This window comes from Halomonas sp. SIMBA_159 (genome assembly GCF_046536035.1).
Taxonomy (GTDB): domain Bacteria; phylum Pseudomonadota; class Gammaproteobacteria; order Pseudomonadales; family Halomonadaceae; genus Vreelandella; species Vreelandella venusta_A.
Genome location: NZ_JAWJBT010000027.1, coordinates 1 through 53182, shown reverse-complemented (window position 1 = coordinate 53182; position 53182 = coordinate 1). Strand labels below are relative to the sequence as shown.

Here is a 53182-nt window from a genome sequence, read left to right as displayed (position 1 = left end):
TCATTCACCGCTGGTAACGCTTGGCGTCCCCGGCAGCGGATGCGTACTTTACGGATTCGCGGCCGGGTTGGCAAGAGGGTTTTGAAAAAAAAGCGGCAGACGATGCCAAAGGCAAGTCTGCCGCAAACCACCGATCAGTACCCTGACCAGAGAGTGCCTGGTAAACGCCTAGGCTTAAATCTCAAAGCCCAAGCCAAAATCTTCGCTTGAGATGGCCATTAAGCTGCCCGCTCCCGCTTGGATCATTGCCGCGTGCGCTTTGGTACGCGGTAACAAACGCTGGTAATAGAACCGCGCTGTATTCAGCTTTGCCTGATAGAAAGCGTCATCATCACCGTCCTGGGAGGCAGCCGCCTGCTTGGCAGCACGTGCGAACAGGTAAGCAACCGTCACGTAGCCTGAGTACATCAAATAATCGACGCTAGCAGCCCCTACTTCTTCACGGTCCTGCATCGCTTTCATACCGATGCCCATGGTGAGCTCGCCCCACTCGGCGTTCAGCTTAGCCAGCGGCGCAATAAACTCTTTCAGCGCAGGATTGCTCTCCTCTGACTTACAGAACTTGTGAATCTCTTTAGTGAACACCTTTAGCGACTCGCCTTGGCTCATCAGCACTTTGCGCCCCAGCAGATCAAGCGCTTGAATACCGGTCGTACCCTCATAGAGGCGTGTGATGCGCGCATCGCGCACCAGTTGCTCCATGCCCCACTCTTTAATAAAGCCGTGGCCACCAAAAATCTGCACGCCTTCATTGGTACACTCGAAGCCCACTTCCGTCAGAAAAGCTTTGACGATGGGTGTTAATAGACCGAGCAGCGTCTCCGCTCGCTCTTTCTGCTCGCCCGGCGCGCCGTGCTCAACAATATCGAGCATTTGAGCGGTATACAGCACCAGCATGCGGCCGCCTTCGGCAAAGGCTTTTTGTGTCAGCAGCATACGGCGTACATCAGGGTGCACAATAATAGGATCAGCGACTTTATCCGGCTCTTGTACGCCAGACAGCCCACGCATTTGTAAGCGGTCGCGCGCATAGCTCAGCGAGTTTTGGAAGCTAGCCTCCATCAACCCCAAGCCTTGTATCCCCACGCCTAGGCGAGCCGCGTTCATCATAGTGAACATGCAGGCCAGACCTTTATTCGGCGCACCCACCAAATAGCCCGTTGCGCCGTCAAAGTTCATGACGCAGGTAGCGTTACCACGGATACCCATTTTGTGCTCAAGCGAACCACAGCTGACGCCATTGCGCTCGCCAGGGTTACCCGCAGCGTCCGGCAAAAATTTGGGCACAACGAACAGCGAAATACCTTTAGAGCCTTCGGGGGCATCCGGCAGCTTGGCCAGCACGAGATGGACGATATTTTCAGCTAGATTGTGTTCACCGGCCGAGATAAAGATTTTGGTGCCGGTCATATGGTAAGCATCACCTTCAGCGGGCACTGCACGAGTTTTGATCAAACCAAGGTCGGTACCGCAGTGCGGCTCCGTCAAGCACATAGTGCCAGTCCAAACACCCTCTACCAGCTTGGTAAGATATGCAGCCTTTTGCTCATCAGTGCCGTGGTGACGAAGCGCATCCGCCGCACCATGTGACAAGCCCGGGTACATACCCCACGCCAGGTTAGTGGCGCAGATCATTTCAGAGAGCATCATCGCCAATGAATGTGGAAGGCCCTGACCACCCTGTTCAGGATCTGCCGCCAAACTCGGCCAACCGCCTTCAACATACTGCTGATAGGCTTCTTTAAATCCTTTAGGAGCTTTTACCTCGCCCCCTTCCAGCAAGCACCCCTCCTCATCACCGCTTTGATTGAGAGGTAGCAGCACCTCACGAGCAAAGCGACCACCCTCTTCCAAAATCGCACTCACGACATCTGGCGAGGCATCTTCACCATTGGGTAATGCGGCGTAGTGGCTTGGGTAATCAAACATTTCGTCCATCACGAAACGCATGTCACGCAGAGGGGCTTGATAGCTGGGCATGTCACTTCTCCTAAACAGGGGGCTGAAAGGGCTGGGCTTTACCAACGGCTTTCAAACACATGTTTGAAAATTAGCGCGCTCACACAGCACAGTCAAGCAGTCGTTTGAATTAAGCTCAAAAACCGACTACAACTTTGGTCGCCATAACTAGAATGACCTGTTTTACATACAAAAAAGCCTGCTCGAAATATGAGCAGGCTGGCCAGGAGCAGTGTGCTTAAAGCGGATTACTGCATGCGTATACCGCCATCCAAACGAATCACCTCTCCATTGAGCATGGGGTTGGTAATGATTTGCTCTGCTAACAGCGCAAACTCTTCAGGTTTCCCCAAGCGCTTGGGAAAAGGCACGGCAGCAGCCAATGCCTGAGCGGCCTCATCCGGGATTTCGCTCATCATTGGCGTCTCAAACACCCCAGGAGCAATCGCCATGACGCGAATGGCATGGCGGGATAACTCTCGCGCCGCTGGCAGGCTCATTCCCACAACCCCCGCCTTAGAAGCGCTGTAGGCACACTGCCCCACTTGCCCATCAAACGCCGCAATAGAAGCTGTGTTGATAATCACACCACGCTCACCGCTATCACCGGGCTGGTTGTTAGCCATCGCAGCAGCAGCGAGCCGCATCACGTTAAAGGTGCCGACTAAGTTGATATTGACCGTGCGCGCATAGCTATCAAGATCGGCAGGATTACCTTCTCGATCCACCAGCTTGGCGACGCTCACCACACCCGCGCAGTGAACCACCCCAGAAAGCCCACTTTCGCCACCCAACGCCACCGCCGTATTCACCGCCTGCTGCATATCAGCGGCAGAGGTGATATCAGCGATACAGGCTTTGGCCTGAGCACCCAGCTGTTCTGCTAGATTCGACACTCGATCACTCATATCGCACAGCAGCACATTAGCGCCAGCGTTTACCAGCCGCTCTGCCGTTGCCGCCCCAAGACCTGAGGCAGCGCCAGTAATCAAAAACGTACGATCCTTTACCTGCATGACACTCTCCCTATGAATTATGAGTTATCGCGTACTTGCTCTGCCGCTTGAGCACGTAGCTTAAAGCGCTGAATCTTGCCGCTGGGTGTTTTAGGTAGCTCATCGACAAACTCAATCACCCTAGGGAAAGCGTGGGTAGAGAGCCGTTCGCGCACCTGCTGGCGAATTTCTTCGGCCAGGGCATCACTCGGCTCATAACCATCGCGCAACACAATGTAAGACTTGATCACTTCACCACGAATCTCGTCCGGCTGCCCCACCGCCGCGGATTCCGCCACCGCTGGATGTGTCATCACGCTATTTTCAACGTCTGTCGGGCCTACCCGATAACCTGCAGTAGTGATGATGTCATCGTCGCGGCCTGCAAACTGGAACGAACCATCTTCATTGCGAATCACCACATCGCCGGTCAGGTAGTAACCGTTAACGAAGGGGTCTTTCTCCTGCCAGGTATAGCCTTGGAAAAAGTGGGCGGGTGAATTCTTGATATCCACCGCTAAAACACCAGGCTCACCGGGCGGCAGCTCGTTATATTCCGCATCAAGAATGGCCAGTCGGTAGCCCGGCATAGGAACGCCCATGGCCCCCACGTGTTTGGGGTGCTCAAGAGAGTGGTGGTTATTACAGGTCATCCCGGTTTCCGTTTGGCCGTAATGATCCATCACCGGGCAACCCAGCGATCTTTCTACCCAGGTAACAACCTCCGTGTTCAGCGGCTCGCCAGCAGAGCTGGCTGCTCGCAGCGTTAATGTTTGATGGGCGTCATCAAACAGGCCAGACGCTTTCATCAAACGGTATGCCGTCGGCGCCGCTGCAAAATTGGTGATGCGGTGGCGCTTCATAAATGCCAGCGCACCCTCTGCACTGAACCCTGTTTCACAGAAATGGGTTGTAACACCCAGTAAGAGCGGCCCAGCAATAGCGTAATAGAGACCATAGGCCCAGCCAGGGTCCGCCATATTCCAGAAGCGGTCATCTTCACGAAGGTCAACCGCCAGCTCCATATAGAGCGCAAATGCGGTCATACCCGATAACGGCACCGCTACCCCTTTGGGCTTGCCCACCGTGCCGGAAGTAAACATCTGTAGAAATGGCTTATCCGGCGAAAGCCGGGGTGGCGCCTCACTCATTGACGTATACGTCAATGCGGTCTGCCAATCGAGGTCGTTGGCATGCTCACTGGTTGCACCGCCCACGGCTAAAACGGGCGGACACTGACTTAAGCCATCAAACTTGTAGCGATTGGCATGATCGGTAATAACCAACTTGGTATCGGCACGGCCAAGACGGTAATCCACGGCGTCCGGCCCAAAGGCAGTAAATAGCGGCTGGTAGACGGCCCCGATGCGCCACGTTGCCAGCACGGTGATCAGCAAATTAACAGAACGGGGCAGCATGCAGGCAATCCGGTCGCCCTCACCGAGCCCTTGGCTTTTGAACCAGCCTGCTAATTGGCCGCTCTGCTGATCAAGTTCGGAATAGGTCAGCGTATGGGTTTGGCCCTGGGTATCTTCATGCACTAGCGCCAATACATCACCACGCCCTTGGCGCACATGCCGGCCACAACAGGCTTCAAAGGCGTTTAAATATCCATCCTGATGGTCGTCAAGCTTGGCGACGACGCTATCAACCGAAAAGCTTTCAAGAAAAGTCGAATACGGGGGAAGTGACGTGGATGTTGCTGTCATGACGGCTCTCTTATGTTGTTGGTCGTGAGCACCCGGACAGGCAGGATTCAACGTAGCGTTGGCATTACTGTGCGTTTACGTTAACGGAAACCTACCGATAGACCAACGCTAAAAGCATTTACCCAAGAGCGCAAGCCACAAGCGCGGCTATGAGGTTAGACGTTGGTCGATTGGGAAGAGACAGCGCCAAGCATTAGCGCGACAGGATCATTGCCACCAGCTCATCAGCAAGGTCGTCTGGGGTGCGCGGGCCGTTGGGGTCATACCAACGAACGGTCCAGTTCAATGCGCCTAAAATAAAGCGAGAAACGAGAAAGCGGTCGCCATGAATCAGCCCTGCCGACAGAGCATCATCAATCACCTCAACCCACATCGCCTCATAAGCATCGCGTAGGTGGCTAAGGTGGGCACTGGCGGCGGGGTCTAACCGTCGCCATTCAAACAGCGCCACCACGTGAGCATTACGATCTGCAAACAGCGTTTCCAGGTGAGCCCTTGCCATGGCATGCAGCCGAGCTTCTGCGCTGTCGGGGCAAGATTGCAACGCGGCTTTTGCGATACCTAGCGCGTTCTGGGTGCCCTCCTCAATCACTGCTGCCAGAATTTCCTGCTTATCTTTGAAGTGATGAAACAGGCTGCCGGACTTGATGCCCATTTCCTGGGCCAGCATGCGCACCGTGGTGCGATCAAAGCCCTCTTGGACGAATAGCTGAGCTGCTAAGCGCGTCAATTCCTTGCGGCGAGGAGATGCATTCATTACATTCATGTCATTTACACTAGCGCTTGCTTGGTTACGTAGGAGAAGACCACAGCCCCGCGAGTGGGTCAACGCATCGCTAATCACTCAGCCAGATAATCACAAAAAATCTATCAGGAGATAGACAATGAGTAGCGCTACCGACGTCGTCTTTTTATCCGCCGCCCGCACCCCGATGGGCGGCATGATGGGCAGCCTTTCCAGCATGAGCGCCCCCGAGCTTGCCGCAGTTGCCATCCGTGCCGCCATTGAACGCGCAGGCATCGATGCTGCCGCTATTGAAGAGGGCATCATGGGCTGCGTTTTGCCTGCTGGCGTTAAACAGGGCCCCGCACGCCAGGCGATGCGCCAAGCAGGCATTCCCGATGCCAACGGTGCCACCACCATCAATAAACTCTGCGGGTCAGGCATGAAAGCCACTATGCTCGCGCATGATTTGATCAAAGCAGGTAGCGGAGAGATTTTATTAGCAGGCGGCATGGAGTCTATGTCGAATGCGCCTCATGTACTCACTAAGGCACGCGGCGGCTATCGACTGGGCCACGGAGAGCTCAAAGACCATATGTTCCTAGATGGCCTGGAAGATGCCGAAACCGGCAAACTTATGGGTGTCTTTGCGCAGGATGTAGCCACAGAGCGCGGCTATACCCGCGAGCGGCTGGACGACTTTGCCATTGCTTCGCTTGAACGAGCGATGGCCGCCACCAACAATGGCGATTTAGACGCCGAAATGGCCCCTGTCACGGTCACCACGCGCCAAGGCGACACCGTTGTTTCTCACGATGAGCAGCCCTTCCAAGCCAAGCTGGATAAAATCCGTCAGCTGCGTCCCGCGTTTGCAAAAGATGGCACCATCACCGCTGCCAACGCCAGCTCTATCTCCGACGGAGCGTCGGCTCTGATTCTTGCCAGCAAAGAAGCAGCCCAGCGTCACGACATCAAACCGCTGGCCAGAATGCTAGGGCATGCCACTCACTCCCGTCATCCAAGCGAATTTACCATCGCCCCTGTAGGCGCAATTGAAAAGCTGATGAAAAAGCTTGGCTGGGGCGTTAACGATGTCGATCTGTTTGAGATCAACGAAGCCTTCGCCGTCGTGACCCTCATGGCCATGGACGACCTTGGCTTACCCCATGAGAAGGTGAACGTGTTTGGCGGCGCTTGTGCTCAAGGCCACCCTATTGGCTCCACCGGCTCCCGTATTATTGCCACGCTAATTCATGCTCTGCGCACGAAAGGCGGCAAACGCGGTATTGCCAGCCTTTGCATTGGCGGCGGTGAAGCCACCGCCGTTGCCGTTGAACTCATGGATTAAACAGCCCAATACACTATCCATGTCGCGTCTTGGCAGAAGCTATGCCAAGGCGCGCATATCGTCTTTATAATCGCGATCACTCGATTCAGCGCTGGCCATTGCTTGCCAATCTAACTGCTCCAGAGGCCGTTCCGCCTCATCTTCATCATGTGCGCCAGATACTGGAGCCTCTTCAACAATCTGGAACTGCCCCGCATACTCACGCATCTGCAGCGCTTCCTGAGTTAACCCCTCTGCACTTTGCGCCGTTTGGTTAACCAGGCGCATCGCATCTTGAGTTGTCGCGTCGATTTGCGTAACGGCAACGTTCACTTCTTCAATACCGCGACGCTGCTCTTCAGAGGCTTTAGCCATTTGTGCCATTAAATGCTCGACTTCCGTCGCGGCCTGCATAATTGCCCGAGTGTGCTCGCCGGCCTGCTGGGAAAGCTCGCTACCTTCTTCAACGCTTCTGCGCGATGCTTCAATACGCGCACGAATATCGTGAGCAGCATCGGCACTGCGCGTTGCTAGCGCCCTCACTTCGCTAGCCACTACGGCAAATCCGCGCCCATGCTCGCCAGCCCGCGCCGCCTCTACAGAGGCGTTCAATGCCAAAATATTGGTTTGGAACGCAATGCTTTCGATTACCTTAATAATGCTTTGAATTTCTTCGGAGTGCTCGTTAATAGACTGCATGGTGGCGATAAACTGAGCGATCACTTCATCGCCCTGCTGCGCTTTATGAGACACGTCGGTGGTAGAGCGATTTACATGCGCTGCGCTTTCTGCGTTTTGATTCACCGTCGCGGTGAGCTGCTCAAGGCTCGCGGCCATTTGCTGCAGCGCCGATACCTGAGAATCGGTTTGTCCAGCCAACTGCTGGCTTTGCGTCGCCATGGCTTGGCTGTCGCTATACACCTGCTGGCTGCTGTTATTGAGATGATTTACGGTGGTGGTTAATGAACGCTGCATATTCGCCAGCTCGCTAAACAGCTGGCCAATTTCATTATTGGCGTGCGCCTCCACCGGAGAGGATAAATCGCCCTTGGCAATACGTTTGAAGTGTTGAGTAATAACGCGCAGCGGCCGCAAAACGTTCCGACGTACGCCCCATACGACTAGGCCTACGACCAGCAGCGCCAGCACGACAACCCCCACCACCCCCATAAACAGCAGCGATGAGACTTTCTCAAAACGGTCAAATAGGCCAGCGCCACGGGCCACTGAGTAGCCGTAAAACGCTTCTGCAGTGTCAACGAACTGCTGGCTGCTATCATCCACCCGAGATTCGCCAGAAAGAAAGCCGCGGAAATCGCGCTCTTCTAGCATCATCATCTGCAGGTTAAGGTTATTATTCACCAAGGATTGAAAATTACTCGCCAGTTGGCCAACCAGCTCTGGCTGCTGCTCCTCAGGAAAGTGCGCTTGGAAAGCCTCAAAATGCGTGGACGCTGACGCCAGCAGCCGGTTCGCCTCCTCCACAAGCGGCTCGGGGCGATCAAAAGAGGGAGTGCGGATCAGCTCAGCTGCACGGTTCATCTGCACCCTTGCGCGCAACAGCTGTGTATAAGCGCTGTTTAGATCGCGCACCTGGGCCATGTCGCGTTGCTGCATCGATGTAAACGCATCGCGGCCAAACTGATTGGCAAACAGCCCCAAGCCGCCGATGGCAAGCACAAGGCAAGTGAAGGTCACGAGTACCAGCGTCCAGCTTGCCTTGACGCTTAGATTATTGATTACTTTCATAGTGCACTCCGTCGAGATAGGAATGATCAGCTTTTTTGCAGCGGTAGCCACAGCTGTAAACGGCGGCGGATCTCGAACAGCGCCTGTTCGTAAGCGTCTAACTTACTGATCAAGCGGGGGTCACGGATGTCCCAGAATAAAATTTCGTCTGCCTTCCCTTGCCAGTCCCGGCACGCCTGCTGAGCTTTGTCACACAGCACGATCACCACGTCGAAGGCTTCGTTCTCGAATTGATCTAACGACTTGCTGTGCAGCCCCTCTGTCGAAAGACCCTGTTTTTTTAAGGCTTCAAGGGTTAGCACATGAGGCTCATCAGGTGCCGAGCCTGCACTAAAAGTTTCGAAGCGATCCCCGGCCATATGGCGAAGTAGCACTTCTCCCATCAGGGAGCGCGCAGAATTGGCATTGCAGAGAAAAAGCACGCAACGCTTCGACATAGTTCAACAACCTCTTATTTAATTTTACATCGCCACCATACGCCCAGATGATGACGGAGATATTGCAGCTCAAGCCGGCGGCTAGAAATATACGAAAAAACATATATTATGAAAGCCATCTAAGGCTGTTTTCACCAAGGAGCCCCCATGGCCCTGCTTGCGGATTTACCCAATCTCGACCCTGAGCTCTTTCAAGCCCCTAGCCTCGAATCATTGGGGTTACCGCCCTCCTCGCTTCCCGCGCCAAAAGTGCTGCTGCTGTACGGATCGCTACGCGAGCGCTCATTCAGCCGCTTGGCGGTTGAAGAAGCCGCCCGCCTGCTGAACGCGATGGGCGCTGAAGCACACATTTTTAACCCGCGCGGCCTGCCGCTCCCTGATGCCGAAGATGCCAGCCACCCGAAGGTGGAAGAGCTACGCTCCCTAGCACAGTGGGCAGACGGCATGGTGTGGTGCTCGCCAGAGCGTCACGGGGCGATGACGGGCATTATGAAAGCACAAATTGATTGGATTCCCCTGGCGTTAGGCGGCGTACGCCCTACCCAAGGCAAAACCCTGGCCGTGATGCAGGTTTGCGGTGGTTCACAATCGTTTAACACGGTGAACCAGCTGCGCATTTTGGGCCGCTGGATGCGCATGGTGACGATCCCTAACCAATCTTCCGTACCCAAAGCCTTTATGGAATTCGATGACAACGACCGCATGAAGCCCTCGCCGTTTTATGATCGCATCGTGGATGTCATGGAAGAACTCGTAAAATTCACCCTGCTGGTACGGGAGCGTAGCGACCTGCTCACCGACCGATACTCAGAGCGTAAAGAGAGCGCCGAAGAGCTTTATAAGCGCGTTAACCAGCGCGCCATCTAATCAAGGAGTGAGGTGCCATGTCACATCAGGAGAAGGCAGCCCCCAGCAGTGCTGATATGGGGCTTTTCGAGCGCTATCTTTCGCTTTGGGTCGCCGCTGCGATTGTGGCAGGTATTGCGCTGGGACAGTGGGCCCCCGCCATTCCCGAGGCTCTCTCACGCTTTGAATATGCGCAGGTGTCGATTCCGATCGCTGTACTGATATGGGCGATGATTTTCCCCATGATGGCGCAAATTGACTTTAGCGCCATTGCAGGCGTGCGCCGCCAGCCAAAAGGGCTGGCCATCACCACCACGGTGAACTGGCTCATCAAACCCTTCACCATGTTTGCCCTGGCGTGGCTATTTTTTATGGTGATTTTTAAACCCTGGATCCCTGATGCGCTGGCCAGCCAATACCTCGCAGGGGCCATTTTGCTGGGCGCTGCGCCCTGTACCGCGATGGTTTTCGTCTGGAGCTACCTGACCCGTGGCGATGCGGCCTATACCCTGGTACAAGTCGCCCTCAACGACCTGATCATGCTGTTTGCCTTTGCGCCAATCGTGGTCTTGCTGCTGGGTGTTTCCAATATTCAGGTACCCTGGGATACGGTGCTGCTGTCGGTAGTGCTCTACATCGTCATTCCCCTGGCGGCAGGTTACCTCACGCGAAAAACCCTTATCGCTAAGCGCGGTGCCCAGTGGTACGACAACGTCTTTATGAAGCGCATAGGCCCCATCACTCCCATGGGATTGATCATTACCCTGGTACTGCTTTTCGCGTTTCAAGGCGATGTCATCCTGAACAATCCACTGCATATTGTGCTTATCGCCACTCCGCTGATACTACAGACGTTTTTAATCTTCTTTATCGCCTATGGTTGGGCAAAAGCGTGGCGCGTACCGCACAATATTGCTGCTCCCGGGGCGATGATTGGTGCCAGCAACTTTTTTGAGCTTGCCGTGGCCGCCGCCATTGCGCTGTTTGGCCTGCAATCGGGCGCTGCTCTAGCAACGGTGGTGGGTGTACTGGTAGAGGTACCGCTGATGCTGGCCCTGGTGCGCATTGCCAATAACACGCGCCAGCATTTCCCTACTCATGCTTAAGGAGCCTGCTTGATGGCGCACTATTTGATTTTTCTCGGCTCGACCAGAACGTCAACGCCTCCCGCGCCCGCCCGCCTTGGCGAGCGGGTAGCCAAAGCGTGCTTGCAGTTACTCAGCGCACAGCGCGATACGACGGCGGAGATTATTGACCCGCTCTCACTCGATTTGAGCGGTCCGTTTAAACCGCATTTTGCCTACTCCGCCTCCACGGTACCGGATGACCTGGACGCCCTAGCAATGAAAATTGATCAAGCAGATGGCTACGTCATGGTCAGCCCTGAGTACAACCACGCCATGAGCCCAGCACTGAGTCATTTACTGAATCACTTTGGCGCGTCGCTATTTGCGTTTAAACCCAGCGCCATCGTCACCTACTCCATGGGCCAGTGGGGCGGTGCCCGCGCTGCGGTGAGTATGCGCTCGTTTCTATCTGAGCTGGGCTGCTTGCCTGTCTCCGCGATGATACATATCCCAAAGGCTCATGAAGTCCTCGATAGCGATGGGCAATTCCGTGCAGAGCAAGAGCGCTGGGAAGGCTATTTTGGCCGCACGCTAGCACAGTTGATATGGTGGGCAAACGCCGCCAAAGCGCACAAGGCCGAGCAAGATCCTACTAGCCTATCGCCAGCTATTAACCAAACACCCTCTCAGCGTGACGCCCCTTAATGGATGGTGAACATGTTGACTACCCACCCACGTAAGAGGCGCTCAAGAAGCGATGGACCCGATCATTGACATAGAAGAAAAAGCTGCCGCTTTTATCAAGCAACAAGGTGGTGTGGTCACGGTGCGGTTTTCACCCCGTCACGGCTGCTGCGGAGGCACGTCGCGCATCGCCATCGCTGAGACATCTGCCCCCAAAGAGACCTCAACATTTGAATGCCACCAACTGCAAGGAACGACGCTCTGGATAGCGCCAGAGCTTATCCAGCAAGGCTTACGGCTTCGGGTGGAAGGGTGGTGGAAGCTGCGGCGGCTATTTGTCGATGGCGCACCGTTACACGCGGGGCACGCGGATGCTCAGCAGCACTAACGTTGCCGCCAACATCAGCAGTGCCGTTAGCCATAATGCGTCAGCGCCCGCTTGATCAATCAGCAGACCAAACAGCAGCGGCGCAAGCGCCTGCAAGGCCCTCGCAGGCACCATGATGAGCCCTTGCCTGCGTCCAAATCCATGAGGGCCAAACAACGCCAGCGGCAGCGTGCCGGAGGCAATCGTCATCATGCCGTTGCCAGCACCATGGAGTAACGCAAACCCAGCGGCGGGCATCCCAAAGAGTGTTAATAGTGCCGCTCCTAGCGGATGAAGCGTGGTGGCGACCCTCCCTGCCACCAAGGGATGAAAGCGGCGAAGTAGCACGAACTCCCCCATTCGCGCCGCCACTTGGGCTGGCCCCACCAAAGCCGCTGCGGCAATCGCCACCGAAAGCGACACCCCGCTCTCCTGTAAAAGCCGCGGCAGATGCGCCGCCATCGCGGTGGAGACAAACCACCCCGCCGCAAAGACGTAGGCCAGGAGTAGCATGGTGAAACGAGGCCGATCGGGAGAAACGGAGGTTGTGCTCGACGCGTTGAATTCAGCGCTAGGCTCCGCTTTTGGCAGTCGAGCGTTCAATGGTAGGCCCACCAACACATGCGCCAACGCCCAGCTAGCACAGGCGACACGCCAGCCCCACTCGCTCTCAATGAAGGCAGTGACTGGCCAGCCAACGGTGCTGGCAAACCCCGCCACAAGCGTCACCCCAGTAATTGAGGCGCGGGCTTGATTGCCTAACAATCGGCTGAGCGTGGCAAAGGCCGCATCGTATAGCCCTAATGCCATGCCTACGCCAATGACTAGCCAGGCAAACACCAATGACACCGCCCCTTGCGATAGTGACAGTGCTGCAAGCCCCAGTGCCATAACGCCATTAGACGCCATCAGCACGCCGCGCCCCCCTTGGCGGTCAATCAAGCGCCCCACACTTGGCCCCAATATGGCCACTAGCAGTAGTGCTGCTGAAAACGCCCCAAAGACCCAACTAGAGGAAAGTCCCATTTCGCGGCCAATAGGCACAGCAAGAATGGCGGGCAGATAATAACTGGATGCCCAGGAAAGCGTTTGCGCACTCCCTAACGTGAGCGTCAAACCAATCCTGGGCGAATGGGTCATGCCGCTTGCTTAGGCAACGCAAGGGCCATCATAGAGCTTGCCGCCACCAAGGCAGCCGCCACCCAAAGGCAGGCACTCAGGCCGTATTCCATGTAGAGCCACCCGGAGAGCAGCGTGCCGACCAAGCGCCCCATGGCATTAGCCATATAGTAAAACCCTACGTCCATCGAGACGCCGTCAGCGCGGGCATAGTGAACGATCAGATAACTGTGCCAACTGGAGTTCACGGCAAACAGCACGCCAAACGCCAACAGGCCCACCACCAGCCAGCCCACCTGCGCCAAGGGAAGTAGCGCTAGCAGAATGGCCAAAACGGCCAGGGCGGCGGCCCAGCCAGCGGTGATGGTTCTCGCATCGCCTTTTAGTAAGGCAGTGAGCTTCGGCGCTTGGGTTTGCACTCCGCCGTAGCCAATAATCCAAGCCGCTAATAGACCGCCCACGGTCCAGTGGCTCCAGCCGTGCTGATCATAAAGAAAGACCGGCAGCGCCACGACAAACCACACATCACGAGAAGCAAACAGACAAAACCGCGCGGCAGAGAGCACGTTGATGGCGCGGGATTTTGAAAAGATCTCGGAGAACTTGGGTTTGACTTTTTGCTTGCCCAAATCCGCCTTGAGGCGCCAGAGTGATAGTAGCAGGACAGCACCCAGCATAATGGCCATGGCAATGACCGCCCCACGAAAGCCAATCAGCGTGAGCAGCACACCGCCAACAAAAAAGCCCAGGCCTTTCAGGGCATTTTTAGAGCCGGTCAACATAGCGACCCAGCGGTACAAGGCGCTGTTGGCATTGGCACTCGTGGCCGGCACCAGCACCTTCACGGCGCTTTTAGCGCTCATCTTATTCAGGTCTTTGGCAATGCCCGACAGCGCCTGGGCGGCCATTACCCACACAACGGTCAGCATGCTTGCCGGTACCATTAGCATGGCAAGCGCCACGATTTGCAGCCCTAACCCCACGTTCATAGTGCGGTTCAGGCCCAATCGCGCCCCTAGCCAGCCGCCCACCAAGTTCGTTACCACGCCAAACGCTTCGTAGAACAGAAACAGCATGGCGATTTGCAGCGGCGAGTAGCCTAGCTGGTGGAAATACATCACCACCAGCATCCGCAGCGCACCGTCGGTAATGGTGAACGCCCAGTAGTTGCCGGTAATCAGCATGTACTGGCGCACCTCGAACGGTAGCGACTTGACCTTGCTTAGCAGTGACTCAGCCACGGCCAACCGGCTCCCCGCCCACCATACGTGCCAGCTCGGCGGTACGATTAGCGTAACCCCACTCGTTGTCGTACCACGCGTAGAGTTTTAACTGGGTGCCGTTCACCACCATGGTAGAGAGGGCATCAATAATCGAGCTACGCGGGTCCGTACGGTAGTCAATCGATACCAGCGGGCGCTCTTCATAGCCCAGAATGCCTTTGAGGGGGCCTTCGGCGGCAGCCTTGAGCGCTTGATTCACCTCCTCGACGGTCACTTCGCGTTCAAGCTCGAACACCATATCGGTGAGCGATGCGTTAGCCAACGGTACGCGGATCGCGTGGCCGTTAAGCTTGCCTTCAAGCTCAGGAAAAATCGCCGTAATGGCTTTCGCCGATCCCGTGGTGGTAGGAATGAGGCTCATGCCGCAGGCGCGGGCGCGGCGCAGGTCTTTATGGGGTGCATCCAAAATGGTTTGGGTATTGGTAATGTCATGCACGGTGGTCATGGAGCCGTGACGAATACCGAAATGCTCAAGAATCACTTTGACGACCGGCGCTAGGCAGTTAGTGGTGCAGCTAGCGGCCGTGACAATACGGTGCTTGGCTGGCTCAAACAGGTGATCGTTCACACCCACCACCACATTGAGCACGCCCTCCTCTTTCACCGGCGCACTCACCACCACGCGCCCAACGCCTTGATCCAGGTAAGCCTGCAGCTGGTCGGTACTTTTCATTTTACCAGAGCACTCGATGACCACATCGCAGCCGGACCAGTCGCTTTCCGCAATGGTTTTATGAGCGCTAAAGGCCACCTCATGACCATCAATGACCATAGCATCCTGACGCGCTGCCATGCCCTGCCCTGGCGTCCATTGGCCGTGGACGGAATCAAACTCCAATAAATGGGCAAAGGTGGCCGCATCACCACCGGGGTCGTTAACACGCACCAACGTCACCTCGCCTGCCGCCACCTGCGGCCAGAGGCTGCGCAGCGCTAGGCGTCCAATACGGCCAAATCCGTTAATACCGATGCGAAGTGACATAGGTCGACCCTCCAAATGTGCAATAAAGCCAAAGCCTACCGCTTATATACGACAATTCATATATTGGCAGATAAAAAAACGCTGCTTGAAGGCCCGCCACAATAGCGGGCCCAAAGCAGCGATCTATTTAGCCGTAACGGCCAGAGATATAGTCTTCGGTTTTCTTCTGTGCCGGGGTCGAGAACATCACTTTCGTGTCGTTGTACTCGATGATTTCACCCAGGTGGAAGAACGCCGTGTAGTCCGCCACGCGCGCCGCCTGCTGCATGTTGTGCGTCACGGTCACGATGGTGAACTGCTCTTTCAGCTTATCCATCAAATCTTCGATGGTTGCTGTGGAGATTGGGTCCAGGGCTGAGGTCGGTTCATCCATCAAAATGACGTCAGGCTGTACAGCAATCGCCCGTGCAATGCACAAACGCTGCTGCTGACCGCCAGACAGCGAAGTGCCAGGCTCTTGCAGCTTGTCTTTCACTTCGTTCCATAAACCCGCATCGCGCAGGGCTTTCTCGACCAGCTCGTCCTGGTCGGCTTTACGGCTCACCAGGTCGTGCATACGCGGTGCGTAGGCGATGTTTTCGTAGATGGATTTCGGGAACGGGTTAGGCTTCTGGAACACCATCCCCACCCGGCGGCGCAGCGCCACCTCATCCATCTTGCCAGCATTCACATCCTGGCCATCCATCTCCACCAGGCCTTCTACATGCACGCTGGGGATCAAGTCGTTCATACGGTTCAAGCAGCGTAAAAAGGTCGACTTACCGCACCCCGAAGGGCCAATCAGCGCGGTCACGTTCTTCTGGAACAGGTCGATGTTCAGCCCTTTCAACGCTTGGCTCTTGCCGTACCACAGGTTGAGGTCGCGAACACGAATACTAAGGTCGTGGCACGCTTGCTCGTTACGTGTATAAGGCTGACCAACGTCTGGTGCATGCTGCTGATTCATAACGGGTGCTTGGCTATTCATAAGGTGTCCTCTTGGGCGCCGGCTTACCAGCGACGCTCGAATTTCTTGCGTAGCACAACGGCAAAGGCGTTGAGCGAAATCAGCACAGTCAGTAGCACTAGGATGCCACCAGCGGTTTTTTCAACGAAAGCCTGTTCCGGCTCACCTGACCAGGTAAAGATCTGTGCAGGCATAACAGTCGCTGCCTGGGTAAAGGAAGCGCCTACATCCGGAATAAAGGCCACCATCCCCACGATGATCAGCGGTGCTGTTTCACCCATTGCCTGGGCCAAGCCAATAATAGAGCCGGTCATGATACCGGGCATCGCTAATGGAAGAACGTGATCGCGAACCACTTGCCAGCGCGAACAGCCCACCCCAAACGCGGCGTGGCGAATGGAGTCCGGCACGCTACGCAGCGCAGTACGCGTAGCAATAATAACTACCGGTAGCGTCATCAGTGCCAACGTCATACCACCCGCCAGCGGTGATGAGCGTGGTACACCAAAGAAGTTGATAAAAATCGCCAGACCTAGCAAACCAAACAGAATCGATGGAATCGCTGCTAGGTTGTTGATGTTGATCTCAATGATCTGGGTAAAACGGTTATCCGGAGCAAACTCTTCCAGATAAATAGCCGTCATCACGCCGATGGGGAAAGAGATCAACAGCGTCACGATCATGGTCATGATGGTACCGACCACCGCCGACAAGATACCGGCGTTCTCGGCGATTTTTGAATCCCCAGAACCGAAGAACGTTTTATTAAAGCGCAAATCGACCTGACCTGCGGCAACACGCTCATCAATCTCAGCTTTTTCTTCGTCGCTCAAGCGATTCCGATGCCCTTTCAGGTACTGATCCACTTCACTGGTGGCCAGCATCCAGCGCTGCTCGGAGGTACCGATCATCTCTGGGTTATTGCGCAATTGAAGCGGGATGACGCGGACCACGGTGCGGCTAATCAGCGGCAGCAGCTCCTCCTCAAACGCTTGGCGACCATCCCGGCTCGCTTCTTCGGTGTAGCGTACTTCAGTATTGATATAGGCCTGCTGGAAAGCAGGTAGGCCTTTGCTCAGCATGTCAGCAAAGAACAGCACTAAGAACAGGCCTGCTAAGCCCAGCGCGCCCATGGAGATCCACTTCAGGCGTGCCGACTTACGGTGACGCCGCTTAAGCTGCTGGCTGATCTCGTCAAAAGAGTGGCTCATCGAATCAGTTCCTCGGCGTTACAGGTTGTTCACGCGGTATTTTTCGCGGAAGCGGCGAATCATTAATACAGATACCAGGTTGAGCGTCAGGGTTACGACAAACAGCACAAGACCCAGCGCGAATGCAGAGAGCGTTTCAGCACTCTCGAACTCTTGGTCGCCCGTTAGCGATGCCACAATACGTACGGTCACAGTGGTCATGTCTTCTAGCGGGTTCGCCGTTAAGTTCGGGCGCATACCCGCCGCCATCACCACAATCATGGTCTCACCCAGCGCTCGTGACATACCCAGCAGTGCGGCAGAGATAATACCGGGCAGCGCCGCAGGTATGACCACGTCACGGATGGTTTCACCTTTCGTCATCCCTAGTGCCAGCGAGCCTTGACGCATGCTGTCAGGCACAGAGTTAATCACGTCATCAGAGAGCGACGAGATAAACGGGATGATCATGATGCCCATCACGATGCCAGGGGCAACGGCGTTGTTATAAGAGGCATCCAGGCCAAAGAAGCCGGCGATGTTGACGATGATCGGTGCAACGGTAATGGCGGCGAAGAAGCCGTAAACCACCGTGGGAATACCTGCCAACACCTCAAGCACCGGCTTAGCGATCGTGCGCACCCGCTGAGGGGCGTACTCCGACATGTATATAGCCGACAGCAGGCCAACGGGCACTGCCACCAGCAGCGCAATCGCCGTGATCATGAAGGTACCTGCGAACAGCGGTACCGAACCAAACTCTGCAGCGCTACCGTCACCACGTCCGGCGGCGGCTAGGAAGCTCGCCCCTGGATTCCAGGTTGTGCCGGTAATGAACTCCCAGAAGCTGTGCATTTGGAAAAAGCGCAGCGCTTCCGAGATGATCGAAAACAGAATACCAAAGGTAGTAAAGATCGAGATCATCGCCGCGCCGGTTAGTACCCAGCGAATCACCCGTTCAATGGCTTGGCGGGCGTGAAAATGAGGCTTCACTTGAGCCACACCGACAGCCAAACCAGCCGCAGCGACCACTAAACTCGCGGCCAGCAAATACATGGGCGGAATATCCGCACCTAACAACAGTAACAACAGCGAACCTACCGCACCCACCAACACCGCAGGACCCGCCGTTGAGAGAACAGCAAACCACGCATACTGATCAGGCTGTGCATACATGGCCGTGCCAGAAGCACGCACTCGCGCAGCCTTGGCTCGACCTACAAAAAAGGCTACTAGCCCAAGCAGCAAGAGCACTGTGCAAAAGAGTAAAAGTAGCTGGTTTGTTTGCATCGAATTTCTCTCGCATCACCTAATGAAATCGTGTTGGCTGCTACTTTGGATTAAAAACATGACAGCAATATGACAAAGACAGCGCGACCCAAAAACAAATGGCCGGTAGCAAAGGCTACCGGCCATGTTGTCACTATGTGCTAGCGATTATTCCAGATCAGCAGCAACCAGCTTAACGCGGTCAGCGACTTTCTGGCGAGCCTGCTCACGCTCTGCTTCCGGCAGCGGAATCAGGCCGATGTCTACCAGATAACCGTCAGAACCGATCATCTGATCTTCCATGAACATGTTGGCGTAATCGTACATCGGAGTTACTTCGTCAGCGTGCTGGTTCTTCACGTAGAACCACAGTGAACGAGCAACCGGGTACTCACCAGAGCTGATAGCTTCAACTTCAGGCTCAACACCGCCGATGGTCGCACCCATGATGGTGTCCGGGTTCTCTTCCAGGAAAGAGTAACCGAAGATACCGAAGGCACCAGTGTCTTCCGCCAGACGCTGAACGATCAGGTTGTCGTTCTCACCTGCGTCGATGTAAACACCGTCAGTACGGATATCGGTGTAACCTTCTTCACCGTAGATGTCCATTTCGGCAGAGGCGGCTTCCATCACCAGCTCTTCGAACGCATCACGGGTACCGGAAGTGCTGGGCGGGCCATAAATAGAGATGGCGCGATCCGGCAGAGAAGCGTCGATGTCGCTCCAGTTGGTGTAGGGGTTGTCTACCAGTTCGCCGTCGACCGGCACCTGGGCAGCAACCGCCAGGAAGATTTGCTCAAGGGACAGGTCGATCGGCTCGTTAGATACGGACAAGCCCAGAACGATACCGTCGGAACCAATTTTGGCTTCGGTAACGTCAGTCACGCCGTTCTCTTCACAACGCTCAAGCTCAGACAGCTTCATGCGACGAGAAGCGTTGGTGATGTCCGGAGTGCCTTCGCCAACACCGTTACAGAACAGACGAATACCACCGCCAGAACCCGTGGACTCGATCACCGGCGTCGGGTAGTTGGTCAGCGCGCCAAACTCTTCAGTAACGTAGCTGGCAAACGGGTAAACAGTACTGGAGCCAACGATACGAATCTGGTCACGCGCCTGTGCCACACCGGCAACGCTCATTACAGCCGCCGCAATGACGGTGGTTTTTAGAATACGGTTCATGCGAAATACTCCTGTCGATGTAGGGTTCTGGCCTTCGCATGACGTACTTTGCACCCCTTCGATGACATCTTTATGACATCACCAAAAACGCGCCCATTTTTTTGAAAAAGTTTTTATCTATAGCAGCAGACCGAGCGCGGCGAAGGTACAAAGCCCCAATGAAAGCCGCTGCAGGAGCTGTTTATCCAATCGATGGGCAATGACATCGGCCAATGCATTGCCCAACAAAACGGCAGGAAGAAAAGTAAGCGCCAGCTTGAAGTGCCAAACGCTGATCTGCCCTGCCAGCTCCAGCGTTAGCAGGGTTAACAAAGAGGTGAGGACAAAAAAGGCCGCTAAGTTGCCGCGCATGCGGTCAGGCGAGAAACCGTGCATGAGCAATACGATAGGCGGCCCGCCGATGGCCGCCACCGTTCCAAAAATGCCGGAGAGGATACCCGCCACAAATAGCGTGAAGCGGTTCACCGGCAGCTCGAAGCGGCATACCGTGACCAGCACGGCAAATAGCACGATGGCGGCAATTAACTTTTCCAGCACGACCATCGGCGCTGCCAGCAACAGCCAAATGCCCAGGCCGTTACCCGGTAAGCGGCCAATCAGGGCAACGCCAATTTCCTTTAGCCTCACCTCATGCCAATAACGGCGTACCATCATCAACGAAACGGTAAAACCAAACAGTACCAACATCACCGGTACCAGCCGTGGCTCTATCATTAACAGCAGCGGTGCGCCCACCACCGCCAAGCCAAAGCCCGTGGCCCGCTGCACGAAAGCGCCCAGTAGCAGCACGGCCGCGCAGGCTAACCAGCTATCCAAAGGCATCTCTAACCACTGCAGCAGGCTATCCATTACTACGCTTCATCACAACGCTTCATCCGCCTTTGGGGTTTCGGTCAGCACTCTTACGCCGATATTACCCAGCAGGGCAGCGCCTAGCATGGTTAATACCATGGGCCACAAGTGCTCTACTTGAAACAGCCCCACCAGCACGCCTGCCAACGCGCCACAGCTAAACTGTATGCCGCCCAGCAGCGCGGTAGCCGTAGCACTGATGTGGCCAAAATAATCCAGAAGTGAAGAGATAGCGTTGGGCGTGATCAGGCCAATCATGCCGGTAAACATCATCACCAGTGGCACCACGACATACAGCGATGCCACGTTAAACGCCGTCGCCAGCACAAGCCCTATGGCCGCCACCAACTGAACGGCTAAGCCTAAACGCAAATTCTGCTGCGGTGAGCGCTTGCGCAGCAGGTGAATATTGACGCGATTGGAGAGTGCAATCACTACCACGTTAACCCCAAACACTAAGGGGTAAACGCTGGGCGACAGCGAGAAATAGTCCAAGTATAAAAACGGCGATGCAGTCACAAAGGCAAATAGCCCGGCAAACGAAGCCGCGACGGCGCAGATATAGCCCATGCCCTCTTTATGGCGCAGCACGCTGGCGTAGTTGCGGATCACCTGACGAGGCGACGCCGCCGGTAGGCTGGTGTCACGGGTTTCAGGCAGGCGCGTGCCTAATAGCCAAAGTAAAAAACCGGCATACACCGCCAGAAATACAAAGATTAGCCACCAGCCAGCAATGTGTAGCAGCAAGCTACCCACCGCCGGTGCCACCAGTGGGGCCAGCATCATAATCATGGCCATGGTGGACATCACCTTGGCCGCCTCACGCCCGCTGAAACAGTCACGCACGATGGCCGCCGAATTCACCACGCAGGCGCCGCCCCCTAGCGCTTGAACAAACCGCCACACTAAAAGAGACGTTAAGCTATCCGCCGTGGTAATCATTAAGCTGGCCAGCATAAACACCACCAGCCCACTTAACAGTACCGGCTTACGGCCTAAACGATCCGATAACGGACCAAAACAAAGTTGCCCCAGCGCAAACCCAAACAAGAACATACTGATTGAGAGTTCGGTATGGTGAATGCTGGCATTAATACTCTCAGCCAAGATCCCAATGGCAGGCAGATAGGCATCAATCGCGAAAGGTGCAAGTGCCGTGTTGGCTGCCACCAACAGCGCCACTCGACGAGGATTAAGTTCCATAAGCCTCCTTGAAATGGGCGTAAAAAAGCGGAGGACACCGCCAAAAAGATAGGCCGCTAATCATAATCGATTTCAATTCATTTGTCGGCGCCTGTTCGTCACGCGCAGCCCTTGCTAAAGTACTTCAAGGACAACCAAGGAGCACTGCATGGCCACTAGCCTATTAAGCCAATTAAAAGAGATGACCACCGTGGTTGCTGACACGGGCGACCTAGAGGCTATTCGCCGCTTTCAGCCCCAGGATGCAACGACTAACCCCTCCCTGATCCTTCAGGCGGCTCAGCAAGAAGAGCGTCGCGCTCGGTTGGCAAGCATTGCCAAAGAGAGCACCGACCTTGATGCCGCCGTTGATCGTGTGGCGGTCGATATTGGAAGCGAGATTAGCAAGCTGGTACCCGGCTACGTCTCCACCGAAGTGAGCGCCCGCCTCTCCTTTGATCGCGATGCGACCATTGCAAAAGCGCACTCGCTAATTGAGCGCTACGCTGCCTATGGCGTTGGCCCTGAGCGTATCTTGATTAAGATGGCGTCTACTTGGGAAGGGATTCAAGCGGCCCGTCAACTGGAGCGCGACGGTATTCGCACCAACCTGACGCTGCTGTTTGGTTTTGCCCAGGCGCAGGCCTGTGCTGACGCTGGCGCAACGCTTATTTCACCGTTTGTGGGCCGTATTCTCGACTGGCACAAAGCGCGCTCGCCTGAGGATGATTTCAGCGGTGCCAATGATCCAGGCGTTCAGTCGGTTAAGCGTATTTATGATTACTATAAAGGCCACGGCTACCCGACGATTGTGATGGGCGCCAGCTTCCGCAATATAGGCGAAATTCAAGCGCTGGCCGGCTGCGACCGTTTAACTATTTCACCCGCCCTGCTCAACGAACTAGATGAGCTAGAGGGAGAACTTCCTCAGCAGCTAACGCCCATGGGTGCCAGCAGCTCGGTAGAGCAAGCGCTCGCCCAGGCAGATTTCCGCTGGGAAATGAACGAAGATGAAATGGCGTCGGATAAGCTGGCGGAAGGTATTCGGAAATTTATGGCAGACCAACGCAAGCTTGAAGAGCTGCTGGGTACATTGCGTAAGCAGTGAGCGCAGAGAGGAACAAACCAAGCTTTAGATACTGATTTTATAGATACATCGTCAGTAGCGCCCTCCACCCTCCCGGGCAGGAGGGCGTTTTATTTATGCACGGCGGTTGATTGCGCTTCAAGCATTTCGACCAGCGGCTGAAACTGCTCGCGATTATGCTCGTTCATGTGCATTAAAATGCGGTGTGCTTCCAAGATACGCTCGCGCAACCCCTCTTCATCGGCAGGCTCAGCAGGCAGCTCTTCCATTGATGAATTGAGGGTAGTCGATTGCTTCAGCGGTGCTTCCATGAGGGTGAAAAAACGCGCAAACCCCATGACGTCAAGCATCTGACGTACGTCGGGATTGTTCGCAATAATCGTAGGGGGCTGTTCCAACCGCCCTTTCACCGCCATCGCCACTTTGGCCAAGAAGCCTAGTGCCGTTGAGTCGACATTGGTCGCTTCACGCAGGTCAATCATCACCGCCTGGAGCCCAGGGGTTTCAGCAAGACGTTGCGCTTGGGTATCTAAGGTGGCGCATAACGTCAATCGCACATCACCACATAGCTTTAGTACAAAAACACCAGAGTTGAACGCCGCTTTAATGCGGCCCTCTTCAATCAGCATGACCAAATCCGCTCACCATCATGATTGTCAGGTCATCGGGTAAAGCATCGCGGTCTTGGTTCGCCTCATCATCCTCATCGCCCTCTATCAAGAGCGAGTTGGTGTTGGCTAGCCGGTCGCGCAGCTGCTCAAGCGTGACACTTTCGCTAACGAGTTGCTCAAGTTCCGTGAGCCGCGTGTCGAGCGTTTTACCCGGCAAGCATTCCAATACACCGTCTGAACACAGCCACAACCGAAAGTTGGCCGGTAAAGCACAGCTAAGCGAAGGATACTCCACATCAGGGAAAAGACCTACAGGCATTCCTTCCCCCGTTAAGCGCTCTAGTTTCCCATCTGCCGCTAATAGCGGCATAGGTAGCTGTGCACCGAGCGAATAGTGCAGAGTCTGCTCCTCATGGTCAATAACGCCTACAAATAATGTGGCGTGCTTACCGATGTCGGTATCCTGCAGTTCACGGTTCATGGCTGCCAGCCAATTGGGCGGCAACTGCTCTGGTGACTGGCCATCCCACTCGTTCAACCACCGGTTGCACAGGTATTTTAACAAGACAGTCACAAACGCCGACGATGCACCGTGCCCCGAGACATCGGCAAAATAGAAGGCACTAAAGCGGTCGTTATAACGTTGATAATCGAGGAAGTCTCCAGACAGATAGAGCGATGGTGCAAACCAATAATCGTAATAAACGCCGTTGATCACTTTAGGGTGCGCGGGCAAAAGCCGCCGCTGTATATGCCCGCCGCTTTGCTGGTCCATGCGCAGCAGCGCCAAGTGGGTTTCAAGGCTCTCGTTGAGTTCGGCCAAGCGCTGGCGATCCCGGTCACGCTCTTGGGCCAGCGTATGCAGCTCTATCGCTTTACGAATCATCCGCCGCAGCAGCTCAGCGTGGCGCAAAGGGTGCACAATATAATCCACCAAGCCCACGTCGATCGCTTTAATTAAGTCGGCATCCTGACGTGAATCGCTGACCACCAGGGTGGGCAACCGGCGCGTCAGCTGCGACCACTGCTGGCGAGGGACCGCACGTGCATGCGCCACAATAAGCGCTGTACCGCCCGGTAAGTGGTCTATGTTATCCGCTGCAAACACCCACATGCCGTCACAGGTAATTGCCTCAGCCAGCGCATCACGCTCAGGGCCGGGTTCGTCGATTACCGCGATCAACTGCTTAGCGTGATCCATGTTTGGCCTCAATCGGCGAAGTCGTCGTCACCGAAGTCGGTATCGTCGAAATCAAAATCGTCCATGGCAAAAGGATCATCGCCTAGCTCACCGTCATTCACTTCAAACTGACGGCGCTGCAGATAAGCATCGCGGATAAAGCGATAGCGATCCCCGGAAATCAGTGACTCTTGGTCCAATAGGCCTGCACGCAGGTGAACAATATCAAGCGCGGTTAAGCCCGCACGCAGCTGATGGTCATCCATATAGGTAATGGGGTGCGCTGCAAAATCAACCGGTAAGCCCGAGGCATCTCTGAGCGTACGCGGACCTAACAAAGGCAGCACTAAATAGCGCGAATCTTCCCACCCCCACACGGCCATGGTTTGGCCGAAATCTTCTTTATCAGCGTTTATTTCCATCAGCGTAGCGTAGTCTAGCAAGCCGCCAATCCCCACCGTAGAGTTGATCACAAACCGGGAGGTTGCTAACCCGGCATTCGCCGGCTTGCCTTGCAGCAAACTGTTAAGCGCGGTGCGCACTTCGCCTAGGTTAGAGAAGAAATTGCCAATGCCTGTTTGCACCGGATCAGGAGTGATGGCTTTGTATCCTTGCGCCACGGGCTTTAGCGCATAACGATCAAGGACATCGTTAAACGTGAATACGCGCCGGTTGAAACTCTCCCAAGGGTCCTGGGGGTCGGCAGCGGATTGCTCTGGCGAAGCGTCTCCTTCTTGAGTCGCCGTGCTGGCGCACCCCGTCATGCTTAGCATGGCTAGCAACACAATGGGCAGCAGTGTCCGCCGTGTGCTTCGGGCTTCTTTTTGGGTTGCCAACAAGCTCAGCATGAATTTTCCTCTTTTAACATAGAACGCTGTTACTAACATAACTGGCGGTAGATAAGGACCGCCGTTTACTGACGACGCAGCACGACACTGCCAGCACTGTAACCCGCACCAAACGAACAAATAACGCCAATATCACCTGCGGATAACGCCTCACGATGAAGATGAAAAGCGATAATCGAACCCGCAGAGCTGGTGTTCGCATAGCGGTCTAAAATAATCGGTGCCTGCGTCTCGCTAGGCTCTTCACCCAGCACTTTACGCGCGATCAGGTCGTTCATGTGGCGATTGGCTTGATGCAACCACATACGCGTTAAATCAGCGCCCGATAATTCTAATGAAGCGAGATGGTCGGTAATGAGCTTAGCGACCATCGGGCACACTTCTTTAAACACACGACGCCCTTCCTGCACGAATAGCTTGTCTAACGCCATTGGGTCGCTATCGGTGACACGATTTAAAAAGCCTGCGTTGTTGCGAATCGCGTTGGAAAACTTCGTCACAAGCCGCGTGCCTAAAATTTCGTAACGCTCACTGGCCACGGCAACATCGCTATTTTCCAGTACCATAGCCGTACAAGCATCGCCGAAAATAAAGTGGCTGTCACGGTCTCTGAAATTCAAATGCGCAGAGCAGATCTCTGGATTCACAATCAGCGCGCGTTTTACGCTGCCTGACGCAATCGCATTGGCCGCTGTTTCTAAAGCGAACGTGGCAGAGCTACACGCCACGTTCATATCAAAGCCGTAACCCGATGTTCCCAGCGCTTGCTGCACTTCTACCGCGACCGCCGGGTAGGCACGCTCTAGGTTTGAGCAAGCCACAATCACCAGCTCAATATCGGCAGCATCAACCTGAGCGGTTTCCAGAGCCTGACGCGCTGCTTGGGTCGCCATCTCGCACTGAATAGATGGTTCATCATTATGACGTTGAGGCAGTTTAGGACGCATACGCTCAGGGTCAAGGATACCGGCTGCATCTAGGACATAACGGCTTTTGATCCCTGAGGCTTTCTCAATAAACTCACTGCTGGAGTACGCCAGTGCTTCCTGCTCGCCACGCGCGATGGCATCCGCATGCTGGGCATTGTGACTATCAACCCACGCATTAAAAGCAGCGACCAACGCCGCGTTATCAATGGCGTTTTCCGGCGTATAGAGCCCTGTACCGGTGATCACTACATTGGTCATGCCTGTCTCCTTATCGCAGCCTCAAAGCGTATCGCCGAAACTGTCAGTAAAATAGCGTGTTGCGAGAATCATCACTCGCTATCACATAAGCCGTTGCTCGTATGAGCCTTAAACGCTGGTGATTTCGTTCCATCGCTTTTCCAAGCGTTTCACGGATACCGGTATCTGAGTGCCTAACTGCTGGGCGAAGAGCGATACGCGCAATTCTTGTATCCACCAGCCAAACGCCACAAGTTCAGGGTCTTCAGCGGCACCTCGGCGCTCGCTTTTACGCCGCGCATCAAAACGTGCTTCTAGCGCTTGGACATCCTGCATCATCATTTGGTCACGGCCACGTTCACGGGCCGCTTTTTCAAGGCGGATGAGTGCCGCTTCTGTATAACGCGGGTACTCGCTAAGCCACTCTCCTGCATCACGGATAAAGCCAGGATAAACCAAGCGCTGCATCTGTGCGCTCACATCGCTATAAACAAGCGCTAAGGCAAAATTAAGCTTCCCTTTAAGCACTTTGGTCACCGCCAGATGCCCTTTAAGCGCCTCTTCAATCCGCGTCAACAGCGACGTTGCGTGTGGAACCAGCTCATTTTCGGCTGCCTGAAGCCGCTCGGTAAGCTCATTGGCAGAACGCGGCAGCGGATGGGTGGCCACCACCTGCGTGAAGACCGCCAACAGCAAATCATCCACTAACGCTTGTTTGCTGCCCACTTTAGCAAAGAGTAAAGCGCACTTTTCCACGCCAGGTAAGCGCTTGATGGCTTTCACCTGTTCAGGCCGCTTGGCGATGGCCAAGCGGGCCACGCCTTCCTGGTGAACCGCCGCCGCCTTCGCAGGGTGATCAAAAAGCGCCACTTTAAAGCTATGGGCCTCGGCCATTAGTGCTGGGTAGGCTTCTACTCGAATGCCCGCTTGCGTGGTCACACGTGACTCGGGCAGCGGCGACTCCGGCAACTCATCCAGAGCGGGCGCTTGGCTTGCCTGATCGGCCAGCGCCTGGGCGCCTGCACTCGCCGCCTCTTCGAAACGCCGCTCCAATGCACGCACGTCGCGCCCTTGGCCTAGCGTCTTACCCGCATGGTCGACAACCTTCACGTTCATGATGAGGTGTGGCGGCAGCAAATCAAGACGCCAATCATCCGGGTGAACGCGGGTGGCGGTGCGGCGGCGGATAAACTCCCCCAGCGCTTCGGTGAGCGGCCGCTCATCGGGCACAAGAGTCTCCAGCGCAGCATCGACCCAGTCGGGGATGGGCACCACTTGGCGACGAATACTTTTCGGCAGCGATTTTAGTAGCGCAATGCACTTTTCACGTAGCAGCCCTGGCACTAACCACGTTAACGCGTGAACAGGCAGCTGAGGCAGCATGGCGGCGGGCACTGTGAGCGTCACGCCGTCATCGTCGGCATCCGGGTCGAAGTGGTAACTGACCGGGTAAGCCACCCCAGAAAGCGTTAGATGATCTGGGTACTGCGCCTGAGTAACGTCGTGGGCATCCCGAGCTTTTAGCGCTTCGATGTCAAACTTCAGCAGCGTGGGGTCTTGGCGCTCGGCCTGCTTACGCCAGTGCTCAAAGCCCTTGCCGTTAACGATATCGGTGGGTATTCGCTCGTCATAGAAGGCGAACAGCGTCTCTTCGTCGACCAAGATATCCCGTCGGCGGGCACGATCTTCTAGCGCCTCTACCTCTTCGATCAGCGCACGGTTATGGGCGAAGAACTCCCCTTTGGTTTGGAACTCGCCTTCCACCAACGCCCGACGAATAAACAGCTCCCGCGACTCCTGGGGCGCAATCGGCCCGTAATGGACGCGACGGCGCGCCACAATCGGCAGGCCAAACAGAGTGACCTGTTCAAACGCCACGACCTGCGCGCGCTTCATTTCCCAATGGGGTTCGCTATAGCTACTTTTCACCAGATGCTGCGCTTGGGGCTCGATCCACTGCGGGTCGATCTTCGCGACGGTGCGCGCAAACAGCTTGGTGGTTTCGATCAGCTCAAAGGCCATGACCCATTTGGGTGTTTTTTTCGCCAGCCCAGAGCCAGGGTGAATCATAAACTTGCGGTTACGTGCACCAAGGTACTCTCGATTCTCAAGCAGCGTGCCCAAATTGGAGAGCAGGCCCGACAGCAGCGCCTGGTGCAGCTTGCCGGATGTTTTTCGCCTTGCCTGCTTGGCCTGCTCTTCGCTCTCGTTCTCATCACGAGGCAGCGGCGCAGGTACCTCAATATCCATATCCCGTAGCAGTTGGCGCAACTGACGGAAAGTATCGTGCCACTCGCGCATGCGCAGGTAGTTAATATAGTGCTCACGACACCAGCGGCGCAGCTGGTTGCCCGACAGTGCCTCGCGGGCGTTTTCGATCCCGTGCCACAGGTTCAGCAGTGCCACGAAGTCAGAATCAGGATCGTGCCAGCGCTGGTGCGCTTGGTCGGCGGCCTGGCGCTTATCGGCGGGCCGGTCGCGGGGATCTTGAATGGCCAGTGCGGACACCACAATCAGTACCTCGCGCAGGCTGCCTCGCTCTGCACCTGCCAGCACCATACGCGCTAAACGCGGGTCGATGGGCAGTTTCGCCAACTTGCGGCCCAGCGCACTCAGGGCATATTGATCATTCACAGCACCCAGTTCGAACAGCAGCCGAAAACCGTCTTTAACAAAACGGTCATCGGGCGGGTCGACAAAGGGGAAGTCTTCAATATTGCCAAGCTTCAGCGCCAGCATCGATAAAATGACCGACGCTAGGTTGGTGCGCTGAATCTCCGGATCGGTGAACGCGGGGCGTGACAAGAAGTCCTCTTCGTCGTAAAGGCGAATGCACACGCCTTCTGCAATCCGCCCGCAGCGGCCTTTACGCTGGTTGGCGCTTGCCTGGCTGATCGGCTCAATGGGCAGCCGCTGAATTTTTGCCCGGTAGCTGTAGCGGCTAATGCGCACCAGGCCAGGGTCAATCACGTAGCGAATCCCCGGCACGGTGAGGGAGGTTTCAGCCACGTTGGTAGCCAGCACGATGCGCCGCCCCCGGTGGGGAGCAAACACACGGTTCTGCTCCTCATTGGAGAGGCGCGCATACAGCGGCAGAATCTCGGTGCCCTTTAAATCCGCGCGGCGCAGCGTATCGGCGGTTTCGCGGATTTCCCGCTCACCGGGTAGAAACACCAGCACATCACGGGGGCCATGCAGCCAGCCTTTTTCACGCTCGATTGTTTCGATCTCACGCACGGCATGCAAAATCCCCTCCTGCAGCGTGCGGTCATCCTCGTCCTCTTCGCTGCGCACCAGGGGGCGGTAGTGGACATCTACCGGGAACGTGCGGCCTGACACCTCGACCACCGGCGCAGGCGTTTTCGTCGAGCCGAAATGGGCCGCAAAGCGCTCTACGTCGATCGTTGCGGAGGTAATGATGACTTTCAGATCAGGACGCTTTGGCAGCAGCCGCTTGAGGTAACCCAGCAGGAAATCGATGTTGAGGCTGCGTTCGTGGGCTTCGTCGATAATCAGCGTGTCGTAGCGCAGCAGCAGCGGGTCGTGCTGCGTCTCAGCCAGCAGGATGCCGTCGGTCATCAGCTTAACGAGTGTGCTCGGCGAGCTTTGGTCATTAAAGCGCACCTGATAGCCCACCTGCTCGCCAAGCGGCACGCTTAGCTCTTCCGCCAGCCTCCCCGCGACACTGCGTGCCGCCAGCCGTCGTGGCTGCGTATGCCCAATCAGGCCTTTCCGGCCACGGCCAAGCTCCAGGCACATCTTGGGCAGCTGAGTGGTTTTACCCGAGCCGGTTTCCCCCGCCACAACCACCACCTGATGGTCGCGAATCGCGGTGAGAATATCCTCACGGCGCTCTACCACCGGCAGCTCTGCCGGGTAATCCAGCGTCACGCGCAAGGCTTCGCGCTGAGCCAGCAGTTGCTTGGCTTTGTCGACTTCCCGCTCCACCTCGTTCAGGCCACGGTCGATCGGCTTCTTTTCTCGCTGCCGACGCCGCAGGCCCGACACACGACGCGAGAGCCGCTCCTGATCACGCAGCATAACGTGGCTCAGCGACTCGGTGAGCGCTGTTAGCGAGGAGGCGTTGTCTTGTGGGGTATCGATGCGGGATGAGTGCGTGTCGGTGGTCACGTTAGGCTCGGTTCCATCTCAGAATAAACGTCGGCCCACTCGTAAGTGGGCCGACCATTGTAACGCTTTCGCGAACGAGACGCCTAACGCCCGCTTGACCGAGTGTTCAACCCTTACGGCGCAGGGGTTGTTTCCTGGTCGCGCAGTTGGCGACGCAGCACCTTACCGACGTTGGTTTTCGGCAGCTCGTCGCGGAACTCGATGTACTTGGGCACTTTATAGGCCGTTAGTTCTTTCTTACACCAAGCGCGCAGCGTTTCAGCGTCAAGCTGGCTGTTTTTGGACACCACAAACAGCTTGATAGCCTCCCCTGCATTCTCGTCGGCAACGCCAACAGCCGCCGCTTCCAGCACATCGGGGTGGGCGGCTACTACGTCTTCAACCTCATTGGGGTAGACGTTAAAGCCCGACACCAGGATCATGTCTTTTTTACGATCAACGATCTTGATGTAGCCATCGTCCTGCAGCACGGCGATATCGCCGGTATGGAACCAGCCGTTTTCATCAATGGCGTTGCGCGTCTCTTCTTCACGCTGCCAGTATCCTTTCATGACCTGCGGGCCTTGCACGCAAAGCTCGCCCGGCTCGCCAAGCGGCACATCGTTACCATCAGCATCGACCACTTTCACCGAGGTGCCCGCTACCGGCTTACCAATCGTACCCAGTTGGATTGCATCGTTAGGGTTGAAGCTGACAATCGGCGAGGTTTCGGTGAGGCCATAACCTTCGGCAATCGGGCAGCCTGTGGTCTCTTCCCAGCGCTGTGCCGCCGCTTTGGTTAACGCCATGCCCCCTGAAATAGTCAGCTTTAATTTGGAGAAGTCGAGCTGCTTGAAATCGTCCCGATTGCACAGCGCGTTAAACAGCGTATTGAGGCCGATAAATCCCGTGAACGGCAGCCCCTTCAGCTCTTTAACGAAATTCGGCAAGTCGCGGGGGTTAGTGATCAGCAGCGAGTGGTTGCCGGTTTCCATCAGGAAAAGGCAGTTCACGGTAAAGGTGTAGATGTGGTACACGGGCAGCGGAGCAATCACCAGCTCTTCGCCGTCCGTGAGATGCTCGCCAATAGCCGAGCGTGCCTGAAGCATATTGGCCACTAGGTTACGGTGGGTCAGCATGGCACCTTTCGGCATACCGGTGGTGCCCCCGGTATACTGCAGCGCCGCTAAGTCGTCCATATTGCGCTCAACGGGCGTGTGCTTTAACGATGCTCCTTTTTTCAGGGCATCACGAAAGCCCACTGCACTTGGCAATGAGTACGCAGGCACCATTTTCTTGACGTGTTTCACAACCGCATTAATCAACCAACGCTTAGGCACATCGTGTAAATCGCCCAGCTGCGTGACCAATACATGCTTGATTTCCGTTTTATCGAGCACTTTCTCAAGCTTGTCGGCCATATTGGCCAGAATCACAATGGCTTTAGCATTGGAGTCTTTAAACTGATGCGCCATCTCCCGCTCGGTGTATAGCGGGTTGGTATTGACCACTACAAGCCCCGCCCGCAGAGCACCAAATACCGCCACCGGAAACTGCAGTACGTTGGGCAGTTGTATAGCAATTCTATCGCCAGGCACTAAGTCGGTTTCATGCTGAAGCCAGGCGGCAAAATGGGCTGAGAGACGGTCAAGGTCGGAAAACGACAGCGTCTTACCCATGCAGGTGAAGGCAGGTTTGTTGGTAAAGCGAGAGACCGCCGAGTGAAAAACATCCGTAACAGAGTGATATTGATCCAATCCTTCAAGCGCTGGTCCGCTTAAAACAGGAGTATTGGCGTGTTCGCTCATGGGCTATCTCCGCTATCCGTGTCGATGTGAGACCGACCTTGTTATTGTGATGACGTTGTTTAAAGAGACTCGACGCCAACGATATACGACGTTCAAGAGACTGTAAAACGATCGATTGAAACTTGCGTTTCAACTTTAGCTTATAGGCCATCACGGCGATTTACTCTATGGACAGTATCGAGCGTTAATTTCTCCCTCACGCCACACCAGTAACTCTCCTGGCACCATCCGCTGCCAAGCCTCATTTTGCGTTAGCGGCTCGGTAGCAATCACCGAAACAATATCGTGAGTCGTTGTATGCTCAATGAAGTTGACTGTTATCTCTGCATCCGATAACTCCGCCTCACCAAAGGGTGCGCGCCGGGTAATATGCGCCAGCTTGGTGGAGCAGTAGCTATAAAGATAGACGCCGTCAGAAAGGAGTAAATTAAAAACGCCCAGCGCTCTTAGCTGTTCACACAGCCCATGCAGTTTTTTCCACAGCGCTTCAGGGCTAGTCGGCAGCTTAGGAAATGCCCGACGCAGCTCACCCATTATCCAGCAAAACGCGTGTTCGCTATCCGTGCTTCCCACTGGGGTATAAACCCCCAGAGGCAGCGTTTGCCAGTCACTCAGCTGGCCATTATGCGCATAGCACCAGGGCCGCCCCCACATTTCACGGGTAAAGGGATGCGTATTGGCCAACCGCACGCCGCCCACATTCGCTTGGCGAATATGGCTGATCACCACATTGGATTTAATCGGGTAATCACAGATCAAGCGCGCAATCGGCGAATCCACGGAAGGATGGGGGTCTCTAAATTCGCGATAGCCGCCCTCTTCATAAAAGGCAATGCCCCACCCATCGCGGTGTGGGCCAGTGCCCCCACCGCGATGTAAAAAACCGGAAAAACTGAAGCAGATATCGGTGGGTACATTGGCGCTCATACCCAGTAACTCACACATTGGCACACTCCCTTGATGCCCGTCGCATTAGCGGATGACCGGCTCGCGGCGCCGAGTGGGCTGTGGATCCTCCTCCACTTGGCGAGGTGCAGGGGTATCATCGACCCGAGCCGGGCGACGCCACCACCAGAGGACTATCCCAATCCCAGCACCGACGGCAACACCCAACACTAACCAGAGCAACCCATTGCGCAAAGCACTCGCGCTGTGCTCGAAAAAACCAACGGCCGCTACCATGGCAGAAGGTGCCCATCCGCTGTAAAACTCACCCTCTTCAATCAGCGGCAGTCGATAGCTGGCTGGCATCCACATCGCACCGGCCACGCCCCATGTCACGATAAGCCGTGGCAAACGCGGCAAAAATGCCATTCCAAAGTAAACCGCTAGCAGCACCAGCAGCGAAAGACCGTAATAACTGAGCCACAGCAGTGACATTGAGTCTGCAAACAGCATAATACCCCTCATGTGGGTGGAAGCACCCGACGTTGATTTCCCGTTATGGTACCTATCAATTTATGAAAGCACAGCCTGGTATGCACGAAGGCTCGCCCGTAGCGCGCTATTATCGCGCCGATGACCCTGAATGGCACTGGTTAGAAGACCGCGAAAGCGCTGATGTCAGCGATTTTCTTACCGCGGCAAACCAGCAGCATGCCGACTGGTTTGCACCGCTCTCGCCCCTGGCGGACACCCTCTACCACTCGCATTTAGCGCGCCGTGAATTGGCGGTGAAAAGCCTAGAGACAGCGCTTGACTACTTTACGTTCTGGAGCGAGACCGGCGCTGAGGATGATTACCCCTGCTGGTGGCGCTACCCGAACGGCCAACCTGAGCAAAAAAGCTGTTTTTTTGACGTTCGCGAGCGCGCCGCCGAGCAGCCGTTCTACGATATGGGTGATATGGCGCTCTCCCCGGATGAGCAGTGGCTCGCCTGGACCGAAGATACCCAGGGCGACGAACGCTTTACACTCTGGTTAAAAGCGCTGCCTAACGGCACCCCGCGCCAACTGCTTAGCGATATCGGCCCCAGCGTTTGCTGGGCAGAAGACCAAACTGCAGACGGCGCCACGCTGCTGTTTACCCGTTTCGATGATACCCAGCGCCCTGACAGCTTATGGCGGCTATGGGTCGCGTTCGCAGAACATGCCCCTATGCAGACACCGACCCTGGTGTTACACGAGGCAGACCCAGAATTTTGGGTAGGCGTGGGTAAGACGCGCTCTAAAGCGTGGTTGATCATCGAGAGCGGTTCAAAAGATACCACCGAAGTTCTCGCCCTGCCTGCCGACCAGCCCGAAACACCCCTCGTTTGCCTGCATGCCCGCGAGCCGGGCGTGGAAGTCAGCATTGATCATCGGCCAGGGGTCTTTTATCGCCTGCACAACCAGACGGGCCCCCACTTTCAACTGGATATGCGCGCCGAAAGCGATAACGCCAGTTGGCAGCCGCTGATTGCGCATCGCGATGACGCCACGCTGGAGGGGGTTGATGCGTTTGAGTGGGGCTTGGTACTTGCTGAGCGAAGCCATCAGGATGCGCAGGTACTGCTGCGGCGCTTGGAGCTGGATAGTCACCATCAAACGCTGCTTGATAGCTACATTGACCTACCCGAAACGCCCTGTTCACAGCTGCTGGAAGACTCGCCACACTTTAATGCGCGCACGCTGCACCTGCGCGAAGAGTCGTTTACCCGCCCACCGAGCTGGTATGCCTTAGACCTTGATAGCGGTGTACGCACGCTGTTAAAACAGGTGCCCGTTCACGGCAATTTGGCGCCTGAACAGTTAGTTAGCCGCAGAGTATGGGCCACCAGTCACGATGGCGAGCAAGTCCCGGTATCGGTGGTCATGCGAGCAGACTTGGCAGGCCAGCCACTGCCCACCCTTTTATACGGTTACGGTGCTTACGGTGAAGCGCTGGACCCCTGGTTCTCGATTGCCCGCCTAGAGCTACTGGAGCGCGGCGTGGCCTTTGCTGTAGCCCATGTGCGCGGCGGCGGTGAGCGCGGCGAACCGTGGTACTTAGCAGGCAAGATGGCTCATAAAGAGAACAGCTTTCACGACTTTTTAGCCGCCCGTGAAGCGCTTGTGGCCACCCATATCAGCCAGCCTGAGCGGATAGTCGCCTGCGGTGCCAGTGCAGGCGGGTTGCTGGTGGGCACTTGCATCAACCGTGCGCCGGAGGCCTTCTGCGCGGCGGTGTTGGATGTGCCTTTCCTGGATGTGCTGCGCACCATGCAGAACCCAGAGCTGCCGCTCACCACCGCCGAGTACACCGAGTGGGGTAATCCTGAAGCACCCGATGTGGCTGAACGCATCGCCGGTTATTCCCCCATCGACAATATTCGTGAGCAGCATTACCCCGCCCTGTGGATTGAAGGCAGTTGGTTCGATACCCGGGTTAGCTACTGGGAACCCGCTAAATTCTACGCCCGAGTGAGTCAGGCACAGCAAGGGGCTGCACCTACTCTGCTACATACCGATATGAGCAGCGGCCACGGCGGCGCATCGGGAAGGTTTAAGGCGTGGCGCGATACCGCTCGCCAGGATGCGTTTATTCTGTGGGCACTAGGGCTAGCGGAGGCGTAGTCGTCGCGGGAAGTGCATTCGTCAAGGCCTCAGTAAACTCCCTAAACGCTTGCTGAGCCCCCTGAATGACCCAGGGCCATGAGTCTCGTGGACACATGGCCTCGGCAAATTGCCAAAAACCCGCCCACGCGGCGGGTGTAAGGGGCATTTCGGAAAAAAACCGGCTCGGAATCTGGTCACCCAAAGCACGCTTGGCGTGGCAGGCAATCGCCTCGCCCCCTAAACGTGAACCCTCGTGCACGTAGAGCATGCCGACCATTTCATACAGGCTGGCAGGTGCCGAGAAGCGCCACGCAGGAAGCACCGGCTGACCTAGCTTGCGTAAATCGTGGCCCAGCAACGGCTCTCGCAGCGTCAGCGTATAGTGGCTCTTATACTCCACTATCGTCTGGCTGAGCGTACGCTCAAGGCCTGCAGCCGCAGGGTACAGACAGGTAAGCGCCGCCCCATAGATTGCCCTGTTAACATCGGGGCGGAGGAGATAACGCAACGCCGGATGATGATCCACACGATGATGGTCAGCTTTCGTCGCTTGCCTTAGCTGCTGCGCCAGTGACCCATCGTCTCTACTGGGCATCGTGGCTCCACGGCATGCTCTTAGCTTGCTGCAATAACGCGCGCAGCTTAAAGAGATAAAGACGAGTGCTCGCGGTCCAGGGCCGGCTATACCCAAGGCGCTGTTCAACCCAGGATTCAAAGGAACGTCGTGGTGAAACGACGCTTCCACCGTCCCGATAATCCACAGGCTTATCAGGATTTCCTCCCCACGTCACATCGTAAATATGCTCTAAGCGACACAGGTACAAGTTGACGGAGTGATGCTGGTCTAATGGCAGGTCGCTAATTAAAGCGACTCCTGCTACTTCGCTTAGCGGCATCTCAGCGCAATCGCGTTGAAGGCAATCGCTCATCCAGATGTTCGAAGCTTCATTTGCTGCCTGCTGCGCTACGATATTCATCGCGGCGGGCGTCAAGCCTATCCCGTGCTGATAATACTCTTGGCCCATTTGAAGCATCACACCATCGGCTCCAAAGGTCTCCATTAACCATTCGCTCAGCTCTTCCCAAGCGCTTTCCAATTCGCCATGGCGCATCAATACCGCTTTGGCATGATCAAAGTGGCGCTGCAATCCATCAATCACCTGCTGGCGTCGGCGCGCTTTGAAGTCACGCAGGCGTAAATTAAATCCTTCGCTCAGCCCTCGCATCGCTTCTAGTTCGCTGACCGTTAACTGCCGTGGAGTTGCTGAATGGCAAGAGATCAACGCATCAAGCTCTCCGGCTTGGATGATGGGCAGGGAAATGGCTCCGCCCACCCCCATATTGGCCATGTACTCTAAATGAATCGGCGAGGCGCTGCGTAAATCGACATAGCTTAAGTCAGGCGTCGCATCCGCTTTGGCGGAATAAATCGGCACGGGTGCAGCGGTGGCATCAGGAATCGTGCGCCAAGGGTTTTTCAAATAGAGTTGGCGCGCAATATAGGGAATGTCGCTGGCGGGAAACCGCAGCCCTTGATAACTACCCGTGACACCCTCGCGACATGCCTCAGCAAGTACTTCTCCATCGCCCTCAGGCATAAAGCGGTAATAAAGTACCCGATCAAAACCACTCAACGTCAGCAGGCTATCCATCAACGTTTGACACTGAGCTGCCAGCTCATCGGCACTCTCAGGAACTGACGCTGCCCCACTAACGGCCACCATCGGCGCAGAATGGGCGTCGACAGGGTAAAGCTCATATATCCATCCGCTGCCGTGATGGCTTGTCACAACAACATCGAACTCTTGATGCGGCATATCGCACTGGCCAACGTAACGCTCGCCTGGGCTGAGTTCAGGCAGTGCCGCAGTAATGTCGTGCAAAAACGCAGGAAGCGGATACCCAAGTGCAACATGGGCCTGTGGATCGGTTAACAGGCTATCTGCATTGGCCGATACATGGGTCACCTTACCTGTCGAATCAGTGATCACCAGCACACCATGGGGCTGGATCGCCCCAGAGAGATGCAGCTCCTCCTGCTCACACTGATGAATAAAGCCACGCGACTGGGTCATAAAGAGGCATCCTGCGGAGTGTGATCGCTGGCGTCGGCAACAATCACTGAGGTGAAATCATCCAGCGCTAAGGGCATAGAGAGCAAATAACCTTGGACAAAGTCGCAGCCATTTTCAATTAGCCAAGCCAGTTGGGCAGGCGTTTCTACGCCTTCGCCCACGGTACGGATACCCAGCGCTTTGGCCATACCCAGAATAGCAAGTGCAATGGCTTGATCTCCGCCATCTTTACCACCTAGCCCGTCCACAAAGCTCTTATCGATTTTCAACTCGGCTAAGGGCAGCCGCTTTAAGTAGGCAAGCGATGAATAGCCGGTACCAAAGTCATCCACTGCCAGCTTAATACCCGCTTCGCGCAGCTTTTCAATATTGCCTAATGCTGAGCTGGAGCGGTCTACCAAGGTACTTTCAGTGATTTCAACTTGAATCAGCGAGTACGGGACCCGGTACTGTTTCAAACAGCTAAACAGGTGCGTAATAAACCGCTCTTCTTGAAAGCTGCGCGCTGACACGTTCATGGCAACAGGAGGCGGCGTTAACCCTTCGTCTCGCCATTTAGCAAGCTGACGTACCAAGAGCAATGCCACGTAACGGTCTAGTTCCAGAATCAGCCCTGTCGCCTCTGCCACAGGAATAAAGTCAGCGGGGCTCACTTGGCCAAGCGTGGGGTCGTGCCAGCGCAACAGCGCCTCTGCACCGGATAAACGGCCCTCCTTCACGCAGACAAATTTTGGCTGGTACACCAGATGCAAGCGGCCATGCTCCATGCCTTCACGCAGGGCATGCTCGATCGCGACATCACGCATCAAGCGCGCTTGAAGCTCCGGCTTGAACAGCTCAAAACGGTCACGGCCATTCTCTTTGGCACGGTACATGGCCGTATCGGCAGCTTTGGTCAGCCCGGCAACATCGTCACCATCGTCTGGGCAGAAGGCTAAGCCAATGCTGGACGTAACAAACAGCGCATGTCGGCGCACCTCAAAAGGTTTAGAGAGTGCCTCTACAATGCGTTTAGCGACCTGTTCAGCGCCTTCGATGGTGGTATCCACCAGAATAATCGTGAACTCGTCTCCTCCCAAGCGAGCGACCGTATCCATATCGCGTACAAGCTCTTTAAGCCGGTTGGCAACTTGGATAAGAAGCTCGTCGCCCACATCGTGGCCGAGCGTGTCGTTAATACTCTTAAAATTATCCAGATCCAAAAACATGAGTGCACTTAACTGTTCGCTACGTTTTGCATGCGCAATCGCGACTTGCAAACGGTCTTGGAACAGCGTGCGATTAGGCAACCCCGTAAGAGAGTCGTGGGTGGCTAAATATTCTGCCTGGCGTTGAGACTCTTTAATGTGGGTGATGTCGGAAAACACCGCCACGCACAAACCGTCATCGTGACTATCGGGTGCTATGAGATTCAGCGTTAACCACTGAGAAAACAGCGTGCCGTCGCGGCGCTTATTAAACACCTCACCTTGCCAATAACCGTGCTGTTGCACGATATCCCACAAGACATAGCACGTTTCAGGCGTTTGCACGCCGCCCTGATTTTCGTCTTCACAATACAGTAGTGGTAGCGCAGGCCGACCTTCGACATCATTCGCAGGATAGCCCGTAATACGGCTAAATGCGTTATTCACTGACTGGATATCACCTTGAGCGTTAATCACCACAATGGCTTCTCCCGCCTGCTCAAATACCTTGGCAGCGACCAGCATCTCGCGCTCCGCGTTCTTACGCGCGGTGATATCCTCTGATTCGGTCAAAATGAGATAAGGGTGGCCTTGATCGTCGCGCAACACTTGGTGAACAGACGATAAAATACGCGAGCCACCATCTTCACGGTGAAGCACGTGTTCTGCCTCGACGATCTGCTGGAAACGTACCGCCTCCATATCTCGCGCCCACACCGAACCTGCGTAGGCATCGTGGAAAAGCTCAAATACATTACGCCCTATCAATTGCTCTTGGCTAAGGCCAAACGTATTTAAAAACTGAGGATTAGCAAAGGTATAGCGCCCGTTAAGGTCTTTCAGCGCAATCATTACCGTGCTGTTCTCCATCAGCGCATGCAGCTGGGCTTGGGACTGTCTGAGCTTGGCCTGTACCTGGCTAAGGTCGGTAACATCCATTAATGTTACTACCAGTATTTCTACCTCACCCAGCTGGTTCACGCCCGGGGTAATCAGTCGCTGCAATAACCGGCCCTCTAGTTCCAATACGCTCTCTTCTGGCGTTGCCTGCTGCGACACGTTTATCAGCGTCTCTTCAAGGTCATCGAACACAGGAGGTAAACGTAGGCCCGATACATGGCGCAATAGCGCCGTAGGTCGCACATTGAACGAACGTGCTGCAGGCGCGTTATAGCGCTTTAAGCAAAAGTCGTTATCAAACACAAGCAGGGGAAAATCCAGCGCATCATAGAGATACGTATACTCATCGTTGAGCTTACTGAGTTCACCGGTTTTAACATTTAGCTCTTCATTCAAGCTGATCAGCTCTTCGTTCGTGGCTTGCAGCTCTTCATTTGAGGCCTCGAGTTCCTCATTCGTCGCCTGGAGCTCTTCGTTAGACGCCTGGGCCTCTTCGTTGAGTGACTGCATCTCCTCATTAGCGGTGGCTAGCTCTTCAATCAGCGACTGCAGGTGCTCACGAGTGGCTTCAAGCTCATCTTCCAGGCTTTCCATACCATCGAGCTGCGGCGGCTCCATGAGCTGATCAAGCGGCACACTGACAGGCTTTTCACTCTCGACAAGCGGCGTAAGCACCATCAGGAGGCGACGATCATCATCTTGGGCGGTAAGGCCGCGAACGCTTAATCGCCACCACTCATTCTCAAAGCGCCGGCGTCGGCCTAGCTGTGGGGCGCGCTGCTTATTAAACTGATGTAGTAGTGACATCAGTTCGCCACGAAAGGGATCAATCATGACATCTTGGATGCCCACCTGGGTGCGCCCGGCCGGAAAGCGTAAGAAGCGCTCCACATCCCCTGCCGTGTGTTGAACATTTCCCTGTGCATCACACAGCGCGACAGTGGCCCCCATATGCGCCACTAGCGCATCCAGCAGCTGCTGCATATCGCGATCACGGCGCTTTAAGGGGGAAGACACCCGCTTAGCCGTTGGGGTTTGTTCAATTAGCTCTCGGCTTTCCCCCTGCTTGATAAACAGGCGTTCACGCCGGTCCAAAGGGGTAAACAGCGCTTCCGAATAGCCCACGCTTTCAGAACGGCCCAAAAAGAGCGCGCCTTTGACTTTCAGACCAAAGTGAAAACGCTGCAGCACTTTAGACTGCAGCTCATTATCAAAATAGATCAATACATTACGGCAAGTAATCAGGTTTAAGCGTAAAAACGGCGGGTCATCCACTAAGTTATGCTTAGCGAAAACAATCATATCGCGGAGGGTCTTATTCACCTCAAAATTTTGCTCATGCGGGGTGAAATAGCGCTCTAACAAAGAGGAAGGCAAAGCCTCTAGCGCTGCCCCTAAATATCGCCCACGCCGGGCAATATCCAGCGCGTCTTCATCAATATCCGTGGCAAAAATCTGCACCACGACCTGACTATTCAGTGTCCGCTTTGCTTCAACAATTAACAGCGCAATGGAGTACGCCTCTTCACCCGTGGCGCAACCGGCTACCCATACCCGCAGAGGGCCGGTGTCTGCCTGCTCTACCATGGGATAAATAGCTCGCTTTAGCGCATCAAATGCACTGGCGTCGCGAAAAAAAGCGGTGACGGAGATCAAAATATCTCGCCCCAGCTGTTCAAGCTCAGCGGGGTTATTTTCTATTAATGCAACGTACTGCTGCATATCAGTGATGTTGGTAGCGACCAAGCGGCGGCGGATACGGCGGCTCAGGGTGCCCGGTTTATATCCCGAAAAATCGAGATTTCGACGCTCTTTTAATAGCGTCAGTAAGCGCGGAGGCACATCGACCTGGTTACCTTCCAGGCTGGCACACTCAAGGCGCGCAAGCTCTGCCAACCGTGAGCTCATCACTTCTGCATCAAGGATATAATCAATCACGCCAGCATCAATCGCCGATTGCGGCATACCGTCATACTTGGCACTTGAAGGCGTTTGCACCATTGTAATGCCGCCCGCAGCCAAAATAGCGCGAAGGCCCGCAGTGCCATCCGACCCGGTGCCCGAGAGTACAATCCCTACAGCGGATTCTTGGGCATCACTGGCAAGCGAGGTAAAAAAATCATTCACCGACGGTTTAGGTACCACGTGAGGGAGTGCGGGAGCGGTGTAGAAAACACCCTCTTTAATCGTGGCGTTCGTGTTGGCGGGCACCACATAAATAACGCCCGCTTCAGGGCGCTGGTGGCTTTCAAGCCGCGTCACCCGCAACCGGGTTTCACGGCTAAGAATATCCACCAGCATACTCTTATGGGTGGGCGAGACATGCTGCAGCACTACGTAGGCCATCGGCAGTGCAGGGTCAAGCGGGCGAATCAGTTTCGAAATAGCTTCGAGTCCGCCCGCAGAGGCACCAATACCCACCACAATCGGCGGACCCAGTGCGGAAGTTGCAGCAGTCATGAAGTTCCTTTGCTAATCGAGAGGTGTCTTTTAATTCAGTTTACACATCTCGTTAGCAAAGCTATATGGCAGAACCCAATAAGACACCAAGGCAATATTTATTGAACATTTATTCGTTAAGCGTAACTGATGTATGAGCGAGCTGGCGTGATGGAAGTACGTCAGACGTCGGCGCAGCAGGCAGCTTGAAACCACTCACTGCATCGAGAAGCACATCGGCTGTTTGTGAGAGTCTTTCTGCCATTGCGTGCGCGTCACGCACCGAGCGGTTTGAGCGCTCCAGGGCATCATGTATCTCGGTCACACTATGCTCCAGCTCATCAATACCCTGATGCTGTTGCTGTAGTGCGCTATCCATAACGCCTAATCGTTGGGCCACATCACCAAACGACTCGCTTAGGCGCTGAGTCGTATCACTCGCCGCGCTGCTTTGTGCAACCCCTTTGCTGACGTGCTCAGTGATCGCCACCACGTTGTAGCGAATTCTCTCGGCCGTTTGCTGAGTATTACCCGCTAATTTACGCACCTCATTGGCCACCACCGAGAATCCACGGCCCTGCTCACCGGCACGGGCGGCTTCTACGGATGCATTTAATGCCAACAAATTGGTTTGAAAAGTGATGTGATCTATTTCTGACAACAGATTGCCAATCTGTTCGGCCTGCTTAGTTAACAGACGCATCATCTGCTGAAACGCCTCTACCTGCTGATGATTTTCCTGCATGGCAACGTCCGCCTCTTTCACCAGTTGCCTTACATGGCGAGACTCCGTCGCCGTATCCCGCGTAATAGATGCCAGCTGCGTCGCGTTAGCCGAAATACGCTCAGTCTGATTCACATTACGTGCAATCTGCTCGCTCAGATCATCCTGGGCACGAAATAGCTGCTCGCTAAGTGTGTGAGACGCCTGGGCCGCCAACTGGGTTTGGCGCAGGCTATTGGAAACCTGATCACGCATCTCCTGAACAGCCGCTACGGCGGGCAAACGCAGCTGTGACGCGCTAAAACTCATATCCAAGCGCCCGCTGCCTGCCTGATGGGCAAAGCGGCTAACATGCAGCCCTTCAGCCACCATGCGCGACAAAACGCTGGCCAAATAGCCCAACACAACAACCTGAACCACCACGGCACCGCCATGCATCAATAGGCATAAAAAAAGTTCATACCCGGAGTGAGTATCATGAAAACCGCTCCCCACCATGCCACTGTAAAGCTGCACATGCCCCAAGTACTGTAACCAGCTAAACAACAGGTGATGTAGCGCAACCACAAGACCACCAAAGGCAATGACCCGCCAGTCGCTATAGAGAATCAATGCCGCCAGCAAAATAAAGATGCTAAAGTGCGCCTCAATTAAACCGCCACTCTGTTCAATCAATACCGCAGACCATCCCATCATCACCGCGGCTTTCACAAAACCGTTTACCGGCTTGCCTGGCAGGCGCTTTTGCAACCAGGCTGTGAACGGCAGTGTCGCCACAGCAAATGCGGCTGCTAGCCAAAACGTGTCAGTCGCCACCCCCACCACTAAGCACAGCACGCTAATCAAGCCAATCGGAAGCCACATAAAACGATCAGCATGGGCTATGTGGCTTGCAAACAGAGCTTGGGACATAAGTCTCCTTCAATGAGAAATCCCCAAAAGGGAAGCTGGATTGATAGAGAACCCCAGCAATTGCGGACTATAGAAACCTTAAAAAACTTTTTCAATACTGAACATTACACGCTTATAACAAAAGGGTATTGTACGCCGTCCCTTACTTACGACTTACTGCGCCTTGCCAGCCGGACTATTCGCTGAGACTATTCAACGTAACCGCACTCCTCAATAGTCATATTCAATTCCACCTTGCTTCAGATGATTTTGCCCTGATGGATGTAAACAATCGTGAGTTAGCGCTGCAAACGGGCCTACTGATGCTGTTGACCACCACCGTGATTATCGGTGGCGCTAGCCTCGTTTTTGGAGTGACGCCAAGCCTACCTCAGCCCCAGGCGCTTGCTATTTTGCCCGACAGCTCTCTTGTGATTCTGCTCTGCGGCCTGGGGCTAAGCGCCGTGATGGCCAACATACCGCAGTGGCGAAAAGTCGCCAGCGTAGCGTTGTCAATGCTGGCGTTCTATACCCTGACACATAATGTATTGACGGGCGGTGTTGGCATTTCATGGCTCAGCGGCCAACCGCGGCTCCCCAGCCAAACGGCGCCCATCTTGATGTTAGCCGCTTTTTGTTTGTGGGTAGGTCCACAAGGGCCTTGGCAACGCCGAGTGTGGCAAATCGGTGGCGTTGTGTTGTGGATCATCGGCTGCATTACGCTGGCTTATCATACAGGCATCGCGATTCCCGCTTGGCTACCCAGAGCCAGCGCCCTACTTCCTGGGTTGCTCTGCTTTTCATTTGGCCTCGCCATGATCATGGTCAGCCGACACATTCCGCATCTCGCCGCTTCATTGAGTAAAGCCGCTGTCGCTGCAGGTATCTTGGGCGTTGCGCTCAGCATGAGCGCCTGGTTTTTGATCAGCTGGAATCAGCATGAGACAACGCGCTCTGAAGCACAGAACACCCTAGCCAGCGTCACGACCAGCATCGAGCGAACGCTGACCTCACGCGCTATCGTGCTTGAGCGTTTAGCCGAACGTTGGCAAGGCGTGTTTGAAGATGAGCCGTCCCGTCAACGGGAAGTGATTCGCTACTGGAATGACTACCCCAGCATCCTGGCCTTGGCCTATTTCAACCCCTTGACGCAAGATGTATGGCGGCGTGCACAGCAGGGGCGCGATCTTCTATGGCTGGATGATCAGCTCGTCAGCTTGCCGGTATTACGCTGGCTAAACCAGCAGCAGCAATCCGTGCAATGGCTATTCCCTGACCCCGAACGGCCTAATCTTGCGCTAATGGCGTTAAAGCCTTCCGCCGAGCAGCGCTATCAGCTGGTAGCGGTCATTGATATCGCTTACCTGATGGCCAAAGAGACCCAGATTGCGGAACAGGCTTTCTCGCTATCAATCCGTCATCCAGGTGGCGACATTTTCTCCTCTGGCACCGTACTAGACGCACAGGAAACAGTGCAAGAGAGCACTCCCCTGAGCGAGCAGCAACTTGGATTACCCGGCGGAACAGCACTGCATTTAAGCCTTTGGCCCCGCTCTTCATCTGCTTTTGAGCTGGCCAATTTCATTGCCGCGGGCATCGGCATAGCGGGCCTACTGCTCACCTACCAACTGGTACTGAGTTTCGCCTTGATCGCAGCCAGAGCACAGCGCACACGAGAGCTGGCCAAAGCCAAAGAGGCGCTGGAAGACCAGCACCGTATTCAGGCCATGATTGCCCGCGACGAGCCATGCAGCGCCACGCTATTACAAATTTGTCGCTTCTTGGAGCAACAAAACCCCCACTTCCATGCGGCTGTATGGCGACTGGAAAGCTCTGCGGCCTACCGAGTAGAGCTGCTCTCCTGCACCCTGCCCTTTGGCTTGCAAGAATCCATGCCATTTAACGAGAGCGTCATTAAACTGGCTAGCGAACTGCACCAGCAGGAGGAAACGACAGTTAGCTTGACACTAAACACCGCCTCTTCGATGACCTTTAGCCAGTTGGCCGCCCAGCATGGCTACGCTAACGCCATCGTGCATATTTTAAGCAGTGGAGATGCCTTGCCGTTAGGGGCAGTCGTGTTACTGTCAAAGCAGGGGCAGGCACTTTCACAGAGCCAAACGTCCTACATTGAGCCATCGCTACTCCGCAGCGCGCTGCGTTTAATGAGCTTGGCCATTGAGCGCTATAACCATCAGCAAACGCTGCAAGACAGCGAGCAACGCTTTCGCTCACTGTTTACCCAAAACCCTGACGGCGTTTTCTCACTAGACGTGGATGGCTATTTTCTCAGCGTTAACCAGTCGCTATTAACGCTGCTGGCCATTAGTGAAGCCGATATTATCGGCAAGCACTTTTACACCCTGCTACCGACCGAGCAGCGTTCATCGATTAATGAAGTGTTTAGCCAAGCGCTGACCGGGGTCTCTCAGCGCTTCGAGATTGAGATCACCAGCCATGCTGGCCACACACACTACGTTGATATCTCTTTTCTTCCTACCGTCGTGATGGACAACGTCGTCGGTGTGTATGGCGTTGTTAAAGAGATGACCGCACTACGCTTTAACGAAGCACAGCTACGCATTTTCCAACGCAGCTTAGAGGCCAGCAGTAACGGTGTTTTAATCTGTGAAGCCCGGAACGATGACTTCCCGATTATTTACGTGAACCCCGCCTTTGTAGAGATTACCGGCTACGATCTAGCCGACGTACAGAATCGTAACTGTCGCTTTTTGCAGGGCCCAGATACCGACCCACAACAGGTTCAAGACATTCGCCGGGCGTTCCTCCAGCAGCGCGATATTAGCTTAACCATCCGCAACTACCGTAAGGATGGTCGCGCTTTTTGGAACAATATCTTTATTTCACCCGTACGCGCTCAAGACGGCCAAGCAACACACTTTGTGGGCATCATCAACGATATTTCTGAACGCAAAGATCACGAGAATGAACTGGCGTTTCATGCTACCCACGATGCACTCACCGGGCTTGGCAACCGTGCTCTGTTTGAAGACCGTTTAAATCATGATGTGGATTTAGCAAAACGTCATCAGCAGCAGCTGGCGGTGCTGTTTATAGACCTGGATGAGTTCAAGCCCATCAATGACACGCTAGGCCACGCCATTGGCGACCAAGTACTCATCCACGTAGCGCGGCGCCTGGAGGAGGTTATTCGACCCTCTGACACGTTGTGCCGATTTGGTGGAGATGAGTTTGTGCTGTTACTCCCTGATTTGGATGCTCCACATCATGCCCAGGAAGTGGCCGAACGCTTGCTGCTGGAACTGGCGCAACCTTATCGGATAGACCGCCACGAGCTTTATCTGTCGGCCAGCATTGGTATCGCACTTAGTAATGAAGCGCTTGAAAACCCAGCGGCTCTGCTTCAGCAAGCGGACATGGCGATGTATAAAGCCAAACAGCAGGGGCGCAATACGCTGCAAACATTTACCCATGACATTAACCAAAAGCTGACTCAACGGGTAACGCTACGTAACGACCTTCAGGAGGCCATTACACAGGAGCAGTTTGAGCTACACTATCAACCACTGCTCGGCCGTGACGGCAGCGTACAGGGCTTTGAAGCCCTGGTGCGCTGGAACCATCCGGTGAAGGGTCCCATATCGCCAGCACTGTTTATCCCGATCGCAGAAGAAACGGGGCAGATTATCGGCCTAAGCCAGTGGGTGATGGAACGCGCCGCCAAAGACTTTTTAAAGCTCCAGCTACTGCTGCCAAGCCACTGCCGTATGGCAGTTAACCTCTCGCCCATGCAGTTTCACCGCCCCAGCTTTTTAAGCTCGCTGCGTAAAACGTTGGAAGTAACCGGTTTGCCGCCCACCGCGCTAGAGCTTGAACTCACCGAGGGCATCTTGATGAATGACACGGATGCCGCGATCGATACGCTACATGCACTGCGGGGCATGGGCATTAGTATCGCGATTGATGACTTTGGCACAGGGTTTTCTAGCTTAAGCTATTTGCGCCATCTACCGATTGATAAGATCAAAATAGACCGTAGCTTCATCCTCAACATTGATGAAAGCAGCAAAGATGCGGCGGTTGTTCAGGGGATCATTGCCTTAGCGCACCACCTAGAGCTTAATGTGGTCGCTGAAGGCGTTGAAACCAGTAGCCAGCAGCATCAGCTATTGGCGCTGAACTGTGATGTATTACAAGGGTATCTATTTGCCAAACCCATGCCCTATGAGTCTCTCACCCACTGGTTGCAAAATCACACGGCTACCCTCCTTGGCTAGGCCCCGTTCATTACCCCCTTATTAAACAGCGCTTTCGGCGCTGTTTTTTTTCGCCCATAAAAATATATGAAAATATTTTCCACAAAAACTTTGCACCGCTGCTTTTATGCGGCATACTAGCCATAAGTTTTATATACCAACGTCTAACTATTTACGACGAGGCACACATTATGAATCATCAAGAACAGTTCCCGACTATCTGGGACACACCGCTAAAACCTTCGACCCAAAAAGCGACAAAAAAAGCAGCGGTCAAGCCAGAGCACTCCCCTCTGAAAGAAGTCTTTTTGACCATTTGGGACAGTGCAAAAAGCAAAACCGCCAGCTAACGAATGTTAGCCAGCGGTTATCGCGTATGCCAAGGAGGGCAGCGCTGCAGATTAATTTCTGCTTAAGTCATCGGAATGACGGCAATGATATGCTCTTCAAGATACTTCTCTGGCACTTTATCTTGAGACACAGCAAACCCTCTCACGCTGATGCCTTTTCGATGAACTCGTTCGGCGTCATTACTGAGCAGCGGATGCCAGCCAGCTAGTTTGCGCCCTTCTGCTACGCGTCGGTAACCGCAGGTTTGAGGCAGCCAGGTAAACTCTTTTACCAGCGCAGGCGTCAGCTGCGTGCAGTCGGGCACGCTATCAAAACGATTTTCATAATCGCTGCACTGGCAGCTATGCGTATCGAGCAATCGACACGCCACGTTAAGAATGGCCAGCTCCTGCGTCTCATCATCGTGCAGCTTGAGCAAGCAGCACTGTCCGCAGCCGTCACACAGCGCCTCCCACTCTGGCTGGGTCAGCTCTTCAAGCGTATAGCGTTCCCAAAAGCGCTCGCGTAACGCGGTTTCCATCGTCAATTACCTCGGTATAAACATGGTTGATACTGGCGAAAGCTTCGCCCTCACCTCAGCCCACGGCACCATCGCTGGTTAACGTTTCACAGCACTCCGCCCACAAGACGCTGAAATGTGCTTCTAACGCTGCGTAATCGTCGTACAGCCAAGGCACCAGCTCCGCAAGACGATTAGGCCCTGTAAGGCGTTGCCCCAAACCTGCTACAGCACGGCATGTAAAATCAAAATCAGCGTAACGGCGTAGCCAGTCTTGCTCAACCATGACGGGCATCATCGTGGTGAGACGCTGAGGAGCGGGTTGTGCGCTCAACAGCTGATAGCAACGCTCAATCAGTTGATGCTGATCGGTGCCTGCTTGCTGACGCGAAATGAAGTGGTCCCACACAATATCCAGCGCGATGCCTGCATAGCGCCGCTGGGCCTTTGGAGCACGCTGTTTGGCCATCACAACGCTCGGGTGCTGGTCTACCCAGGCATCTACCCGGCGATGATGTCGAATGCCACGGGCAACGCTTAACGACCACGCAGCAAGGTCACTGCCTTTCACACCATCGGCAATCAAATTACCGTATAAAAAGCCATCGTCGCCCGCATGAGCTAACCAGGCATGGGCCAGAAAATTCATACCGGCGCTGCTACCATCATCCAGAACGTGCTCACGAGCAGCCTACTGTTTGCGCACGATGAATGTCGAGTAAATAGGGCTCTTTAGCAGGCGGCATCTGTAAGTAAAACCCTTGCTCCTCAATCGCCGCGATGACATCGGCTGCATTGACACGAGCCAGCGTTTTGTCCGCCGTCAGAATCATCGTCAGCACAGGAACGGGCTTACCAAAGGTTTCCATCAGCGCATCAGGCACTGTTTCGGTGCCCTTACGCTTATCAACGTATAGGTACATTTCGTCTTTACGCGAGCTTTTCAAAATCTCGCAGAGCAGTTTGTCGCTCATTAACACAACTCCTCAAGCGCTTGGTGGATCGCCTGCGTCAAGCAGGCATCGCGCCAACCACTCAGTTCCATTAAGGGCTGATGATCCAGACACTGCATCACCATGGCTTCAATATCGCGGCGGCGCAGCAGCATTTCAGGTGCAATATTGAGTGCCGACGCTTGGCTGGCAACTACCCCTTTAATTGCTTTGAAGCGCCGTTTAAAAGCAGGCTGCATGGGGTCTGGCCACCGAGCGGGCAGCTCACTTTCTGCGCAGTGCTGAGCCTGCTTGACCAATGCGAGCAGCGCATCGCCCTCTTTTTTGACCAGCGGTGGCTTAACACCCTCAACTTCCGCGAGTTCATAGCGGTTTTTGGGCATTTTTTCGGCCACCGCAAACAGCAGCTTATCGCTCACCAACCAATTACGCGGCAGGTCGCGGCGGCGTGTTTCCCCCTCCCGCCAAATGGTCATGAGGCGGTAGGCTTCTAATTGACGAGGCGCCAGACGCCATAGCTGGCGCTGGCGGGTATACCACTGGCCATCGTTTTCTACGCTGCGCCCTGCTTGCTCAATTAAATTAGCGCAATCGCTATCCAGCCACTCCCGGCGACCTAGCTCGTCGAGTTTCTCCGCCTGAAGCGCCCACACTTTTAACAAGTAGATCACATCTAACGCCGCGTACTCACACTGTGAAGGCGTTAACGGGCGCTCCAGCCAATTAGAGCGTGTCTCCTCTTTTGGCAGCGTCTCCCCCATCCAGTGTTCAACGAGTTTTTGGTAACCCATCCCCGGCGTTTCGCCCAAAAAGGCTTGCGCCACCTGGGTGTCCACCAACGGCGAAGGCAACACACCGGCCCAGTGCTGAAACACTTCCAGGTCTTCACTGCAGGCATGAAGCAACTTTACCGCGCTATTTTGCAACAGCGCTTTAAACGATTCTGTGCAGGGCGTGGATAATGGGTCGACTAAATACGCTACTTCGTGGCTGGCAAACTGGATAAGCGCCGGCACGGGGAAAAACGTATTTTCACGAAAAAACTCGGTATCGAGGGCAATAACACTGGCACCGGCAACCTGTTCACAGGCGGCGTCTAACGCCTCGGCACTATCAATCCATTGATATAAAGAGGAAGTTGAAGAGGACAAAGCAGTCTTCCGGGTTGGCACAACCGCATCAGCGCTTGCGTTTATTATAAGTGTTAGTCGCTAGCAAAGGGCTGGCGACCGTTAAAAGCGCGGCTGAGCGTACCGCCGTCCACGTACTCCAGCTCACCGCCCATGGGTACACCATAGGCAAGGCGAGAAAAGGAGACGCCGTAATGCGCAAGCTGAGAGGCGATATAATGCGCTGTCGCCTCACCTTCTACCGTAGGATTTGTAGCGAGCACCACTTCGTGAATATTGCCTTCAGCCACACGGCTTTCGAGCAGGTCTAAGCCAATGGCATCTGGTCCAATACCGTCTAATGGCGAAAGATGACCGTGTAGCACGAAGTAGCGACCCTGAAAGCCACCCGCTTCTTCAATGGCTAGCTGGTCTGCGGGTGATTCGACCACGCATAACAGCGCATCATCGCGGCGCGGGCTTTCACATAGCAGGCAAATATCGGCTTCCGTTAGCGTGCGGCAACGCTGGCAGTAACCGACTTTTTCGATTGCCTGCTGAATCACCGCCGCTAACCGTTGCCCACCAGGGCGTTCACGCTCTAACAAATGCATGGCCATGCGCTGGGCCGTTTTTGGCCCAACGCCTGGCAGCACGCGAAACGCGTCCATTAACTGCTCAACAAGCGGAGAAAAACGCATCGTTTAGAACGGCATCTTAAAGCCGGGCGGCAGGTTCAGGCCCGCCGTTGCTTCTTCCATTTTCGCTTTGGAGTTCGCTTCGACTTTACGTACGGCATCGTTCACCGCTGCGGCCAGCAAGTCTTCAAGCAGCTCTTTATCTTCTTCTAGAACGCTAGGATCGATGGTGACATCAATGACATCGTGACGTCCGTTCATGGTAATTTTCACCATGCCTGCGCCAGCTTCACCATGCACTTCGGCTTTGGCAGCTTCTTCCTGGACGCGCTGCATTTTTTCCTGCATTTCTTGGGCTTGCTTCATGATGTTGCCCATTCCGCCTTTAAACATGCGGTGTTCTCCTAAATTAATAAAACGAAAAAAGGTAGCCGTAGGCCATTAAGAGCGTGGCTCTGGCGTTGGTTTTACGGTTGACTCAATTAGCGTAGCCCCAAACACCTGCTGTAACTTTTTAATATTGGGGTCGTGATGCAATAGATCAACGGCCTGCGCATGGCGCTCTTGTTGAAAGCGCTCTTCCTGCTGACGCGGGGTCTCTAGGCTGGCATCAAGCTCAGCCACGCGGAACTGAACCCTTCTCGGCATACCAATGCTTTTGAGTGCGCGCTCAATGCGCCCATTATGGACATCGGCCTGCATGGCGGACTGGCTTGGGTCCAATAACAGCACTAGCACGTCGCCATCATCGCTTTCTAATTGGCAGTGCGCTGCCAAATTGCGGGTTAGCCCGCCCAGGCCTAACGCATCAAAGCAGGCCAGCCATGCGGCATGATTTAGGCGATCACCCGAGACAGGGGCCTCAACCGGCACAGCAGGTGCCGCAGTCACCGTAGAGCTGGGAGCAGGCTCTGGCTCTGGCTCTGGCTCTGGCTCTGGCTCTGGCTCTGGCTCTGGCTCTGGCTCTGGCTCTGGCTCTGGCTC

Annotated in this window: 43 protein-coding genes; 9 read left to right on the top strand and 34 right to left on the bottom strand. The window is 55.1% G+C overall.

What is annotated here, in order from left to right; genetic code table 11:
• Positions 1 to 174 precede the first annotated feature (174 nt).
• The 4 genes from R0J87_RS16320 to R0J87_RS16305 form a co-directional block, all read right to left on the bottom strand.
• Positions 175 to 1980 carry an acyl-CoA dehydrogenase C-terminal domain-containing protein gene (locus tag R0J87_RS16320; protein ID WP_498887479.1) on the bottom strand — a complete coding sequence of 602 codons (1806 nt, stop codon included), beginning with the start codon at positions 1978 to 1980 and terminating at the stop codon, positions 175 to 177.
• Positions 1981 to 2207: 227 nt separating this feature from the next.
• Positions 2208 to 2975 (bottom strand): SDR family NAD(P)-dependent oxidoreductase, encoded by a 768-nt coding sequence (locus tag R0J87_RS16315; RefSeq protein WP_498887478.1) that lies wholly within the window; start codon positions 2973 to 2975, stop codon positions 2208 to 2210.
• 17 nt (positions 2976 to 2992) lie between these two features.
• On the bottom strand, positions 2993 to 4663 hold the full coding sequence (locus R0J87_RS16310) for an AMP-binding protein (RefSeq protein WP_498887476.1): 1671 nt from the start codon (positions 4661 to 4663) through the stop codon (positions 2993 to 2995).
• Positions 4664 to 4856: 193 nt separating this feature from the next.
• A complete protein-coding gene (locus tag R0J87_RS16305; RefSeq protein ID WP_058576310.1) occupies positions 4857 to 5420 on the bottom strand; it encodes a TetR/AcrR family transcriptional regulator in 564 nt (187 codons plus the stop codon).
• Between the two features lie 127 nt (positions 5421 to 5547).
• Between R0J87_RS16305 and R0J87_RS16300 the strand changes: the two genes are divergently transcribed.
• A complete protein-coding gene (locus tag R0J87_RS16300) occupies positions 5548 to 6735 on the top strand; it encodes an acetyl-CoA C-acyltransferase (protein WP_498887475.1) in 1188 nt (395 codons plus the stop codon).
• 39 nt (positions 6736 to 6774) lie between these two features.
• Here the strand turns inward: R0J87_RS16300 and R0J87_RS16295 are convergent, their stop codons facing one another.
• A complete protein-coding gene (locus R0J87_RS16295) occupies positions 6775 to 8463 on the bottom strand; it encodes a methyl-accepting chemotaxis protein (protein WP_498887473.1) in 1689 nt (562 codons plus the stop codon).
• Positions 8464 to 8489: 26 nt separating this feature from the next.
• Positions 8490 to 8900, bottom strand: a complete 411-nt coding sequence (locus R0J87_RS16290; protein ID WP_498887472.1) for an arsenate reductase ArsC — start codon at positions 8898 to 8900, stop codon at positions 8490 to 8492.
• A gap of 147 nt (positions 8901 to 9047) precedes the next feature.
• Between R0J87_RS16290 and arsH the strand changes: the two genes are divergently transcribed.
• From arsH to R0J87_RS16270, 4 genes are read left to right on the top strand one after another with little or no spacing between them, the layout of a single operon-like run.
• Positions 9048 to 9767 carry an arsenical resistance protein ArsH gene (arsH, locus tag R0J87_RS16285; RefSeq protein WP_498887470.1) on the top strand — a complete coding sequence of 240 codons (720 nt, stop codon included), beginning with the start codon at positions 9048 to 9050 and terminating at the stop codon, positions 9765 to 9767.
• A 17-nt stretch (positions 9768 to 9784) separates the two neighbouring features.
• Entirely contained in the window at positions 9785 to 10852 is a 1068-nt protein-coding gene (gene arsB, locus R0J87_RS16280; RefSeq protein ID WP_498887468.1) for an ACR3 family arsenite efflux transporter, read from the top strand.
• Positions 10853 to 10864: 12 nt separating this feature from the next.
• The gene (locus R0J87_RS16275; protein WP_498887467.1) at positions 10865 to 11518 is read left to right on the top strand and encodes an NADPH-dependent FMN reductase; all 654 of its coding nucleotides are present in this window, start codon (positions 10865 to 10867) and stop codon (positions 11516 to 11518) included.
• A 52-nt stretch (positions 11519 to 11570) separates the two neighbouring features.
• Positions 11571 to 11885: a CC/Se motif family (seleno)protein gene (locus R0J87_RS16270; RefSeq protein ID WP_498887465.1), complete on the top strand. Its 315-nt coding sequence runs from the start codon at positions 11571 to 11573 to the stop codon at positions 11883 to 11885.
• Here R0J87_RS16270 and R0J87_RS16265 read toward each other — a convergent pair.
• The 9 genes from R0J87_RS16265 to R0J87_RS16225 form a co-directional block, all read right to left on the bottom strand.
• The gene (locus R0J87_RS16265) at positions 11850 to 13004 is read right to left on the bottom strand and encodes an MFS transporter (protein WP_498887463.1); all 1155 of its coding nucleotides are present in this window, start codon (positions 13002 to 13004) and stop codon (positions 11850 to 11852) included. The genes R0J87_RS16270 and R0J87_RS16265 overlap by 36 nt on opposite strands.
• Positions 13001 to 14167: an organoarsenical effux MFS transporter ArsJ gene (gene arsJ / locus R0J87_RS16260; protein ID WP_404346002.1), complete on the bottom strand. Its 1167-nt coding sequence runs from the start codon at positions 14165 to 14167 to the stop codon at positions 13001 to 13003. The genes R0J87_RS16265 and arsJ overlap by 4 nt, the downstream gene beginning before the upstream one ends.
• 49 nt (positions 14168 to 14216) lie before the next feature.
• Positions 14217 to 15248, bottom strand: a complete 1032-nt coding sequence (locus tag R0J87_RS16255; RefSeq protein ID WP_498887462.1) for an ArsJ-associated glyceraldehyde-3-phosphate dehydrogenase — start codon at positions 15246 to 15248, stop codon at positions 14217 to 14219.
• 127 nt (positions 15249 to 15375) lie between these two features.
• Positions 15376 to 16215, bottom strand: coding sequence for a phosphate ABC transporter ATP-binding protein PstB (gene pstB / locus R0J87_RS16250; protein ID WP_404345329.1), 840 nt, complete (start codon positions 16213 to 16215; stop codon positions 15376 to 15378).
• A 23-nt stretch (positions 16216 to 16238) separates the two neighbouring features.
• A complete protein-coding gene (pstA, locus tag R0J87_RS16245) occupies positions 16239 to 17405 on the bottom strand; it encodes a phosphate ABC transporter permease PstA (protein ID WP_498887460.1) in 1167 nt (388 codons plus the stop codon).
• Between the two features lie 18 nt (positions 17406 to 17423).
• Positions 17424 to 18674 (bottom strand): phosphate ABC transporter permease subunit PstC, encoded by a 1251-nt coding sequence (gene pstC / locus R0J87_RS16240; protein ID WP_498887459.1) that lies wholly within the window; start codon positions 18672 to 18674, stop codon positions 17424 to 17426.
• 147 nt (positions 18675 to 18821) lie between these two features.
• Entirely contained in the window at positions 18822 to 19835 is a 1014-nt protein-coding gene (locus tag R0J87_RS16235) for a substrate-binding domain-containing protein (protein ID WP_498887457.1), read from the bottom strand.
• A gap of 117 nt (positions 19836 to 19952) precedes the next feature.
• Positions 19953 to 20684 (bottom strand): sulfite exporter TauE/SafE family protein, encoded by a 732-nt coding sequence (locus R0J87_RS16230; RefSeq protein ID WP_498887455.1) that lies wholly within the window; start codon positions 20682 to 20684, stop codon positions 19953 to 19955.
• Between the two features lie 12 nt (positions 20685 to 20696).
• Complete coding sequence (locus R0J87_RS16225; RefSeq protein ID WP_498887454.1) at positions 20697 to 21890, bottom strand: multidrug effflux MFS transporter; 1194 nt, start codon at positions 21888 to 21890, stop codon at positions 20697 to 20699.
• Positions 21891 to 22038: 148 nt separating this feature from the next.
• Here R0J87_RS16225 and tal point away from each other — a divergent pair, with 148 nt between their 5' ends.
• The gene (tal, locus tag R0J87_RS16220; protein ID WP_498887453.1) at positions 22039 to 22977 is read left to right on the top strand and encodes a transaldolase; all 939 of its coding nucleotides are present in this window, start codon (positions 22039 to 22041) and stop codon (positions 22975 to 22977) included.
• A gap of 89 nt (positions 22978 to 23066) precedes the next feature.
• Here tal and R0J87_RS16215 read toward each other — a convergent pair whose 3' ends face one another.
• The 8 genes from R0J87_RS16215 to R0J87_RS16180 all read right to left on the bottom strand — a co-directional run bounded on the left by R0J87_RS16215 (position 23067) and on the right by R0J87_RS16180 (position 34077).
• Positions 23067 to 23585 (bottom strand): STAS domain-containing protein, encoded by a 519-nt coding sequence (locus R0J87_RS16215; protein WP_498887451.1) that lies wholly within the window; start codon positions 23583 to 23585, stop codon positions 23067 to 23069.
• Positions 23575 to 24768 (bottom strand): PP2C family protein-serine/threonine phosphatase, encoded by a 1194-nt coding sequence (locus R0J87_RS16210; RefSeq protein ID WP_498887449.1) that lies wholly within the window; start codon positions 24766 to 24768, stop codon positions 23575 to 23577. Before R0J87_RS16210 ends, R0J87_RS16215 begins: the two co-directional genes overlap by 11 nt.
• Before the next feature lie 8 nt (positions 24769 to 24776).
• Positions 24777 to 25595, bottom strand: coding sequence for an MlaA family lipoprotein (locus R0J87_RS16205; protein ID WP_498887448.1), 819 nt, complete (start codon positions 25593 to 25595; stop codon positions 24777 to 24779).
• A gap of 65 nt (positions 25596 to 25660) precedes the next feature.
• Positions 25661 to 26782 (bottom strand): beta-ketoacyl-ACP synthase III, encoded by a 1122-nt coding sequence (locus R0J87_RS16200; protein WP_404465809.1) that lies wholly within the window; start codon positions 26780 to 26782, stop codon positions 25661 to 25663.
• Positions 26783 to 26890: 108 nt separating this feature from the next.
• The gene (gene hrpA, locus R0J87_RS16195; protein WP_498887481.1) at positions 26891 to 30802 is read right to left on the bottom strand and encodes an ATP-dependent RNA helicase HrpA; all 3912 of its coding nucleotides are present in this window, start codon (positions 30800 to 30802) and stop codon (positions 26891 to 26893) included.
• Between the two features lie 203 nt (positions 30803 to 31005).
• Positions 31006 to 32679, bottom strand: coding sequence for an AMP-binding protein (locus R0J87_RS16190; RefSeq protein ID WP_498887446.1), 1674 nt, complete (start codon positions 32677 to 32679; stop codon positions 31006 to 31008).
• Between the two features lie 165 nt (positions 32680 to 32844).
• Positions 32845 to 33624 carry a class II glutamine amidotransferase gene (locus R0J87_RS16185; RefSeq protein ID WP_498887444.1) on the bottom strand — a complete coding sequence of 260 codons (780 nt, stop codon included), beginning with the start codon at positions 33622 to 33624 and terminating at the stop codon, positions 32845 to 32847.
• A 27-nt stretch (positions 33625 to 33651) separates the two neighbouring features.
• On the bottom strand, positions 33652 to 34077 hold the full coding sequence (locus tag R0J87_RS16180; protein WP_498887442.1) for a hypothetical protein: 426 nt from the start codon (positions 34075 to 34077) through the stop codon (positions 33652 to 33654).
• Positions 34078 to 34139: 62 nt separating this feature from the next.
• Here R0J87_RS16180 and R0J87_RS16175 point away from each other — a divergent pair, with 62 nt between their 5' ends.
• Complete coding sequence (locus tag R0J87_RS16175) at positions 34140 to 36212, top strand: S9 family peptidase (protein ID WP_498887441.1); 2073 nt, start codon at positions 34140 to 34142, stop codon at positions 36210 to 36212.
• Here the strand turns inward: R0J87_RS16175 and R0J87_RS16170 are convergent.
• The 4 genes from R0J87_RS16170 to R0J87_RS16155 form a co-directional block, all read right to left on the bottom strand.
• On the bottom strand, positions 36178 to 36789 hold the full coding sequence (locus R0J87_RS16170) for a biliverdin-producing heme oxygenase (protein WP_498887439.1): 612 nt from the start codon (positions 36787 to 36789) through the stop codon (positions 36178 to 36180). The two genes, R0J87_RS16175 and R0J87_RS16170, sit on opposite strands and share 35 nt — an antisense overlap.
• The gene (locus R0J87_RS16165; RefSeq protein WP_498887437.1) at positions 36779 to 38269 is read right to left on the bottom strand and encodes a GAF domain-containing protein; all 1491 of its coding nucleotides are present in this window, start codon (positions 38267 to 38269) and stop codon (positions 36779 to 36781) included. Before R0J87_RS16165 ends, R0J87_RS16170 begins: the two co-directional genes overlap by 11 nt.
• Positions 38266 to 42816 carry an EAL domain-containing protein gene (locus tag R0J87_RS16160; RefSeq protein ID WP_498887435.1) on the bottom strand — a complete coding sequence of 1517 codons (4551 nt, stop codon included), beginning with the start codon at positions 42814 to 42816 and terminating at the stop codon, positions 38266 to 38268. Before R0J87_RS16160 ends, R0J87_RS16165 begins: the two co-directional genes overlap by 4 nt.
• Positions 42817 to 42925: 109 nt before the next feature.
• On the bottom strand, positions 42926 to 44431 hold the full coding sequence (locus tag R0J87_RS16155; protein ID WP_498887434.1) for a methyl-accepting chemotaxis protein: 1506 nt from the start codon (positions 44429 to 44431) through the stop codon (positions 42926 to 42928).
• 257 nt (positions 44432 to 44688) lie between these two features.
• Between R0J87_RS16155 and R0J87_RS16150 the strand changes: the two genes are divergently transcribed.
• Together R0J87_RS16150 and R0J87_RS16145 are read left to right on the top strand one after the other, a co-directional pair.
• Positions 44689 to 48669, top strand: a complete 3981-nt coding sequence (locus R0J87_RS16150) for a putative bifunctional diguanylate cyclase/phosphodiesterase (protein WP_498887432.1) — start codon at positions 44689 to 44691, stop codon at positions 48667 to 48669.
• 170 nt (positions 48670 to 48839) lie between these two features.
• Entirely contained in the window at positions 48840 to 48998 is a 159-nt protein-coding gene (locus R0J87_RS16145) for a hypothetical protein (RefSeq protein ID WP_498887430.1), read from the top strand.
• Between the two features lie 62 nt (positions 48999 to 49060).
• Here the strand turns inward: R0J87_RS16145 and R0J87_RS16140 are convergent, their stop codons facing one another.
• The 7 genes from R0J87_RS16140 to R0J87_RS16110 all read right to left on the bottom strand — a co-directional run.
• Positions 49061 to 49519 carry a YcgN family cysteine cluster protein gene (locus tag R0J87_RS16140; RefSeq protein ID WP_498887428.1) on the bottom strand — a complete coding sequence of 153 codons (459 nt, stop codon included), beginning with the start codon at positions 49517 to 49519 and terminating at the stop codon, positions 49061 to 49063.
• A 55-nt stretch (positions 49520 to 49574) separates the two neighbouring features.
• The gene (locus R0J87_RS16135) at positions 49575 to 50147 is read right to left on the bottom strand and encodes an acyl carrier protein phosphodiesterase (protein ID WP_498887427.1); all 573 of its coding nucleotides are present in this window, start codon (positions 50145 to 50147) and stop codon (positions 49575 to 49577) included.
• 31 nt (positions 50148 to 50178) lie between these two features.
• A complete protein-coding gene (locus tag R0J87_RS16130; RefSeq protein WP_498887425.1) occupies positions 50179 to 50472 on the bottom strand; it encodes a YcgL domain-containing protein in 294 nt (97 codons plus the stop codon).
• On the bottom strand, positions 50472 to 51602 hold the full coding sequence (rnd, locus tag R0J87_RS16125) for a ribonuclease D (RefSeq protein WP_498887424.1): 1131 nt from the start codon (positions 51600 to 51602) through the stop codon (positions 50472 to 50474). The genes R0J87_RS16130 and rnd overlap by 1 nt, the downstream gene beginning before the upstream one ends.
• A gap of 53 nt (positions 51603 to 51655) precedes the next feature.
• Positions 51656 to 52261, bottom strand: a complete 606-nt coding sequence (recR, locus tag R0J87_RS16120; RefSeq protein WP_498887422.1) for a recombination mediator RecR — start codon at positions 52259 to 52261, stop codon at positions 51656 to 51658.
• A 3-nt stretch (positions 52262 to 52264) separates the two neighbouring features.
• Positions 52265 to 52591 carry a YbaB/EbfC family nucleoid-associated protein gene (locus R0J87_RS16115; protein ID WP_404345305.1) on the bottom strand — a complete coding sequence of 109 codons (327 nt, stop codon included), beginning with the start codon at positions 52589 to 52591 and terminating at the stop codon, positions 52265 to 52267.
• Positions 52592 to 52639: 48 nt separating this feature from the next.
• The coding region (locus R0J87_RS16110; RefSeq protein ID WP_498887421.1) for a DNA polymerase III subunit gamma/tau C-terminal domain-containing protein at positions 52640 to 53182 on the bottom strand (543 nt) is incomplete at its 5' end.

Excerpts from the sequence above, each read along its gene's own strand:
- R0J87_RS16255 (WP_498887462.1), bottom strand. The coding sequence starts at position 15,248 with ATGTCACTTCGCATCGGTATTAACGGATTTGGCCGTATTGGACGCCTA.
- R0J87_RS16200 (WP_404465809.1), bottom strand. The coding sequence starts at position 26,782 with ATGACCAATGTAGTGATCACCGGTACAGGGCTCTATACGCCGGAAAAC.
- R0J87_RS16265 (WP_498887463.1), bottom strand. The coding sequence starts at position 13,004 with ATGACCCATTCGCCCAGGATTGGTTTGACGCTCACGTTAGGGAGTGCG.
- R0J87_RS16115 (WP_404345305.1), bottom strand. The coding sequence starts at position 52,591 with ATGTTTAAAGGCGGAATGGGCAACATCATGAAGCAAGCCCAAGAAATG.
- R0J87_RS16160 (WP_498887435.1), bottom strand. The coding sequence starts at position 42,816 with ATGACTGCTGCAACTTCCGCACTGGGTCCGCCGATTGTGGTGGGTATT.
- R0J87_RS16275 (WP_498887467.1), top strand. The coding sequence starts at position 10,865 with ATGGCGCACTATTTGATTTTTCTCGGCTCGACCAGAACGTCAACGCCT.
- R0J87_RS16315 (WP_498887478.1), bottom strand. The coding sequence starts at position 2,975 with ATGCAGGTAAAGGATCGTACGTTTTTGATTACTGGCGCTGCCTCAGGT.
- R0J87_RS16225 (WP_498887454.1), bottom strand. The coding sequence starts at position 21,890 with ATGGAACTTAATCCTCGTCGAGTGGCGCTGTTGGTGGCAGCCAACACG.
- R0J87_RS16300 (WP_498887475.1), top strand. The coding sequence starts at position 5,548 with ATGAGTAGCGCTACCGACGTCGTCTTTTTATCCGCCGCCCGCACCCCG.
- R0J87_RS16235 (WP_498887457.1), bottom strand. The coding sequence starts at position 19,835 with ATGAACCGTATTCTAAAAACCACCGTCATTGCGGCGGCTGTAATGAGC.
- R0J87_RS16295 (WP_498887473.1), bottom strand. The coding sequence starts at position 8,463 with ATGAAAGTAATCAATAATCTAAGCGTCAAGGCAAGCTGGACGCTGGTA.
- pstC (WP_498887459.1), bottom strand. The coding sequence starts at position 18,674 with ATGCAAACAAACCAGCTACTTTTACTCTTTTGCACAGTGCTCTTGCTG.
- R0J87_RS16210 (WP_498887449.1), bottom strand. The coding sequence starts at position 24,768 with ATGGATCACGCTAAGCAGTTGATCGCGGTAATCGACGAACCCGGCCCT.
- R0J87_RS16130 (WP_498887425.1), bottom strand. The coding sequence starts at position 50,472 with ATGAGCGACAAACTGCTCTGCGAGATTTTGAAAAGCTCGCGTAAAGAC.
- R0J87_RS16270 (WP_498887465.1), top strand. The coding sequence starts at position 11,571 with ATGGACCCGATCATTGACATAGAAGAAAAAGCTGCCGCTTTTATCAAG.
- R0J87_RS16290 (WP_498887472.1), bottom strand. The coding sequence starts at position 8,900 with ATGTCGAAGCGTTGCGTGCTTTTTCTCTGCAATGCCAATTCTGCGCGC.
- R0J87_RS16320 (WP_498887479.1), bottom strand. The coding sequence starts at position 1,980 with ATGCCCAGCTATCAAGCCCCTCTGCGTGACATGCGTTTCGTGATGGAC.
- R0J87_RS16305 (WP_058576310.1), bottom strand. The coding sequence starts at position 5,420 with ATGAATGCATCTCCTCGCCGCAAGGAATTGACGCGCTTAGCAGCTCAG.
- R0J87_RS16205 (WP_498887448.1), bottom strand. The coding sequence starts at position 25,595 with ATGCTGAGCTTGTTGGCAACCCAAAAAGAAGCCCGAAGCACACGGCGG.
- arsB (WP_498887468.1), top strand. The coding sequence starts at position 9,785 with ATGTCACATCAGGAGAAGGCAGCCCCCAGCAGTGCTGATATGGGGCTT.
- pstA (WP_498887460.1), bottom strand. The coding sequence starts at position 17,405 with ATGAGCCACTCTTTTGACGAGATCAGCCAGCAGCTTAAGCGGCGTCAC.
- R0J87_RS16180 (WP_498887442.1), bottom strand. The coding sequence starts at position 34,077 with ATGCTGTTTGCAGACTCAATGTCACTGCTGTGGCTCAGTTATTACGGT.
- R0J87_RS16140 (WP_498887428.1), bottom strand. The coding sequence starts at position 49,519 with ATGGAAACCGCGTTACGCGAGCGCTTTTGGGAACGCTATACGCTTGAA.
- R0J87_RS16150 (WP_498887432.1), top strand. The coding sequence starts at position 44,689 with ATGGATGTAAACAATCGTGAGTTAGCGCTGCAAACGGGCCTACTGATG.
- R0J87_RS16165 (WP_498887437.1), bottom strand. The coding sequence starts at position 38,269 with ATGACCCAGTCGCGTGGCTTTATTCATCAGTGTGAGCAGGAGGAGCTG.
- R0J87_RS16215 (WP_498887451.1), bottom strand. The coding sequence starts at position 23,585 with ATGCTGATTGAAGAGGGCCGCATTAAAGCGGCGTTCAACTCTGGTGTT.
- pstB (WP_404345329.1), bottom strand. The coding sequence starts at position 16,215 with ATGAATAGCCAAGCACCCGTTATGAATCAGCAGCATGCACCAGACGTT.
- R0J87_RS16135 (WP_498887427.1), bottom strand. The coding sequence starts at position 50,147 with ATGAATTTTCTGGCCCATGCCTGGTTAGCTCATGCGGGCGACGATGGC.
- R0J87_RS16310 (WP_498887476.1), bottom strand. The coding sequence starts at position 4,663 with ATGACAGCAACATCCACGTCACTTCCCCCGTATTCGACTTTTCTTGAA.
- R0J87_RS16145 (WP_498887430.1), top strand. The coding sequence starts at position 48,840 with ATGAATCATCAAGAACAGTTCCCGACTATCTGGGACACACCGCTAAAA.
- R0J87_RS16175 (WP_498887441.1), top strand. The coding sequence starts at position 34,140 with ATGAAAGCACAGCCTGGTATGCACGAAGGCTCGCCCGTAGCGCGCTAT.
- R0J87_RS16190 (WP_498887446.1), bottom strand. The coding sequence starts at position 32,679 with ATGAGCGAACACGCCAATACTCCTGTTTTAAGCGGACCAGCGCTTGAA.
- R0J87_RS16170 (WP_498887439.1), bottom strand. The coding sequence starts at position 36,789 with ATGCCCAGTAGAGACGATGGGTCACTGGCGCAGCAGCTAAGGCAAGCG.
- recR (WP_498887422.1), bottom strand. The coding sequence starts at position 52,261 with ATGCGTTTTTCTCCGCTTGTTGAGCAGTTAATGGACGCGTTTCGCGTG.
- R0J87_RS16230 (WP_498887455.1), bottom strand. The coding sequence starts at position 20,684 with ATGGATAGCCTGCTGCAGTGGTTAGAGATGCCTTTGGATAGCTGGTTA.
- R0J87_RS16155 (WP_498887434.1), bottom strand. The coding sequence starts at position 44,431 with ATGTCCCAAGCTCTGTTTGCAAGCCACATAGCCCATGCTGATCGTTTT.
- hrpA (WP_498887481.1), bottom strand. The coding sequence starts at position 30,802 with ATGCTGCGTGATCAGGAGCGGCTCTCGCGTCGTGTGTCGGGCCTGCGG.
- R0J87_RS16185 (WP_498887444.1), bottom strand. The coding sequence starts at position 33,624 with ATGTGTGAGTTACTGGGTATGAGCGCCAATGTACCCACCGATATCTGC.
- arsJ (WP_404346002.1), bottom strand. The coding sequence starts at position 14,167 with ATGCTGATTACCGGCAACTACTGGGCGTTCACCATTACCGACGGTGCG.
- arsH (WP_498887470.1), top strand. The coding sequence starts at position 9,048 with ATGGCCCTGCTTGCGGATTTACCCAATCTCGACCCTGAGCTCTTTCAA.
- tal (WP_498887453.1), top strand. The coding sequence starts at position 22,039 with ATGGCCACTAGCCTATTAAGCCAATTAAAAGAGATGACCACCGTGGTT.